This is a genomic window from Rhodanobacter sp. AS-Z3, from assembly GCF_029224025.1.
In the GTDB taxonomy this organism is placed as follows: Bacteria; Pseudomonadota; Gammaproteobacteria; order Xanthomonadales; family Rhodanobacteraceae; genus Rhodanobacter.
The window spans coordinates 683,358-741,028 of sequence record NZ_CP119392.1; the positions used below are offsets into that span (position 1 = coordinate 683,358).

Below are 57,671 nucleotides of genomic sequence, written 5' to 3' on the forward strand. Positions count from 1 at the left end.
GCGATCTATCTGTGGAACCACGACCGCAAGATCCGCAAGGCGGCGCGCATCGCACGCAGGTTGGAGAAGAAGCGCTTGAAGGGGTTGGGTGGGACCCAGACGGCGAGCTGAGTTCCGGAAATAGGCTGATGGGTGCTGTCGGGTGGCTTGGCTAGCTCGCCCTGCCTCCCTCACCGGGCTGATTCTGGAAAACAAGCCCGAGCTGTCTGTCCCCAACTTCTTCGCTGATCTAAATGCGCAGCGCCTTTTCGATCACGTCGGCAGCCACCGTTCCACCCTCCTCATTTTGCATTTCCCGTGCAGCCAGATCTGCGGCGTTCCGATAGTGCGGGTGGGTAAGGAGTTGCTGCAACAATGCCGCCGCACGATCCGCACGATCCGCCCGATAGCGGCGTGCCGGCAAGGTCTCGGCGACGCCTAATCGTTGCAGCCGTGCCGCGTTGTCCGGCTGGTCGAAGCCATGCGGCACCACCAACATGGGCCGGCCGCTGCGCAGCGCTTCGCTGCTGGTGCCGATGCCGCCGTGATGGATGATGACCGCGGCGCGCGGGAACAAGTCGGCGTGGGCGGCGTAGTCGACGCAGAGGATGCTGGTCGGCAGATCGTGCGGTAGTTGCGCGCGCATTTCCGGCGAGCCGGTGAGCAAGATCGCGCGTTGGCCGAGTTGTTGCGCCGCTTTCGCGCTTTCGCGCAAAAAGCTGGCGTTCGCATGCACGGCGGCAGAGCCGAGCGTGAAGACCACGGGTGGCGGGCCACTGTCGAGAAAGGTTTCCAGCGCAGGGTTCGGCATCATGGCTTGCTGGTAGCGCGCGGCACCGGTGAGGGTGACGTTGGCTGGCCAGTCCGGCTGTGGCTCGCCGAGCAGTGGCGAAAACATGGCCAGTACGCCACGCGGTGCATGCTGGCCACGATGAAACGGATCGCCCAGCGGCGACTGCGCCGGCAAGCCGAGTTCGCGGCGCAGTGCGCGCACCGGCGCGGTCCACGGATGGGTGATGCGTATGGCAATGCGTGACAGCCAGCGGCCGCGTTGGGGCGAGCTGCGCAGGAACCGATCGAGCCAGCCGATACCGCTGGCCGGCGGATCGTAAGCAGAGACAAATCCTGCGGGTGCAAGTACCGCGGACAACCAGCCCAGTCGCCCTTCGGCATCAGCTTGCTCGCCGATGATTTGCGCGGCGAACGCCAGCGTGCTGGTTACCAGTACATCAGCATCGGCGCAGATCGGAAGCAACTTCTGATAACTGTCGCGCACGTCGAGCGCGGCGACGTCGTGCACGACGAAGCGCGGGCCGCGCCATGGATGGAATGCCTGGGCGGTGAAGGCCGCTCGATCCTCCGGTTCCACCATGCCGCTGGCGTCGGCGAATAGCAGTCCAGACTGTTCGATTGGCAACCGATGCAACGCATGCGTGGCGATGGTGACGCGGTGTCCACGCCGCCGCAGTTCCTGGCCGACGGCCAGGAACGGAAAAAGGTCGCCAAGCGAGCCGACGGTGGCGATGACCACATGAAGATTACGCATGTTGGTAAGCATAGCCTCGATGCGAAGCGGGCAAGGTCAGGCTAGCTTCCACGGCTGGGTTTCGCGCGGTGTGACTTCGTTGCTGCTGCACGCAGCGAAAGGCCGCGCATGTTCAGCGCGGCCTTCTGCTACACACAACGATGAAGCGGTTACGCGTGATGATGCTTGTCAGCGTCGCGTTGTTTGTCCGCCGCCTTGCCGACGGCGTGCTGCACCTTGCCGACGTTCTTTTCGATATTGCCTTCCACCTGCTTGCCGATGTTGCCGGTGACCTTGCCCACGGTTTCCTTGATGGCGCCCTTCACTTCGTGCTTGGTGCCTTCGGTTCGATTCTTGTCCATGCGGTTTCTCCGATTGGTCGACTGCTTCAGCGCAGACGACCTCCGTTTTAGACGTCTGGCAGTGGTGAGACAGTGACGCGAATGTGCTCGGCGCGTTGACATGTTGGTGTTCAGCAAGCGGCTCGCCATAGCGACTTCACGCTGCAGCAACGCGCGAATTGACAGCCTGACGGCGTCACCCGGAGAACGTTCATGTCCCGATGCGTCACCGCCTTTGCGCTCGCCACCGCCATGCTCACGACGGCTTCGGCAGCGTCCGTTCCGGCCAATGCACCCGTGGGCTCTCTCGACCTGCAGCGCTACGCCGGGCAGTGGCATGAAATCGCACACCTGCCGATGTTTTTCCAGCGCCAGTGCGTGGATCAGATCACCGCGACCTATACCGCGAACCCCGATGGCACGATCGGCGTGCACAACGCTTGCCGCACAAACGATGGGAAGATGGACGCATCCGATGGCGTGGCGAAGCGGGTGCAAGGTCAGCGCGGTGCCTTGAAAGTGCGTTTCGCGCCGCGCGTGCTCGCCTGGCTGCCGTGGGTTTGGGCGGATTACTGGGTGGTCGAGTTGGACCCGGATTACCAATGGGCCGTGGTGGGCAGCCCCAGCCGCAAGTATCTGTGGGTACTTTCGCGCAAGCCATCCATGCCTGCGGCGCAGTTCCGCGAAATTCGCGATCGTGCCCGCCAGCGTGGTTATCCCGTGGACAAGCTCGTGATGGCGGCGCCGCTCGACTGAGTTGCGCGGCGGCAGAACAGGTTGCCACGCGAATCTGGAACCAGCTTTGTCACCGCGCGAGCTTTCAGGTGGAGTGTGTTGTCGGCGCAGCGCCGATGCTGCGCAAGGCCGGGTTGGTCATGCAGAGCAGCGCGATGGTGGTGAGCAGCAAGCCGGCGCCGGCGAACAGGCTGGGCAGCGAGATCACTTTCAGCAGGCTGCCCGCGATCGCTGCCGAGATTGGACCCAAACCCATGAAGGTGAACATCAACACGCTCATGGTCCGGCCCATCATCTCGGGTGCCACGCGGCGCTGAATCCAGCTGATGATGGCGATCTGTGCCATGCCGGCGAGCATGCCGGTGCCGGCGAGCAGCGCGGCGCCGGTCCACGTGCTGTGCGCCAGTGCAAGCAAGGCCAGCGCCACGCCGACGACGCTGTCGATGGTCAGCACCATCAGGCCGAGTCGCCCGCGCACATAGCGGCTGGCGATGCCCGAAAGGAAACTTCCCAGCAGCATGCCACCGCCATTGGCGGTCATCAGAATGCCCAGCGAGGCGGCGCCCAGATCCATGCGGGTGTCGGCCAAGACCGGCAAGCCGACCTGGATCGGGCCACCGACAAATACCGAGACTACCGCTGCATAGAGAATGAAGGCACGCAGCGGCAAGTCGGCCCAGATCATCCGCACGCCGCTGGCCACGTTGGAAAGTACGCTGCCCACCGCCGGCTTGGGTTGAAAGTCACTGTGGATGCGGATGAAAAACAACGAGCCCAACGAGAACGCGAAGCTGATCGCGTCAATGCTGAAGGCGAGCCCCAAGCCGTGCGCATCCTGCAGCGATTGTCCGTGGGTGCGGTGCGCGCCCAGACTGATCACCACGCCAGCCAGTGCCGGCCCGACGAACATGCTGAGCTGACGCATGCCCATCACCAACGCGTTGGCGCTCTGCAATTGATCCCTCGGTACCAGTTGCGGCAGGATCGCCGAACCGGCCGGATAGGCGAACGCGGTGGACAAGCCAATCCCCAGCGCGATCGCGTAGACCAGCCACATCTGGATGTCGCCCAGCAATACCAGTACGGCGAGCAGGGCGACCAGCAGGGCGTTCGCGCCGCGTGCGGCGAGCAACACGTGCCGTGGTGACAACCGATCCACCATGGCGCCACCGATCAGCATGAATAACGCACGGGGCAAGGCCATCGTGGCCAGCACCAGGCCCAGCGCTGCGGGGTTGCCGGTGAGCTTCAACACCAGCCAGGGCAACGCCAGCAGGGTGAACTGGTCGCCCAGCATCGAGATCGTGCTGCCGCCGAACAGCAAACGGAAGTTGTGGTTGGCGAGCACTGACTTGGGGCGGACTGTGGACGTCATGAAGTCAGTTCCGCATCGATGGCTGGATGGCGCGGCGGAGTGGCCGCGGCTTCAGGAAACCCGCGCAGTCTCTATCAAGAGGGGCGCAGCAACCGTCTTGCCATCATGCCATGTGAGGTGGTTCCAGAACGCCATCCCGGAGGCGTTCCTACCTGTTGAATACCGCCAGAGTGTTAGCGCATGGAATGCACGGCTGCGTAGGTGATTGTGACTACACGCTCGACGGCTGCTGTGGATGCCGCTGGACTGACGCAATGACCACATTGACCGGTCTTATGCCTCGCCTTCCGCCGCTTTCGGTGCGAACGACTCCAGCGCCGTGGCCGGAACATCCAGGCCGGTGCTTGCAGCCTGCTGGGAGTGACCACTGAGCATGCTCGCGTGGCGCCAACTGCCCCAGCGGTAGTAGGCGGCTGCCAACACCACCGCCACCACCGAGCCCAGCGGGAAGCTCCACCACACCGCATCGGCGCCGTAGTGGTCGCGCAACAGCAGGGCGAACGGTACGCGGACCACCCATAGCGCAATGGCCAGGATGATCAGCGGCGCCATCACCGCGCCGGTGGCACGCACCACGCCGAACAGCACGAAGCTCAGGCCGAAGAACAAGAACGACCACACCACGATGGCGTTGAGGTGCTGGGCAATGCTGATCGCCACGCCGTCATCGGGCAGAAAGATGCCCAGCGCGCCCCGATTGAACAGGTAGACCACGGCCACCAGCGCGCCGGTCAGCACGAAGTTGTACCAGACGCCAGCGCCGGCGATACGCGAGACGCGGTCCCAACGCTGCGCGCCCACGTTCTGCGCGGCCATTGACGACACCGCCGCGCCCACCGCCAGCGACGGCATCTGGATGTACGTCCACAATTGCGAAGCGGCACCGTAAGCGGCGGTGGTCTGCGAGCCGTAGGCGTTGACCATGCTGATCATCACCAGCGCCGAGGACGAGATCACCACCATCTGCAAGCCCATCGGGAGGCCCTTCAGCATCAGCGCCTTCAGCAGGGTGAAGTCGGGTTTCAGATAGTGCAGTTCGCCGCGATACAGACACAGGAAATGTTTGCGACGGTACAGATGAACCACCAGTCCGACCAGGGCGACCGTTTGTGCAATCAGCGTAGCCACCGCCGAGCCGGCAATGCCCATTTCAGGTACCGGTCCCCAGCCGAAGATCAGCAGCGGGTTCAATGCGATGTCCAGGCCCACCGACAGCAGCATGAAGTAGAACGGCGTGCGCGAGTCGCCGGCGCCGCGCAGCGTCATCATCAGGAAGCTGTAGAAATACATCGCCGGCAGTGCGAGGAAGATCACGCGCAGGTAGGCGATGGCGAACGGTTGGGCGTCCGCTGGCGTACCCATCGCGTCGAGAATGTCGCCGGTGAACACGTAGCCGAGGATCGCCACGGTCAACGACAGGACCACGAAGAAGCCGGTACTGGTGCCAACCACGCGTTTGACCTGATCCATGTTCCGCGCGCCCACCGCCTGACCGACCAGAATGGTATTGGCCATGCTGATGCCGAACACCACGCCCAACAGGAAGAACAGGATCAGGTTGGCGTTGGACACGGCGGTCAGCGCCGCCTCACCGAGAAAGTGGCCGATCCAGATCGCGTTGACCGAGGCATTCAGTGATTGCAATACGTTCGCGCCGAGTATCGGCAGCGAGAACAGCAGTAGGCTGCGGGCGACCGGCCCTTCGGTCAGCGCGAGGGCGTTGCGAGTAGTTGACGACATGGGAATCCGGGGGTTGGAGGTCGATGAAGGCGTTCCATGGAAATCGCCATCCATCCGGTCAAATGACTTATCGGTATGACATAGTACGCGAAGTGCGCGCTGGTGGACTCAACCCCGATTTGCGCGGGTGATCAGGCTGGCGCGGTGGCATCTTCCTGTTCATCCCAGGCGATCGCCGCCAGCTGTTGAAGGTGTTCGCGGACATCCGTCGGCCACGCGGCAATCAAGGTGTCGAACAACGCGCGCTCCCCACGGTAGAACGCACGCGAAGCTTCCTCGTAGCCAGCCTCGTCGCCGGCCATCACGCGCATGAAGCGGTCGACTGATTCCACCGCCCCGCGCGCGCGCTGCTTCGCACCGCCCCGGCGAATGGCCTGCTCGACCAACTTGCGCAACACCGCCGAAGCACCGCCGGGTTGTTGGCCCAGCCAGTCCCAATGGCGCGGCAGCAAGGTCACTTCACGCGGCACCACGCCCAGCTTCGGGCGGCCGGGGCCACGGCTGACCGGCTCAATCGCGGCGGTCGCTGGGATGAGACGCGCCAGCACGTCGTCGACGCTGCCGCGCAGGTCGAGCTCGATCGGATGGCTGTCGGCATCGTCGAACACCAGCAAGGGGCCGGAGGTACCCGCGTCTTGATGCAGTTTCGTGATGCGCGCGACCTCCTCCAACGGGCCTTGGGCGATCCGATGTGGACCATCGAACGCGATGCAGGAGCGGCTCGGGTGAAGCGACATGAATTTGTCCGGGTAAAATTGTGGAGCGGATTCTATACCGTTTGAATTCGATGTCAATATCACCCGGGTGAAATATCGCAAGCGCGTCGATTTGACCGCCTACGCAGTCGGCCTTGCTATGGTTGACGCTTTCCACCCGAAAGGACTACGGATGATCAAGCGTCTACGTTCGGCCACCTTGCTGGTTTCCCTGGGCATGCTTGCCGCCACCGCGATGGCGGCCCCGGCCCGCGCGGCGGAACTTGCCGTTCCGCCCATCCGGTATCACCAGCGCACCCTGCCGAATGGCCTGCAGGTGCTCAGCGTGGAAGATCACGCCAGTCCCAATGTGGCCGTGCAGATGTGGTTCCACGTCGGTTCCAAGGACGACCCGCAGGGGCGCTCCGGCTTTGCGCATCTGTTTGAACACCTGATGTTCAAAAGCACCAAGCACATGAAAGCCGAGCAGTTCGACCGGCTGACCGAGGACGTGGGCGGCGCCAACAACGCGTCAACCGGTGACGACGTCACCAATTATTTCGAGATCGTGCCCAGCAACCACCTGCAGACCTTGCTGTGGGCCGAGGCCGACCGGCTGTCCAACCTCAATGTGGACGAGAAAAACTTCAAGTCCGAGCGCGCGGTGGTGGAAGAGGAATACCGCCAGAGCGTGCTGGCCAATCCGTACGGCAAGTTGTTCAACTCGATCGATCCGAAGTCGTACACGGTGCATCCGTATCAGCGCCCGACCATCGGCAGCATCGAAGATCTGGAAGCCGCGTCGCTGCAGAACGTGATCGATTTCCACAGCACCTTCTATCGTCCCGACAACGCCACCTTGATCGTCGCGGGTGACTTCGATCCGAAGCAGCTCGATGCATGGGTCGACCAGTATTTTGCGTGGATTCCGAAGCCGGCCACGCCGATCCCGCAGGTCACCGCGAAGGAGCCGGAACGCCAGAAGGACATGAGCTACACGGTCACCAGTGAAACCGCGCCGCTACCCGGCGTGGCGATGACCTGGTTGATTCCACCGGCGTCCAACAGCGCCGACAGTCTTGCCCTGAAAGTCGCTGCGGCGCTGTTGTCGCAGGGAGAATCCTCGCGGCTGTACCAGTCGCTGGTGTATCGCCATCAGGTGGCCCAGGAGGCCGGTGCCGACGCCGACAGTCGCGTGGGTCCGGGCCTGTTCACCGCTTACGCGATTCTTGCCAGCGGCCATCAGCCGGCCGAGGCGGCGAAGCTGTTGCACGAAGAAATCATCTGGCTGGCAACTCAGCCGATTCCGCGCGCCGAACTGGACAAGGTCAAGACCCAATTGCTCACCGCCGCGCTGAAGCAGCGCCAGACCGCGCAAGGTCTGGCCTTCGCGCTGGGTCAGGCGAGCCTGATCGACGGCAACGTCGAGCGCGTCAACAGCGACCTTGGCGCGTTGCAGAACGTCACCGAGAAAGACGTCCATCGCGTGCTGCAGAAATACGTTACCGGTGCGCATAGCGTCACCATCGACTACCTGCCGCAGGCTGCCGCAGCCACGCCGGCCGCCGCCACGGGAGCAGCGAAATGAGCCGTTCGATGAAGCATCTCCGCCTTACCGTGCTGGCGGCCTCGCTGCTTGCCAGCAGCAGCCTGCTCGCCGCCACGTTTCCGATCGCGCCGCCGGCACCGGGGCCGGCACCGAAACTGACGGTGCCGACGCCGTCCTCGCAAACGCTGGCCAACGGCTTGCGCGTGATCAGCGTGCGTCGTGCCGGCCTGCCGCTGGTTACCGCACAACTGGTGGTACGCAGTGGTGGCGAGATGGACCCGCAGGCTTTGGCCGGTCTGGCCGACCTCACCGCCAACCTGCTGACCAAGGGTGCCGCTGGCAAGAGCGCGCCGCAGATTGCCGCCGCCGCGGAAGCGCTGGGCGGTTCGCTCAATGCCAGTGCTGGCTGGGATGAAAGCGCGGTTGGCATCACCGTGACCACACCGAAATTGCCGCAAGCGTTGAGCTTGCTGTCCGAGGTGGTACGTCAACCGGACTTCAGCGAAGCCGAGTTGAAGCGCTCCCGTGCCCAGGCGCTGGATGACCTGCACCTGATGCTGAGCCAGCCGACCACGCTGGCTTCGTTCGCCGCCAGTCGTGGTGTGTTTGGCGACGGTGCTTACGGCCATTCGCGCAGCGGCACGCCCAACTCGCTGGCGCGTATCACCCAGGCCAGCGTGAAGCAGTTGCACGCGACTTTGTATCGACCCGACAACGCCATCCTGATCCTGGCTGGCGACATCACGCCGGCGCAGGCGCAGCAACTGGCGCAGGCCAGTTTTGGTGACTGGGTCAAGCCGACTACGCCGCTGCCGGCGCGACCTGCAGGACTGCATGCCGGCCAGCTTCCTGCGCTGCTGTTGATCGACCAGAAAGGTGCCGGTCAGGCGGGTGTGGTTGCCGCTCACCCCGCGCCGTCGCGTGCGGACGCGGGCTATTACGCGGGCACCGTGGCCAACGCCGTACTCGGTGGTTCGTACTCGGCGCGGCTCAACGAGGAAATTCGCATCAAGCGCGGTTTGTCCTACGGCGCCACCAGCCGCTTGATGCCATTGCATGATGCCGGCATGTGGCTGGCTTCGGCGCAGACCAAGAACCCGTCGGCGCCGCAGGTGGTCGAACTGATGCTGGGTGAGTTCAAGCGACTGGGCAGCAGCAAGGTTTCCGCCGAGGAGCTCGCCGCCCGCAAGGCCACGCTGATCGGCGGTTACGGCCGTAGCCTGGAAACCACCGCCGGACTGGCCAGCCAGGTCGGTGATCTGGCCGTCTATGGTGTGCCACTGGACGAAATCGGCAAATACATTGCCCAGGTGCAGGCGGTTACGCCGAAGCAGATCGAGAAGTACGCTGCCCAGCATCTGGCGTCCAGCGCCGGCACCGTGGTGGTGGTGGGCGACGCTTCCAAATTTGCCGCGGATATTCGCAAGACGCATCCGAAAGCTGTGCTGCTGGAGTCCACCGCGTTGGATCTGGACAGTCCGACGCTGCAATCCACCGCCGCCTCGAAATAGCCTTCCAAAACCGGTGGTCCCCAACCCCGGCCAACGCGCCGGGGTTTTTCATGCCTGTCTGGCGGAGCGAACGATTCCAGTGGCCGCGTTGTCGTGCGTCAAGCGTTGGATCCAACGTCGCGGTAGTCAGTGGCCGCCAGCGGCCGGGCCGGCCTTGGGGCTGAACGGTGGCTTGGCCAGCCAGGTCACGAAGACCAGTGCGATGAAGATCCAGCCCAATGCGTGGAACACTTCGTTGAACGAAATCTGGTAACCCTGCTGGGTGATCATGTTGTTGATCAGGCTGCTGGCGGTCTGGGTGTCGCCATGGCCGAGCTGAGTCAGTGCGGCCTGCGCGGTGGGGTTGTAGGCACTGATGTGTTCGGCCAGTTGTTCGTGATGAGCTACCGCGCGCCGCTCCCACAGCAGAGTCGTCAGTGATGCCGAGAAGCTGCCACCAAGTGTTCGCAGGAAAGTCGCCAGCCCCGAGCCGGCGGCAATCTCGTTCTGCTGCAGATCCGATAGCAGGATGGTCAGGATCGGCATGAAGAACAAAGCCACGCCCAGTCCTTGCAGCAACTGCACCATGGCGACGCTGTAGAAGTCGATGCCGATGAAGAAGTCCGAACGCATGAAACAGGTCACGCCCATCACCACGAACGCAATGGAAGCCAGCCAGCGCAGATCCACGCGGCTGGCGTACTTGCCGACGAAGAAGGTCAGCAGTACCGGCAGCACGCCGATCGGTGCGGTGGCGAAGCCGGCCCACGTCGAGGTGTAACCCAGGTTGCGTTGCAACCACAGCGGTACCAGCAGGCCGATCGAGAAAAATGCTGCATAGGCCAGCACCAGCGCAATCGTGCCGGCGGTGAAATTGCGGTGGCGGAACAGCCGCAGGTTGACGATGGGATCCTTGTCGGTCAGTTCCCAGATCAGGAACACCGCTACGCCGATCGCCGAAATGATCGCGGTGACAACGATGAAAGGCGAGTTGAACCAGTCCTCGTCATTACCCTTGTCCAGCACGATCTGCAACGCACCCACGCCGATGATCAGCGAGATCAGGCCGACGTAGTCGATCTTTGGCCGTTCGGTCTTTTCAACCTTGCCGCGCAGCTGGTTGGCCACCACCATGCTGGCGAAGATGCCGATCGGTACGTTGATGAAGAAGATCCACGGCCATGAATAGTTGTCGGTGATCCAGCCGCCCAGAATCGGACCGGCGATCGGTGCCACCACGGTGACCATCGCCAGCAACGCCAGTGCCATGCCGCGTTTGGCCGGCGGATAGATGCCGATGAGCAGGCTTTGCGTGATCGGATACATCGGCCCGGCCACCGCGCCCTGCAGCGCGCGGAACAGGATCAGCATTTCCATGCTCTGCGAGATGCCGCACAGGAACGAGGTCAGCGCAAACAGCAAGGTACACGTGGTGAATAACCGCACCTCGCCGAAGCGCCGGGTGAGGAAGCCGGTCAGTGGCAGCGAAATCGCCATGCTCACCGCAAACGACGTAATCACCCAGGTGCTCTGGTTGTTGCTGACGCCCAGGTTGCCGGCAATCGTCGGCAACGACACGTTGGCAATCGTGGTGTCCAGCACCTGCATGAACGTGGCCAGTGACAGGCCCATCGTGCTCAGTGCCAGATTGGGTGGACGGAATTGAGTGGTCATCGAATGGGATCGTCTGGGTAGGAGCCCGCTGGCGGGTGATGCTCGGGTACCGATGTCCGCATCCGATCGGGATCAGGACAAGGGCATCGCCCGCCAGCGCGTTCCTACGGATTCATTTTCCGCCAGCCATGTTGGCGTGGATGATCTGCTTGATAGCCACGTCGGCGGCAACCAGTTGCTGCTTGTAGACGTCCGTGCTGAAGGCTGCCTGGGTGGGTGATTTCTGCGCCAGGGTCGGGCCGTTCTGGTCGTGCAGGCTCACATCCACCGCCACCGACATGCCCAGCCGCAGCGGGTGCTTGTCGAGCATGGCCGGGTCGTCGAAGACCACGCGCACCGGAATGCGCTGCACGATCTTGATCCAGTTGCCGGTGGCGTTCTGCGCCGGCAACAACGAGAACGCACTGCCGGTGCCGACGCCGAGGCTCTGTATCTTGCCCTTGTACTTCACCGCGCTGCCGTAGACGTCCGACTCGATTTCCACCGGCTGGCCGATACGCATCTTGGTCAGCTGGGTTTCCTTGAAGTTCGCGTCCACCCACACGCCGTGCAGCGGTACCACCGCCATCAATGCGGCGCCGGGCAGCACGCGCTGACCAACCTGCACCGAACGTTTGGCCACATAGCCGTCTACCGGCGCAACCAGGCTGGCGCGGGCATCGTTGAGGTAGGCAGCACGCAGTTTGGCGGCTGCAACCTGCACGTCGGGATGCGACGAGACCACGGTGTCATCCACCAGCACCTTGCTGGTCTGGTATTGCTGCTGAGCAGTGATCAGGCTGCTTTCTGCCGTGGTCAGCGCGTCGCTGGCGTGCGCCAGTTCCTCGGTGGAGATCGCACCGGACTTGGCCAATGCCACGCGGCGGTTGTAATCGGCGCGGGCCTTGTCGACGGCGGTCTTGCGCGCAGCCACGTCGGCCTGCGCACCGTTTACGCTGGAATACAGGCCGCGTACCTTGCGCACGGTGTTGGCCAGGTTGGCCTTCGCTTCGGCCAACGCCACATCCGCGTCGCTGGGGTCGAGCTGCACCAGCACGTCGCCGGCATGCACCAGATCGCCGTCATCGGCGCCAATGCTGACCACGGTGCCGGGAACCTGCGGGGTGATCTGCACCACGTTGCCGTTGATGTAGGCGTCGTCGGTACTTTCATACCAGCGGCCATCGACGAAGTACCAAATGGTCCAGGCGATCGCAGCGAGCACCACGACGGCACCGAGCAGGCGCAACAGGATGCCGCGTGAATTCTTCGGCGGCGCGGAGGGCGTCGGGGCGGCCGTATTCTCGGCCGGGGTGGAAGTCTGGCTGGACATGGGGCTGCCTCAGGAATGCGAAGAAGTGGGGGATGCGGAAAGAGCGGGCGTGTCAGCTTGCGGCTGGAAGCCACCGCCGAGTGCCTCGATCAGCTGTACGGAAAGGTCGACCTGTTGCGCTTCAAGCGCGGCCACGCCGCGGTTGGCGAGCAGCAATTGCTGCCGCACCACCAACGCTTCGAGATAGCTGCCAATGCCGGCTTTGTAGCGCTGCTCGGCCAATTGCCAGGCCTCGCGCGCCGCCGTCTGCGCCCGCCGCTGGGCCTGCAGTTGTTGCTGCACGGCGTGCGCGGCGGATAGGTCATTCGCCACTTCGTTCAGCGCGCCAACCAGGGTCTGGTTGTACTGCGCCACGGCGAGGTTGTATTGCGCATCCTTGCCGGAAAGGTTGGCACGCAGGCGACCGCCATCGAAGATCGGCAAGCTGAGCGATGGGCCCAGTTGATAAAAGCGCGAGGGCAGGGTGAGCGGGTTGCCGCCACCGAGCGCGATCACGCCAGCCATCGCGCCGAGGCTGATGTTCGGCAGAAACTCGGTCTTTGCAGCCTTGATGTCCTTGCTTGCCGCTTCGACGCGCCAGCGCGCGGCGACCAGGTCGGCGCGATGGCCGAGCAGATCCAGCGGCAGGTTTTCCGGTACGGCGAGCTGTGCAGGTGTGAGCAACTGCGGACGACCGATCTGCAGGCCGCGATCCGGACCCTTGCCCAGCAACACGGACAGCGAAGAACGGGCAGCATCGACTGCGCGTTCGGCCAGCGCGGCGTCCTGCTGCGCGCTTGCCACTTCACCGTCGGCCTGCTTCAGCGCAATCTGGTTATCGATGCCGGCAGCTACGCGCTGACTGGTCAGTGTGCGCGCCTGGTTGGCGCGCTCCAGCTCACCTTTGGCCAGGTCCTGCTGGGTGAACGCATAGCCGAGTTGCGCATAGGCCCGCGCCACGTTGCCGGACAACTGGATGCGTGCGGCGCGCGCATCGATCTGCGCAGCACGCGTGGCGCCCAGCGCGGCCTCCCAGGTGGCGCGCTTGCCACCCCACAGATCGAGGCCCCACTTGAAGCTCACGTCGGCATACTTGGCCAGCGCAAAGTGACCACCACCGGCATTGGCCGGCAAGACTGAAGTTGGAATGCGTGCGCCGGAAACACTGGCGCCCACGCCCACGCTGGGCTTGCGCGCCGCATCGGCCAGGCCTGCGTCGGCCTGTGCCGCGCGTGCCCGGGCATCGGCGACGCCAAGGCCGGGGTTGTCGTGCAACGCTTCGTCGATCAGTGCGTCGAGCTGACTGTCGCCCAACGTGCGCCACCAGTCCTGCGCCGGCCACGCCGCCGAGGAAAGGTCGAGTCGGGCGAGGCTGCGGTCAAGCTTGAGTGAGCTGGCATCGATCGCGCGCCCGTCGGGCTGCAGGCTGCCACTGCTGGCGCAGCCGGCCAGGGCCAGGGTCAGGGCGGTTGCAGCCGCTAGTAAATGCAGACGCATGGAAGATGTCCGGGGAAGGAGTGGGGACGGTCAGTTCTTGTCGCGAAGCGCGCTCAACACGCGCTCCAGGTAGTCGTGTAGTTGTGACTGTTCTTTAGGCGTCATCGTGCGCTGCGCCGCGTTCATCACCCGCTGGCTGCAGACGGAGGCGACTTCGCGCCAGACCTTTTCGCCATCGCTGGTCAGCTCGATGCGCAGCGCGCGCCGATCCTGCGCATGCGGCGTGCGCCGAAGCAGCTGCTTGCGCTCCAACTGGTCGAGCTGGCGCGTCATCGCGCCGCCATCCAGTTCCACAGCGCGTGCCAGTTCCGTGGCCGAAACTGCACCCAGGTGGTGCGCCTTCTTGAGAATCAGGAACTGGGTAAAGCTCAGATCCACTTGCTGCGTGGCCAGCTCGGCCTCGATCGCGCGCACGATCTCGGAGCGCACCATGGTCAGCAACATACCAAGGCTCGGAGCATCGCTGGCGTTGTCAGGCGGGGGAGTGGCGGAAGCGAGGCGCTGGTTCATGCCGGGCATTCTATTGCCGGCAATATAATTGTCAAGGCAAATATCTATGGGTCCATGTTTGCCCTTGCACCTTTGCCCGGACGCCGAGGGGCCGGGTACGTCAGCGTCAGCGCATTCGACGCGATGTTCCGTGGCAAGTGCGGTCAGCGCCCCTGCTGCCCCGCCTAACGAGCCGTGCCAGCCAGCCGGAATGCTGATTGAAGGTGACACTGCCTATAAGCAGCTTTTATCGGTGCCATCACAAATGCGCTCTTGGCTTGCCGGATGACGCAGACATAGCATGCAGGCACGCCATTCCGCGTTGCTGCGTGCGAGGAAACTCATGAACCGTCCACTGTTGTCTGTGCTCTTTGTGCTTGTGCTGGCTCCCCTCGCCGCCTCCGCCTCCGATGGTTTCTGGCAGACCCCGACGATCAACGGCGCAGGCAAGATTCATCCGATGCCGCAGGCCGCCTATCAGCCTGATCGCCAGGCTACCTACAAGGTCGTGTTCAGCCTCAGCAAGCCGGGCGCCAAGCCCACCGAGGTGAGTCCGTCACTGGATCACGTGGCGCGCGCGATAAACCTGTACGTCAACGCTGGCGTGCCGCTGTCGCATCTGAAGTTTGTGGCAATCGCCGCCGGCCCGGCCACGCCGATTGTGTTGAACGACGAACAGTATCGGGCGAAGTACGGCGTAGCCAATCCGAACCTGCCGCTGATTGCGCAATTGCGCAAAGCCGGCGTGGACGTTGCGGTTTGCGCGCAGGCCGTGGCCGAACATGACTTTCGGTACGACTGGGTCGACCAGCAGGTTACCGTCGCGTTGTCGGGGCTGACCACGATCATCGACCTGCAGCAGCAGGGCTATGCCCTGAGTCCGCAGTAAGTCAGGGAGAATCCTCATGCGCCATCTCATTTCGCGGTTGCTTCTGGCCGCCGCCTGTTGTGCCGCCAGTCTTGTCGCCAGCGCCACCAGCCAGCCCGACTATCTGCCGCCATGGAATCCGCCGCCGGCTGGCCTGCAGTTCAGCGTGCCGCCGTTCGACGCGATCGCCGACCTGCATGGCGATATCGTCGATCCGCAACTGGTGGTGTTCTTTGCCGGCAATCAGTTCATGGTGGTGCATGACTTGATGGATGCGTTCAAAACGGCCTATCCCGCTTATCAGCGGATTTTTGTGGAGACCTTGCCGCCGGGCATTCTGGCCAAGCAGATCGAGAGCGGATCGTTGGTGATGGGCAACCTGCGCATCACCCACAAGCCGGACGTCTATACGGCCGGAAAAGGGGCTGTCGCGGAGAAGCAGAAACAGCACGGCTGGTTTGCCGATACCTATGACTACGCCCGCAACCCGCTGGCGATTCTGGTGGCCAAGGGCAACCCGAAGCACATCATGGGGCTGGCCGACCTTGGTCGCCGTGATGTGCGAGTGAGCATGCCGAATCCGGCCTGGGAAGGTATCGCCAGGCAGATCGAGGCCAGCTATCGCAAGGTCGGTGGCGATGCGCTGGATCACACCATCATGCAGACCAAGGTGGCCGATGGCAGCACCTTCCTCACCCGTATCCATCACCGCCAATCACCGCTGCGCGTGCTGCAGGGTGAGTCGGATGCGGCGCCGGTGTGGTCTACCGAGGCGTACTTCCAGCAGCAGATCCTGCATCATCCGGTTGAGACCGTGGTGATTCCGGACGCCCAGAATGCGCTGGCAACCTATACCGCCGCGCGCCTGAAGAATGCTCCGCATGAGCAGGCAGCAAAGGATTTCATGGCCTTCCTGCAGACACCTGCAGCGGCTGCGATCTACCGCAAGTACGGTTTTCTATCCGCCCACTGAGGTTTCCGCCATGCGCCAGCCCAGCCTGCGTCATCCTGCTACACGTCGATGGATTCCCGCCTTGTTGCTGGCCAGCCTTGCCTTGCCTGCCAGTGCGGCGCTGGCAGTGGATGCCGCCGCGATTGCCCAGGCTGGCAACGGCAAGGGCGCCGTGCCCTGCATGGCGTGTCATGGGCTTGATGGTGCGGGTCAGGCTGCCGCCGGCCATCCGCGACTGGCTGCCCTCGACGCCACCTATCTGCAGAAGCAGCTTGACGACTTCGCCGGCGGCGCGCGCAGCAACGCGATCATGCAACCGATTGCCACGGCGCTCACTGAAGACGAGCGCCAGGCGATGGCGAACTACTACAGCAAGATGCCCGTGCCGCCTGCGCTGGCAAAACCGACCGTCGACATGCCGGCGGCGGCTAGTGTCGGTGCGCTGCTGGCCACCCGCGGGGACTGGAGTCGTAACGTACCCGGCTGCGTGCAATGCCACGGTCCCGGCGGTGTCGGCGTGGGCGCGAACTTCCCGCCGCTTGCCGGTCAGCCTGCTGCCTATATCGCGTCGCAACTGAAGGCCTGGCAGGATGGCACGCGGCATAACGATCCGCTGCAATTGATGCAGCATCTGTCCAGCGCGCTGACCGCGCAGGACATTCAGGCCGTAGCGGCATGGTTTGCCGCGCAACCGTTGCCTGCGCCGGAGACCGCGCCATGAAAAATCTGCCCGTATGGCTCGTCATGGCGATCGTCATGGGTTTGCCGGGTTGCTCGCAAAAGCCGGTGGAACCCGCCGCGTCCGCTCCGGCCAACGCCAGCACGGCGGCAAAGCCGGTAGTCACGGCCACGCCAGCGTCGAGCGCATTCAGTCCGCCGGCCGAATCGGCCATTCCCGACGGGCCACTGGGTGATGTGATCCGTCAGGGCCGCGACATCTTCATCGACACGCCGAATCATGCAAAGGCATATGTCGGCAATGGCCTGAGCTGCAGCAACTGCCACGTGGATGCCGGGCGCCAGGCCAACTCGGCGCCGTTGTGGGGCGCGTACGGCGTGTATCCGCAATACCGCAAGAAAACCGGCAAGGTGAACACGTTCGGCGAGCGCCTGCAGGGCTGCTTCCGTTTCAGCATGAATGGCAAGGCGCCACCGCTGGACAGTGCCGAGATGGTCGCGCTGGAAACCTATGCCTGGTGGATGAGCAAGGGTGCACCGGTGGGCGCGAAGCTGGCCGGTGCCGGTTATCCGAAAGAAGGTTTCAAACCGCCGCAGCCGCCGGACTATGCGCGTGGCGAGGTGGTGTTCAAGAAGACTTGCGTGCTGTGTCACGGTGACGACGGCCAGGGTCAGCAGGTTGCCGGTCGTAATGTGTTTCCGCCGCTGTGGGGTCCGCAGTCATTTAACTGGGGTGCCGGCATGCACCAGATCGACAACGCCGCCGCCTTCATCAAGGCGAACATGCCGTTCAGTCGTGGCGACACGCTGAGCGATCAGGACGCGTGGGACGTGGCGATGTATATGGATGCACACGAGCGTCCGCAGGACCCGCGCTTCGAGGGCGACGTCAGCGAAACGCGGAAGAAGTATCACGACAGCCCGCTGTCGTTGTATGGCACCGAGATCCAGGGGCATGTGCTCGGCACGCCAACCAGCAGGCGCTGACCTCGAACGACCAGGAGCAGTACCGCGGTCGATGATTGCGCTGACCCGGTGACGCACGCCGGACAGTATCAACCGTGCTTGCCGCAAGAGTAGAGTTCGCCAAGGGTGAGGCGGCCGTTGGTCAATGCGGCATCGACGCTGGTCACAATCAAACGGGGACTTGCAGATGAAGGTGGTGCTTTCGATTCTTTCCACCAGCCTGGGCATGCTTGGGCTGTCACTGCTGCTGACTCCGCCGGTGCTGGCTCAGTCCGGCGACCGCTCCACGCAGCAGCTCATTGCCCAGCGCAATGCCACCGAACAGGAGCTCGAAAAGATCGCCATCATCGACCGCAAGGTGATGGTGAAGATGCGCGATGGCAAGTTGATGGCGGCCGACGTGTATCGACCGAAGAACGCCAGTGGCAAGGTGCCGATCATCTTCGAGCGCACGCCGTACAACTTCAATTATTGGGATGTGAAGCTGGGCGCGCCGGCCAACCTGAAGCGCGAGCTGGAAGCGGTGAAGCATGGCTATGCCTACGTGGTGATGAACGAACGCGGGCATTTCTTCTCGCAGGGCAACTACGACATCCTCGGGCCGCCGTTGACGGACGGCTCGGATGCCATCCAGTGGATGACCTCGCAGCCATGGTCCAGCGGCAAGGTCGGTACCACCGGCTGCTCCTCCACGGCCGAGTGGCAACTGGCCGTGGTTGCGCGCGACGATCCCGGGCTGGCTACGTTCAACGTGCAGGGCTTCGGTGCCGGCGTCGGTCACGTTGGCCCCTACTACGAGCAAGGCAACTGGTATCGCGGCGGTGCGATCCAGATGCTCTTCATCGACTGGATTTACGAGTACGGCATCCAGAATCAGGTGCGTCCGATGTTCCCGCCTGATACGCCGCAGGCCAGTCTGGTGCGCGCGTCGCGCTTCTTCGATCTGGAACCGCAAATGCCGTCGGTGGATTGGGACAAACAGTTCTGGCACCTGCCGCTGAAGGACATGATCACCTCGGTGGGCGGCGCACCCGGCATTTTCGAGACGCGCATGCCGGTTGCCACCGGTGGCAACATGATCGCGCGCACACCCAATGATCCAGCCTGGAACAAAGGCGGGCTGTGGAACGACAGCATGAAGATCGCCAAGCCCGGGCTGTGGTTCATCAGCTGGTTCGACGTGTCTGTTTCGCCGAACCTCGCCGCCTACAATTTCGTGCGACGCACGGCGCCGAAGCCGATCGCCGACCAGCAATACGCCGTGATCGCACCGGTATTGCACTGTGCGTATACCCGCGCCACCGAGCACACCATGATCGGTGATCTCGACGTAGGCGATGCACGTTTCGACTACAACAAGCTGGTCTACGGCTGGTTTGACCACTTCCTCAAGGGCGAGAACAACGGCGTGCTCGAAAAGCAGCCCAAGGTGATGTACTACCTGATGGGCGCCAACGAATGGAAGCACTCGGACACCTGGCCGCCGGCCGGTGCGACCACGCAGAACTTCTATTTCAGCAGTGGCGGCCATGCCAATACCTTGTACGGCGACGGCAAGCTGGTCGCTGCTGCAGACGGCTCGGATCACCCGGACACGTTCGTCTATGATCCCGGCAATCCGGTACCCACCGTCGGCGCCGGTGGCTGTTGCCTGGGCAAGATTCCGCTGGGCTCGTTCGATCAGTCGGCGCACGAAGCGCGCAACGACATCCTTGTCTACGATACCGAGCCGTTCAAGCAAGGCATGGAAGTCAGTGGCCCGATCACGGTCACCTTGTATGTGTCGTCCAGTGCGAAAGACACCGACTTCACCTTCAAGCTGATCGACGTCTATCCCGATGGCAAGGCCTATAACCTGGTCAGCAACATCCAGCGCATGCGCTGGCGTGATGGCTACGACAAGCCGGTGTGGATGCAGCCGGATCAGGTCTACAAGGTCACCTTCCAGCCGATCGATACCAGCAACTACTTCAAGCCCGGGCACAAGATGCGGGTGGCCGTTTCCAGTAGCAACTTCCCGCGTTTCGATCGCAACCTCAATACCGGTGGGGATAACTTCAGCGAGACGAAATGGGTGGTGGCGAACAACGCCGTGCACCATGACAGCCAGCATCCGTCGTCGATCACCCTGACGATTGTTCCAGCGATCAAGGCGGAAGTGCCGGTCGGGCGGTAAAGCCAGCCGCATGTGATCAGCCGCGAACCCCGGCGGTGAGGCTGGGGTTCGCTTGGTTCCTGCATGCCCGAAGGCAGGCCCTTGGCAATGAAGGGTAAAGTCTTCGCGCCAACCTTGACGGTACCGGCACAGGTATCCGTTTCACCTCCAGCTAACAGTGTTGCGCGCAGCTTGGCGCGAGGCGCCGCAGGGCCACAGCGCCGGTTGCAGACTCGGGCCCCAATCTGGAGGCAATCAATGAAAAGGCTGCTCATCGCGGGCTTCGTGCTCGCGCTGCTGGTTCCTGCGTGCGCGTTTGCACAAGATGCGTTCACCGGCACCTGGACGCAAGACGCCACGTCAGTGCATGAAACTGGTGGCAAGCCGATGGTCATGTCCCTCAAGGACGGCGTTTTTACCGACGATTCCGTGCCGCCGATGAGCGTCAAGGCGGATGGCGAGGATCATGCGGTCACCGGTCAGAAGCGCTTTGATATGGCGGCAGTCAAGGTGGTCGATGACCATGCCTTGCAGTTGACCCAGAAGAAGGATGGCAAGACGACGTGGATGGGTGTGTTCACGGTCGCTCCTGATGGCAAGACGGCGGTGGGTGAGTACACCAGCTACCGCGAAGGTTCTGCGCCCATGACGGGCAAGGTGGCGTTCGACCGCGTCGGCAAGGCGCCGAAGGGTTTGAATGCAGCATCCGGCTCGTGGCATTTCGACCACGTGATCAGCGAGGGTGGCCCTGCCAGGACGTATACCTATCATGTCGACGGCAACAAGATCGACTACAAGAGCGAGACGATGTCGTATACCGGCACCATCGGCGGCAAAGCCGTACCGTTCATGGATGGCGACAAGCAGGACGGCACCGTGTCGGTGAAGCGCGTGGGGAAGAACGTCTTGCGTGAAACCTTCCTGGACAAGAGTGGCAAGATGCGGGCCACCAGCACCATGACGCTGTCGACCGATGGCAAGAGCATCAAGTCGTCAAACTATTCGGCCGAAAGCAAGGTCACCAGTACGGCGGTCGCCAACAAGGAATAGTTGAGTCAACCGTGCCACGTTGTTGAGCAAGGAAAGGCCCGGCGTGCCGGGCTTTTCCTTGCGTGGTGAGCGTGCTTTTGGTGCATGCCCTGCCATACCCTCCTGCACAAATGGGCGTGATGTGGTCGATTCGGCCGAACTGGAGTGGTGTGCAACACAACACGATCCAGTTGTCGGTGTGGATCTCGATGGCGACCATGACGAGTTCATCAAGCCCGAGCGCACCGCGCACCTCGCGGCCACGACTCCCGATTCCGGCTTGATAACCGTGTGCACCGTCAGTCACTTCGTACCGTTTGCAGGCGCCTGCGCTGCTCGGTGCCGCGGTGCGGCAGTCTCACGATGGCGAATCGACTCTCCGTGGATGGCTGACCGCACAGGCAGCCCACGTCGGCATCAGCCGTGCCGGCGACCTATCGAGGTGCTCAGGAAGCTGTCAGCAGCAACCTCAACGTCAAACACTGCAGTAGATATCGTGCAAGGCCAGCATGATCCGCTCGGTGGGCCCCTTGGTCAGTGTGTACCAGATGGTCTGCGCTTCGCGTCGCGTATTGACCAGACCTTGTTCGCGCAATCGCGCCAGATGCTGCGACAGCGCCGACTGGCTCAGGTCGGCCAGCTCTTCGTTGATCTGGCCTACGGTCATTTCGTGATCGACCAACAAGCACAGGATGCGCAGTCGATACGCGTTGCCCAGTGACTTCAACAATTCCGAAGCCTCTTCGGCGCGCTCCTGCATGGCACCCATGTCCGGCAGTGCCGGCACCGGCTTGCGGCTCTTCACCGCCACCGTTCGGGCTGGCTTGCGAGTTGACTTCTTCATATCCATGTATATAAGATATTTCTAAATTAGATAGCTGTTATGTTCCTGCGCGGGCCGCATGCTGTCAAGTCGGCGCGCAGTACCCGATTCAATGGTTGCGTTGGTTGGAGGGTTGGCTCATGGCAAACATCATCATTCTGGGTGCAGGGTTGGGCGGCATGTCGGCGGCGTACGAAATACGTGCGCTGCTTGGCAGTGAGCACGACATCACGGTGGTCGGAGAAGGGCCGCAGTTCAACTTTACCCCGTCCAACCCCTGGGTTGCGGTGGGCTGGCGCGAGCAAAATGATATCCGGGTGGACGTGAAGCAGCCGCTGGAACATCGCGGCATCCACTTCATTGACACGCGTGCTGACAAGCTGATGCCGGCCGACAACCAGCTTCTGCTGCAGGACGGTCGCAAGCTGGACTACGACTATCTGGTGGTGACCACCGGTCCACGTCTGGCGTTCGAGCGGGTTCCAGGCAGCGGGCCGTCAGGTTATTCGCAGTCGATCTGTACCGGACCTCACGCGCACGCTACCTGGCTGGCGTATCAGGAATTCCTCAAGCATCCCGGTCCGATCGTGATCGGTGCCGTGCAGGGTGCGAGCTGCTTCGGTCCGGCCTACGAGTTCGCGATGATCGTGGATACCGATTTGCGCCGCCGCAAACTGCGCGACCAGGTGCCGATGACCTATGTCACCGCCGAGCCGTACATCGGTCACATGGGTCTGGGCGGCGTCGGCGATTCCAAAGGCCTGCTCGAATCCGAACTGCGCCAGCGCCACATCAAATGGGTGACCAATGCGCGGGTGACTTCGGTCGAGGCCGACAAGCTTCATGTCGAACAACTCGATGACAAGGGGCAGCTGCAGCAGACCCACGACTTGCCATTCGCCTTCTCCATGTTGCTGCCTTCGTTTGCCGGCGTAGATGCGCTGCAAGGCATTGAAGGCTTGGTGAATCCAGGTGGCTTTGTGCTGATCGATGAGCACCAGCGCAATCCGAAGTATCCGAACATCTTCGCGGCCGGCGTCTGCGTGGCGATTCCACCGGTCGAAGTCACGCCGGTACCAACCGGTGCGCCGAAAACCGGCTTGATGATCGAATCGATGGTGACGGCCATTGCGAAGAACCTGCACGCCGAACTGGCCGGTAAACCAATGCGGGCACGCGCCACCTGGAACGCGATGTGCCTGGCCGACATGGGCGACAGCGGCTTCGCGTTCATCGCGCTGCCGCAGATTCCGCCGCGCAACGTGACCAAGTCGATGACCGGAAAGTGGGTGCATCTGGCCAAGGTGGCCTACGAAAAATACTTCCTGCGCAAGATGCGCAAGGGCCAGGCCGAACCGTTCTACGAGAAAACGCTGATGCATGCATTCGGCATTGATCGATTGAAGAACGATGTGCAGGACGACGCATGAGCGCGCTTGCCTCAAGGTATCTCTGACATGAACGCCAATCACAACAGCGAGCGTTATCACACGCTTTCCATGGCAGCGCACTGGCTGACGTTGGCGCTGCTCATTGCTGTATATGCCTTGATCGAACTGCGTGGAATCTACCCGAAGGGCACCGCAGCGCACGACGCAATGAAGACCTGGCACTTCATGCTGGGGCTGTCCGTGTTCGCGGTGGTGCTGGTGCGCATGGTCTTGCGTCTGATCTATCCGGCGCCCTCCATCCAGCCGCCGCTACCGGTCTGGCAGCATCGGCTGGCGGCACTCATGCATCTGGCGCTGTACGCGTTCCTGCTGGTGATGCCGCTGCTGGGTTGGTTGACCTTGAGTGCCAAAGGCCGGGTGATTCCGTTCTTTGGTCTGGAGTTGCCGGCGTTGATCGGACCGAACAAGGCATGGGCCGGATCACTGGAAGACATCCACACCACGATCGGCACGATCGGCTACTACCTGATCGGACTGCACGCGGCCGCTGCCCTGTATCACCACTACTTCATGCACGACAACACGCTGATGCGCATGCTGCCAGGTCGCAAACGGGCTGCTGGCACCTCGCGGCGCAGCTGAACAGCCTGCAGTGGCCCGACCATTTCAAATTGCTGGAGGAATATATCCATGAATATCGACCGTGCCGTCTTCGCGTTTGCTGGAAGCATAGTGCTGCTGAGCGTGCTGCTTGGTCAGCTTGTTTCTCCCTGGTGGCTACTGCTGGCAGTATTCGTCGGCGCCAACCTGCTGCAATCGGCGTTTACCGGCTTCTGCCCACTGGCCCGAATCCTTGCCAGGCTGGGTTTGAAATCCGGCTGCGCTTTTCGATCCTGATCCACCCATGCCTGTAGCGAGTTTTTTCATGAAGTCAAACCTGCGCTTGCTTGCGCTATCTGCCGCCGCCACGCTTCTCGCCGCCTGTGGCGGCACGTCTTCGACGCCGAGTGCCGAGTTGTCGACCACGGCCTTGGTTGCCAGCGTGGTGCATGCGCAGGCGTCCGGCCGCGAACAGGTGTGGGATGGCGTGGTCGAGGCGGTGAATCAGGTGACGATCACCGCACAAACCAATGCGCGAGTGACTGCGCTGCCGCATGAAGTCAATGACGTGGTGGCCAAGGGCGACGTGCTGGTGCGCTTCAGCGATGTGGAGCAAAAGTCCGCGCGCAACGCAGCGCAAGCCCAGGTTGCCTCGGCGCAGGCCAGCTATACGGATGCGCAGGCATCCTACGAGCGCATCGCCGCGGTTTACGCGAAGGGCTATGTTTCCACCGCGCAGCGGGATCAGGCGCGTACCGCCCGTGATGCGGCGAAGGCTGCGCTGGAAGCAGCCCGCGCCCAGTCAGGCGCGGTCGGTCAGCAGCTTGATTACACCATACTGCGCGCACCGTTTGCGGGCGTGATCACGCAGCGCTTCGTGCATGTGGGCCAGGCGGTGCAGGCCGGCCCGCCGTCGCCGCAGCCGCTGATCCAGTTGCAGGCGCTGGATGATTTGCGCGTCAACGTGCAGGTGCCGCAGAGTGCGGTCGACGCGATCCGCAAATTCCACGTCGCCAAGGTGATACCGGCCGATGGCCAGCCGATTGCGGCCAGTTCGGTCGAAGTATTTCCGTATGCCGACCCGACCACGCACAGCTTCAACGTGCGCCTGCAGTTGCCCGCCGGTGAGACGGGTTTGTATCCCGGCATGACCGTGAAAGTAGCGTTCGCCACCGGCGATGCGAAGCGCTTGCTGGTGCCGGCCGCGTCGCTGGTGCAGCGCGGTGAGCTGGTTGCGGTGTACGTGATCGGCGAACACGATGTCACTTTGCGGCAAGTGCGTTTGGGCCAACGCGAGGGTGGCGAGGCAGAAGTGCTGGCCGGGCTGGACGATGGCGAGCGTGTGGCGCGTGATCCGCAAGCGGCCGTCGCCTGGTTGGCCAAGCGCAACGCCAAGGCGGGCGCCGCTCATGAGTGAGCCGACCAGGCTGGGTATCTCCGGCCGCATCGCCCGTGCGTTTCAGCTTTCGCAGATCACGCCTTTGCTGGCGATTGCCGGGCTGTTGCTTGGCATTGCCGCGGCGATCATCACGCCGAAGGAAGAAGATCCGCAGATCGAAGTGACCATGGCCAACGTGCTGGTGCCGTATCCCGGCGCCAGCGTGCGCAGTGTCGAGAATCTGGTCAGTTTTCCGCTGGAGCAGAAGCTGTCCGAGATCAAAGGTGTCAAGCACGTCTACTCGATGAGCCGCGCCGGCATGGCTGTGGTGACGGTGGAGTTTGATGTCGGCGTGCCGCGTCAACAGGCGCTGGTCAATCTGTACAACAAGATTTATTCAAACGCCGACTGGATTCCGCAAGGCCTCGGTGTCGGCCAGCCACTGGTGAAACCCTACGGCATCGACGACGTGCCGATGATGGCGGTCACCTTGTGGTCCGACCGCCCCGAGACCACGCCCGAGCAATTGGCGAAAGTGGCACACACGCTGGAAACCGATCTCAAGCGCGTACCGGGCACGCGCGATGTTTACACGCTCGGCGCACCGGATCGTGCGGTGATGGTCGAAATCGACCCGGCCAAGCTGGCCAGTTATCAACTCAGCGTGGGCGATTTGTCACGCGGCCTGAAGGCGGCGAATGTCGCCGCCGATATCGGCAGCGAGATCGGCGGCAATCAGGACTTGCCGGTGAAAGCCGGCAGCCTGCTGATGAATGCTCAGGACGTGTCGCAACTGGTGATCGGTCTGGCCGGTGGTCATCCGGTGTATCTGTCCGATGTATCGCGCGTGGCGTCTGGTACCAATCACGCCACCCGACTGGCTTCGTTTGGTACGCCGCCGGGTCGATCCGGCCCGCTCACCGGGCTGGTTCCTGCGGTGACTCTGGCGATTGCCAAGAAGTCCGGCAGCAACGCGCATTCCATCGCAACCAGGATTCGCGAACGGCTGGAGGCGCTGCGTGGCGTGGACATTCCCGAAGGCGTGCACGCCACGGTGACCCGTGACTATGGCCAGACCGCGAACGACAAGGCTGACGAGTTGCTGCTGCATCTGGCCTTGGCCGCGTTCGCGGTGGTGCTGCTGGTGTTGTTTGCGCTGGGCTGGCGCGAAGGCGTGGTGGTTGGTGTGGCCGTGGTAATCACCCTGGCGGTGACCTTGTTCGCCTCGTGGGCGATCGGTTTCACCATCAACCGCGTGTCGCTGTTCGCGCTGATCTTCTCGATCGGCATCTTGGTCGACGATGCGATCGTGGTGGTGGAAAACATCCACCGGCACATGGCGCTGGGTGAGAGGAGTTTGATCGAGGCGATTCCGCTGGCCGTCGATGAAGTTGGCGGACCGACCATTCTGGCCACCTTCACGGTCATCGCCGCGTTGTTGCCGATGGCCTTCGTCGGTGGCTTGATGGGGCCGTACATGCGGCCGATTCCGATCAACGCTTCCGTCGGCATGCTGATCTCGCTGGCGGTGGCCTTCGTGGTCACGCCGTGGCTGGCGTATCGCTTGCTGCGTGGTCATATGCCGCCACCGAGCGCTCAGTCGGCCGACCAACGGGTGATGGAGGAATCGAAGATCGACCGTTTCCTGCATCGCCTGTTCATCCGCGTGATGACGCCTTTCCTCGGCAATCCGAAGGCCGCGCGCAATCGTCGCCGGTTGTTCATCGGCATTACCGTTGTGGTGTTGCTGGCGGCGGGTCTGGCCGGGGTCAAGCTGGTGATCTTGAAGATGCTGCCGTTCGACAACAAATCCGAATTCCAGATCGTGTTGAACATGCCCGAAGGCTCGACGCTGGAGCAGACCAACCGCGCGCTGGTCGACATGAGTCAGGTGCTGAACCATGTGCCTGAGGTGAAGGATTACCAGTTATATGCCGGCACCTCGGCGCCGATGAATTTCAATGGTCTGGTACGCCAGTACTACCTGCGCAACCAGCCGTATCAGGGCGACATCCAGGTCAACCTGGTCGACAAGAATGAGCGCAAGCGGCAGAGCCATGAGGTGGCGATGGCGGTGCGTCCAGCGCTGACTGAAGTGGCCAAGCGATTCCATGCGCATCTGGTGGTGGCGGAAGTGCCACCCGGGCCGCCGGTGATGGCGCCGATCGTCGCTGAAATCTATGGCCCGAACTACCAAGGTCAGCGTGCAGTGGCGTTGTCGATGGAGAAGCTGTTCGCACAGATGCCGGGCATTGCCGACATCAACCTCAGTGTCGAAAACCCCCAGGCCAAGCGTCAGTTGATCGAGATTGATCGCGCACGTGCCGCGGCACTTGGCGTCAGTCAGGCTGAAATTGTCGACGTGTTGCGCGCCGGCATGGGTGGTGATCCGGCCAGTTATGTCGCGGATGAAAACGCCAAGTACGCGGTGCCGATCATGCTGCGCCTGCCACCGGCGGCGCTCGGTTCCATGGACTCGATCCTGAGCCTGCGCGTGCGCTCCAGCGCCGGCCAGTTGGTGCCGATCTCCGAAGTGGTGAAGGTGGTCGAGCAGCCATGGGCCGACGCGATTTACCACAAGGACCTGCTGCCCTATACCTTCGTCACCGGCGATGACGTGGGTGCGGAAGACAGCCCGGTTTACGGGATGTTCGGGCTGGTCAGCAAGATCAGCGACACGCGCCTGGCCGGCCAGCAACTGGCCCAGGAATTCACCGGCGCGCCCGCCAGCGACACGGGCTATTCCGTACGCTGGAGCGGCGAGTGGGAGATTACTTACGAGACCTTCCGCGACATGGGCATCGCCTATTCGATGGGCCTGTTGCTGATCTATCTGTTGGTGGTCGGCCAGTTCAAAAGCTATGTCGTGCCGCTGATCATCATGGCGCCGATTCCGCTGACGGTGATCGGCGTGATGCCCGGTCACTGGTTGTTCGGCGCGCAGTTCACCGCCACCTCGATGATCGGCATGATCGCGCTGGCCGGCATCATCGTGCGCAATTCGATCCTGCTGGTCGACTTCATCAACCACTCGCTCGCGGCAGGGCTGAGCCTGGAACAGGCGGTGGTGAAGGCCGGCGCGGTGCGCGCCAAGCCAATCATCCTCACCGCGCTAGCGGCCATGCTGGGTGCGTTCTTCATCCTCACCGATCCCATATTTCAGGGTCTGGCGGTGTCGCTGGTGTTCGGCGTGATGGTGTCGACCGTGCTGACCCTGCTGGTGATTCCGTTGTTGTACTACGCCTGGTTGTCGCGCGGCGACGGTCGCCATCTGCCGGGTGCTGCAGGCCAGTGATGACGAAGCCCGTCACGGTGACGAGATGACTCGTCACCGTGACGGCCGCATACTCAGTACCTTGCGGTGTTCAGACGACGGCTGTACCTGCCGTCGGAGGTAGCCGAGGTGATGGAGAGTTGACCATGCACCATCCCGAAGTCAGGGCATTCTTTCACGAGCCCAGCAATACCTTCAGTTACGTGGTGTGGGATTCGATGGGCCTCCAGGCGGCGGTGATCGATGCGGTGCTCGACTACGAGGCCGCTTCAGGCCGCAGCAGCCATCACGCGGCCGATGAGATCGTCGCCTTCGTGCAGGCGCAGGGTTTGACCGTTGAGTGGGTGATCGATACGCATGTACATGCCGATCATTTGTCGGCTGCGCCTTATGTGCAGTCCAGACTCGGCGGCAAGCTGGGCATCGGCGAGCATATCCGCACGGTGCAAAAGACCTTTGGTGAATTGTTCAATGTCGGGAGTGACTTTGCTCCTGATGGCAGTCAGTTCGATCATCTGTTTGCCGATGGTGAGCGCTACATGCTGGGCGGGATCGAAGCGGTTGCGCTGCATACACCCGGCCATACGCCGGCCTGCATGACGCATGTGATCGGTGATGCGGCCTTCGTCGGCGATACCTTGTTCATGCCCGACTACGGTACCGCCCGTTGTGATTTCCCCGGTGGCGATGCGGGCATCTTGTATCGCTCGATCCAGAAGATATTTGCGCTGCCCGCGGCCACGCGAATCTTTCTGTGCCACGACTACAAGGCTGCCGGTCGTGACGCGTTCGCGCATGAAACTACGGTAGCCGCCGAACGCGCGGGCAATATCCACGTGCACGACGGCATCAGCGAAGCCGAGTTCGTGGCCATGCGCACGGCACGCGACGCCACACTGAAGATGCCGCAGTTGATCCTGCCTGCGGTGCAGGTGAACATGCGCGCAGGCCGGTTTCCGCCAGCCGAGAGCAACGGCGTGCGCTATCTGAAAATCCCGCTGGACGCGCTGTGAGCGTCCACCGAACCTTGCCATCCAGAGGACCTTCCCATGCAAATTCATCCCCTTGTTGATCAACTCAGCGTGGCGCCGCAAATCGAAGTTGCCGACATGACCGTACTGGCTGCCCAGGGCTTCCGGGGCGTCATCAACAATCGTCCCGACGACGAAGAGCCCGGCCAGCCGAGCAACCGCGAGTTGGAACAGGCAGCACAGCAAGCCGGCCTGGGCTGGCGCTATATCCCGGTCACCCCCGGACAGTTCACCGAGCAACAGGCGCACGGTTTTAGCCAGGCACTGAGCGAATTGCCCGGTCCGGTACTGGCGTTCTGTCGCAGTGGTACTCGTTCAAGTTCATTGTGGGCGCTGCAGGCCGAGGGTTCGGTCGATGCCATACTGGATACTGCTCGCGTTGCCGGTTACGACTTGTCGATGCTGCGTCCGCTGCTTGAGCGAAAGCACGGCGCCTGATCGACCGGTACAGCCTGCGCACACTTCACACAGGCCGGCCGTGGGCAACGCCTCCACTCGGGATGACCCATGCAAGATGTATTGACGCTACAGGCCTTGCTCGCTGTCGTGTGCGGATCACTCGTTGGCTTTTCGCTGGCGCTGATCGGCGGCGGCGGCTCGATCCTAGCGGTGCCGTTGTTACTGTACGTGGTCGGCGTGCACGACCCGCACCTGGCGATCGGCACCAGTGCACTGGCGGTGTCGTTCAATGCGTTTGCCAACCTGATTCCGCATGCGCGTGCCGGTCATGTGCGCTGGAAGGTGGCGTTCACCTTTGCCGCCACCGGCGTGCTCGGTGCCTTCGTGGGTTCCAGCATCGGCAAGGCGGTCAACGGCCAGCACCTGCTGGTGCTGTTCGCGATCCTGATGATGGTAGTCGCCGGTTTCATGTTGCGTGGGCGGCGCGGTGGGGAAGATCGCTACCCGCTGCCGGGGATGTATCCACGGCTCGGTGCGGTAGGTCTGGGCACCGGCAGCCTCGCCGGATTCTTCGGTATCGGCGGCGGCTTTCTGATCGTGCCCGGGCTGATGTTCGCCAGCGGCATGGAGATCATCTACGCGATCGGCACCTCGCTGTTCGCGGTTGGCGCGTTCGGCCTTACCGCGGCGGCCAACTACGCGATCTCCGGCCTGATCAACTGGCCGGTGGCCGCTGAATTCATCGGCGGTGGCATCGTTGGTGGCTGGCTCGGCGCGATGGGTGCCAGCCGGCTGGCGAAGACGCGCGGCGCGCTCAACATCATCTTTGCGCTGGCGATCATCGCGGTGGCGATCCTGATGCTGGTGAAGAGCCTGCGCGCGTAGTGCCGATGTCATGGCGTGACTTCGTCCGGCGCTGCGGCACAATGCGCGCTGGTCGTGTTGGAACTGCCCGATGATTTTCGTGTTGCTGAGTGTGCTGTGCAGCGTGCTGGTTTCCGTCTTGCTGAAACTGGCGCGCCGATTCCAGCTGGACGTCGGCCAGGCGATCGCCTGGAACTACGTGGTGGCGAGTGTGCTCACGGCGCTGCTGTTGCAGCCTGCGCCAGCCAGCCTGCGCGAGCCGGGTGTGCCGTGGCCCGCGCTGGTCGCGCTGGGCCTTCTGTTGCCGACCATCTTCCTGGTGCTGGCCGCTGCCGTTCGGCACGCTGGCATGGTGCGCAGCGACGCGGCGCAACGGTTGTCGCTGCTGCTCTCGCTGCTGGCGGCATTCGTGCTGTTCGGCGAGCAACTCACCACGCTCAAACTGTGCGGCATTGCGTTGGGCTTGCTCGCGCTGTTGTGCATGGTCTGGCGCAGCGGGTCTTCATCGACAAAGGACGGTTTGGCTGGCTGGTTGTATCCGTTGCTGGTGTTCGCCGGCTTCGGCGTCATCGACATCTTGTTCAAGCGCGTGGCGCAAGCCGGCGTGCCGCTGGGTACGTCGCTGCAGGCGATGTTCGCGCTGGCGCTGCTGGTTGCGTTCGTCATGCAGCTATGCCGACGCCTGCGCGGAACCACCCGTTTCACCGCGCGCAGTGCGGTGGCCGGACTGCTTCTGGGCCTGGCCAACTTCGGCAACATCCTGTTCTATCTGCGTGGTCATCGCGCGTTGCCGCAGCATCCGGCACTGGTGTTTGCCAGCATGAATATCGGCGTGGTGGCGCTGGGTGCGGTAGTCGGCTTGCTGCTGTTCCGCGAGCGCTTGAGTCGGCTCAATCTGGCCGGCGTACTGTTCGCGGCACTGGCCATCGGCGTGCTTGCCTGGCCGTAGCGCGGCGGGGTGGGCGGCTTCGCTGTCGACGATGACTTCTGGCCTATGGAGGGCATCGCCCACGCGCCTATGCTGGAGCTTCAACTCGACCACTCAGGACCACCCATGCGCAAGCTGCCCCTCGTCGTAGCACTCACCGCCGTGCTGCTTAGTTCGGTCGCCGTGGCCGGTACCGACAAGAAAGATGAGAAGGCCGCTGCCGCGAAATCCGATGCCGCCGTAATGGTGCAGCCGCAGACCTCGACCAGCGAGGGTTCGGTAACCGTCGAAGGCAAGAAGATCGACTACAAGGCGGTGGCCGGCACACTGGTGCTGCATGGCAGTGGCGACAAGGAAGACGAGCCACAGATCAGCATGTTCTACGCCGCCTATTTCAAGAAAGGCGTGAACGCCAGCAAGCGTCCGATCACCTTCATCTACAACGGCGGCCCGGGCTCGGCAACGGTGTGGTTGCACATGGGTGCGTTCGGCCCGAAGCGGGTAGTGACCGCCGACGATACGCACACGCCGGCAGCGCCCTACCAATTGGTCAACAACGACTACAGCCTGCTGGATGCCTCCGACGTGGTGTTCATCGACGCGCCCGGCGCGGGTTTCAGTCGGCTGATCGCCAATGATGCCGATCACGGCAAGCGTGCCGAGCAGATGAAGGAACGCAAGAAGGATGTCTATGGCGTGGACGGAGACGGTCATGCCTTCGCCCAGTTCATCACCCAGTTCATGTCGCAATACGGCCGCTGGAATTCGCCGAAATATCTGTTCGGCGAAAGCTACGGCACCACACGCTCGGCAGTGGTGGCGAACATCCTCGAAAATGAGGACAGCGTCGACTTGAACGGCGTGATCCTGCTGTCGCAGATCCTCAGCTTCGATACCAGCGTTGATGGCCCGGAGTTCAACCCCGGTATCGATCTGCCGTACGAGCTTGGCCTGCCGACCTACGCCGCCACCGCGTTCTACCATCACAAGTTGCCGCAACAGCCGGCCGCGCTGGAGCCGTTCCTCAAGGAAGTCGAGCAGTGCGCGATGGGCGACTACGCGCAGGCGCTGATGCAAGGCTCACGTCTGGGTGCGGCGCAGAAGCAGGCGGTCGCCGAGAAGCTGCACCAGTACACCGGCCTGCCGGTGGCGTATCTGCTGAAGGCAAACCTGCGTGTCAGCGGTGGCATGTTCGAGCACGCACTGCAGGCGGATACCGACACCACCACCGGCCGACTCGACACCCGCTTCTCCGGCCCGTCAATGGATCCGATGGGCAAGAGTTCCGACTACGATCCGCAGTCCTCGGCGATCAGTTCGGCCTACGTAGCGGCGTTCAACAATTACGTGCGCACCGAGCTGAAGTTTGGCCAGAACCAGCCCTATCGCCTGTTCGCCGATATCGATCATTGGGATTTTTCGCACAAGGCGCCGGGCGCGCATGGCGAGGCGCTGCAGTCATCGACCAACGTGATGACCGATCTCGCGGCGGCGATGAAAACCAATCCGAACCTCAAGGTCTACGTCAACGGTGGCTACTATGATCTGGCCACGCCGTATTTCGCGGCTGACTACGAAGACCACCACCTGCCGATCCCGGCCAGCCTCGACGCGAACATCAGCTACTCGTGGTATCCGTCCGGGCATATGGTGTATGCGCATGAGCCGTCGTTGAAATTGTTGCATGACAACGTCGCACGGTTCATTGATCAGACTGACAATCTGGGGGCGCACTGAGGCGTTGATCCGCGGGACTGCGAGACGCGAGATAAAGGGTCGGTTCCAATGATCCGAAGGTGGTAAATGAACCTGGCCGAACCTGCCCCCTTTGTTTTACGACGACCTGCAGCGACTCTGTACCCATCTTCCACAGGAACGCGCCTTGGGCGCCGCCAAGTTCCAGAACATGGTTGAAAGGCCCTGAGTCGCTCAGTAATGGTGAGGCCTCACGGGCAGCCTGCGTCACAAGCACAAGACGGCTGATGGTCTGACCTAATTGCCTCCGTGCCTCCGTGCGTCCGTCACCCTTTAGTCTTTTAGTCCCATGGCTTGAAGTCCATGCCACTGATCTTGTTTGAAACGATGCGTTCTTCCAACTCGATCTTGGCCGCATCATTCACGAAGATGCGTCCGTGTATGGAAGGTTCGACAAAAATCGAGGGTGCGCACGGAACCAGTTGCTCCAGAAAAACCGGCACCTCGACATACGGCCCATCGAACTCGGAGTGCTCACGGTCAATGCACGACACTACGTTAGTGACGTTGTAGTAGTACTCGGTGTTAGCGTCGACATTGATCTCCAGAAGCTGCCCGAACCGTGCCAGGAAGTCGCCAAGAACGGTGCGCACCTTTCCGTTGATGACAAGCCCCGTCGCGGTAAACGGGCTGACATCCGCGCGAGCGGGTAGCTTTTTTCGCCCTTCCTTCGCCAACACCGCAAGCTCGGGACGGGCCTCCCAGTGAAGCAGCTGCCCCGGAACCTTGTTCTCGAATTGAGCCCAGAATGATTCCGACAAATCCGGATCGAACTGCATCTCGAGCGAAGGACCGACCATGGCGGCGGTGTTTGTGTGGAAATTGGTGATTTCCCAGACGCTCATCGTTGATGCTCCCGCAGATACGGAAAGGTGCCGTTCAATATCTTCCGCTTGATCGACTTCAGTGCTTCCCGACCTACTGCAGTATCAGTTCCGTCGGTCTTTGCGTAGGTATCAAGCCGCCGAAAAACAGCCATATGGTAGACGTCGGTATGAACCGGTCGATGCTTGAGCGCATCGGGAATGGAAACCACCACCGAACGTTTGAACGCTGGAAGGTGGACTCCATTGTCTTTGTCGTTGATTGCGACGCGCCACCGGAAGAGCAACCTTCTGGATGCGTGAGCACCTTGGGCCTTGAACGCCACGATATGGTGAGCCTCGGTTTCACCCTCCGGCTTCGGATCGCCGGCAGCTTTCATATTGCTGGCGAGCACCTTGGACGGATCATGACTGGTCGCAAGCTCTACCATTGCCGCCACCAGAAACATCCTTTCCGAGAGTTCGGAAATGGTCTCTCCGTTCTCGTAGCGTATGCCCTGCTTCACTTGATTCAGCCACTCCATGTTGCCTACTTTATAGGCCAAGGCTGGGTTGATCTGGTTCAACGCGACCCGCATGTCGGCCGAATGCGTGCCAAATTTCTTGAATGGATCGCCTTTGTTTGCTGCCACTTCCTTTGTCATGCCTCATTCCTTGATTCCATTGGCGCAGGTGATGAAGTTCAATGAACCCATCCTCATCTTTACACTATTGGCGGCAACGCGGACAAATCCCAGGAGCACGGGGCCAAACTGGGGCAAGGGGAATAGGCAAAGGGGTCGGAGGCTGAGGTTTCCCCAAGAATTTCCTAGTTCCATTAGAAGCTTGTACATCGATCGATGGAACAGTGCGCCCATGAAGCGGTCTTACCTCACGGGTTACAAAGCCAGAGGCGACCGCCCCATGCGCGCCACCGAAGTATTGAAGTTGTCTGGGAGAACCACTGCAAGTACTTCACACGCAGCGCTCTGGTGTGCTGATGCGTGCCGTCGAAGCCACGATCGCCGGTCGTCGTTTGACTCTGATCGAACTAGCCAGCGCGTGGACCGATGCGCAAGGGGTTCGTGCGCCGCTGAAGGCTTTGGATCGTTTGCTCGGTGATGAGCCTGCCCCTTTGCTTCCTTGCTTGCTCACCGCGCACAGACCTGATTTCTCCCTGCCTGTTTCGCGTGGTACATGCGCTTGTCTGCAGCCTCGATGGTGGCTTCATAGGTATCCCCATCGAGACCGTACTGTGCAACGCCCAGACTTGCGGTGAAGCGTATGCAGGTGCCTGAAAACGACACCACTTCGTTTTCGGTGATCTGACGTAATCGTTCGGCCACCATCGTGGCGGCTTCGAGTGGTGTGTCGGTCAGCATGAGGGCAAATTCCTCACCGCCAATGCGCCCCATCAAGTCGCTGGGGCGCAAGATGCTTTTTGCCAAGGTGACAAAGTCCTTGAGTACCTGGTCGCCCGCGGCATGGCCATGGCCATCGTTGATCTGCTTGAAAAGATCGAGGTCGATCGTCACAAAAGAGAGTGGCGCCGCACTGCGTTTGACGCGGGAAATTTCCTCCACGCTCCGAGCCTCGAAGCTGCGACGATTTGCGCAGCCCGTGAGTGCGTCGGTGGTAGCGAGGATTTCGAGTGCTTCGTGTGCGCGTTGCAGTTCAAGCAACGCGTCATCAGTTCGCGCCTTCTCCGCCCGGACCTGATCAAGCAGTTCCGTCTGACTGTAAACCCGGGCAAATGAGCCTGTCGTCAGGAACGCATGGATCACTCCATAGCTCAGCGCCGTGAAGCCCGCCGCGAAAATCGCGTGTGCCAGCCACCACATGTGATTCCAGGAAGGTCCCAGCAGGAAAGCGAAAGAGGATTGTGCAAAGAACACGACCGACAACACGTAAACCATCATCAGTGGCGAACGAATGCGCCGGACGAGGATGATCAAGGCGCAGCTGAGCATGATGCCCATGGCTGCTATTTCCATCGCCTGTTGGGCCAACTTCGCCCATGCGGAGAAAGCCAACGGGGCAACCAGGACGTCGATGAGCGCGAACACGCCAAGCCATGCCCACCAAAAATATCCGGGTCGGGCCTGGAGAGTGGGTGGGGCTTGTTTCCCATAGGCCAACAAGCCGGACAGCAAACAGCCCGCCATCACCAGACGGGATGCTGGTCCGTACAGGGTAAACAGCATGGGGTGGTCATGCGAGAAGCCCGTGAATAAGCCGTGCACCCCGTAAATAACGGTAAATCCCAAGAAGCCCAACGTCAGCCATTGGAGAAACGATTCTTTGGTGCGGAGGTAGCAACGGTACGTGACATACGCGATGAATCCGCTCTGCAGCAGCGAAATACCAATGGCAATTTCGTGCGCGCCATGATCTTCGAAGCGCAGCGGAGGGATCTGAAAGAAATACAGATAGGCGATCGCGAGGCTAGGGAGCAAACCCACGAACACAAGGATCAGCACTACGTACCCTTGGGTCAGGGTACGGAGAAACTCTGGGTGATCGGAGTAATTCGAGAACGCCATGGCCTTAGCCTTCTGTTCGTCACCGGCCTTGGTGTCCAACATACCCGTGGATGCATCCTGCTGTCGACTCTTCGTACAGCGGCAGCACGCCAAAAGAGAGGCACCGGGTCATTCTTGTTGAGTGCTCCCTGCAGGCCCACGCCAAGCGTCAACACATGGCGGGCGCAGAGTGTCTGTAGCCGTCATACGCCCGGCTTGCGCCGACCGGTGCCACTCCGTCCGGACTGCGCAACATGCCGTGGCGCCGTCGACCCACGCACCACCAGCTCCGGACTGAAACCTTCGTTCGCCAGCTGCGCCGGCTCGCCGTTCGCCTCACGCTGCAGATCACCAATCAACCGCTGCGCTGCGTGTCGTGCGATTTCCTCCGTGGCCTGACGCGCCGTAGTAAGTGCAGGCCACGACTGCTTGGAGAACGGGCTGTCTTCGAAGCCCGCGATCGACAATTCGTACGGCACGTTGATGCCATCGGAGTGGGCGGCAGCGAGTACACCGGCGGCGATTTCGTCGTTGGAGCCGAAGATGGCAGTGGGGCGATCTTTCAGGGCCAGCAGTTTGCGTGCGCCGCGAAAGCCGTCGTCGAAGGTGTAGTCGCCGGGCAGGATCAGCTTGCGGTCGAGCGGGATGCCGTAATCCTTCAGTGCATCCTCGTAGCCCTGGTAGCGCTCGGGGCTGGAGCGATGCTCGTGCCCGCCCCACAGGAAGCCGATGCGTTGATGGCCAAGCTGGATCAGGTGTTCGGTGATCGCGTAGGCAGCGTCACGGTCGTCGACGTAGATGCACGGCATGCCGTCTTGCGGGTCCTTGCGTGCCGAGATGATGCGGATGAATGGCACTTTTGCATCGCTTAGCGCACGCAGCAGTTCCGGTTGCTCGGACATCGGCGGCGCCAGCACCAAGCCGGCCAGCCGCGAGCGCTGCGCCAAGGTGAGCAACTCGTCGGTCAGCTTGGGCGAGGCGGAATCGCAGGGATGGATCTGCAGGCCGAAGCCGCTGCTGCGGCACACCGACAGCACGCCGCGCTGCAGGTTGATGATGTAGTGCGCGTTCGGGTTGTCGTAGACCAGTCCGATCGCATAGGCCCGCGTACTGCGCAGGCTGCGTGCGGAGGGATCGGGTTGATAGCCGAGTGCGTCGATTTCGCGCTGCACCTTCTCGCGCGTGCGCGCGTGTACCGAGGGCTCGTTGTTGATCACCCGCGACACAGTCTTCAGCGATACGCCGGCCCGTTCCGCAACATCCTTGATGGTGGCACTGCGCACCCGTTGAACCTCATGCATCGTGAATGGTGGCGTCTCGTGCCGGCGACCCGGCGCGGAGCGGCGCCGGGTTGCGCGGCAGCGTATGCATCCTAGCTCATGTGCCTTGCGGAGCGCTGGACCTGGCCGCCGTCTGGCCTATCCGGTGGCCGGCCACGCCGTAGTACAGGATGTACAGATAGCACGGCACCATCACGCACAGGAAGGCGAGCTGGAAGTCGATCACCTGCTTCAGATGCACGAAAACCTGCGGAATCAGCGCGCCGCCGACGATGCCCATGATCAACAACGCGGACGCGGCCTCGGTGTGCTTGCCCAGCCCCTTGATCGCCAGCGGGAAGATTGCCGGCCACATCATCGCGTTGGCGAAGCCGAGTGCGGCAACAAAGGCGACCGACGCGTAGCCGTGGGTGACGTAGGCGCCGATCGCGAAGGCCACGCCGAGGATCGCCGACACCGCCAGATAGCGTTGCTGCGAAATGAAGCGCGGGATCACCAGCAGGCCGACGCCGTAGCCCGCCAGCATGCCGAGCATGGTGTACGAGGTGAAGTGCTTGGTCGAGTCCAGCGGCAAGCCGAAGCCCTGGCCGTAGATGCCGATAGCATCGCCCGCCATCACTTCGACGCCCACGTAAAGAAACAGGCACAGCACGCCCAGCCACATGTGCGGAAAGCTGAAGATGCTGCGGCCGGAATGGCCGATCGCCTGCTCGTCGTTGGCGCCGGCCGGCTTGATCTCCGGCAGCGACGAGCGCACCACCCAGATCGCCAGCAGCACCAGCAACGCGGCCATCGCCATGTACGGCCAGTACACGCGCGCAGCAAAACTGTTGAGCAGCAGATCGCGTGCTGCCGCAGTGGGTGCGGACTTCACCTGCTGGTCGAGTGTGTCGATGCCGTTCAACACCAGCGCCCCAAACACGAACGGCGCCAGCGCGCCGGCCACCTTGTTGCAGATGCCCATGAAGGCAATCCGCTGTGCGGCGCTGTCGATCGGTCCAAGAATGCTGATGTACGGATTGGACGCCGTCTGCAGCAACGACAAACCCGCGCCGATCACGAACAGGCCGACCAACGCGCCGTGATAGATGCGGATGTTGATGAACTCGCCGAACAGCACCGCACCGATCGCCATCACGAACAAGCCGAGCGCCATGCCTTTCTTCATGCCTGTACGCCGCAGCACCATGGAAGAGGGCAGGGCGAGGCAGAAGTACGACAGATAGAACGCCACTGGAATCAGGAAGGCGCTGACGTCGTCGAGGTTGAAGGCCAGCTTCACGAAGATCGTCAGCGGGCCGTTGAGCCAGGTGACAAATCCGAAAATGAAGAACAGCACGCCGATGATCAACATCGGGCCGAGATACGAAGTGTGCTGGGACGGCGTGGCCGTCTGCGTCGTTGCCATGGAATCCCCCGGAGTTGCCGCGCCTGCCGGTCGGGTGACCGGGACAGGCTGGAATGTCTCTTTATTCGCGGAAAAGTGCAACGTTGTCAATCATGGCCGCAAACCGGTGTCTGTTGTTGCGCCCCGCAGCGGACTTTCAGACGGCCAAAAAGACGACCTATGCGGCGGTGCGTCACCAGGTAGTCGGAAACGATAAGCGCACGGATATGGTGCATTTCAAGCCTTCAAGCGCCCATCTCGACTCAGCCTCAGGAGTGTCACGACAGCTTTTGTGCGCTGCCGCAGTGACCGCAGAAAGTTTCGTGAACTGTCCTGTTGACAACGTTGTCATTTTGACAGCAGACTCGGCCCCACTCAGGCCAGACCGCGTGCGGCAGCACGTCAGAGTCGCCAACGGGCCAGACACGGGAGAGGTGAAGTGGGGGAACGCGCCAACCAGCGCCAGGCATCTGCGGCAACGACTGCGTCGCTGATGACGGGTTTGTCGTCGCACGGTCTCGGCCAACTTGGCCAGGATTCGGTACGACCCTTGCTGGCCGCCGATGTCGGCGGCACACATGCGCGCATCGGTCTGGTGACCGCAGCGAAGGACGGGCAGTCGGTCAACGTGCTGCACTACCACCGTTACAGCTGCGCTGACTGGTCCGGCCTTCCGGCCATGCTCAAGGATTTTGTCGAACAGCTTGCCGGCACGCCGCACGCTGGCATGCGTGTACAGCTGCGCGAATGCGCGGTCGCGTGTGCCGGCTATGTGGTGGACGATGCCATCGTCAATCAGAACCTGCCGTGGTCAGTGTCCATCGCCGAGATTCGCGCCGCGCTCGATATCCGCCAGGTGGCGGTGATCAACGACTTTGAAGCGGTGGCCTATGCCACCCAGCTCATTGCTGCCAACGACGCGCGCTCGATCATCGAAAGCAGCCAGCCGGCGTCGCGCGGGCCGGTATTGGTGATGGGTCCGGGTACCGGCCTGGGTTCGGCGGTGCTATTGCCGGGCAGTTCCCGCGCGCAGGTACTGGCTACCGAGGCGGGGCAGATTTCACTGGCGCCGGGTAGCGAGCGCGAGATCGAGATCTTGCGCCTGTTCCGCCGCGAGCGCTCGCATGTGTCGTTCGAAGATGCCCTGTCCGGCCCCGGCCTGCTCAAGCTTTACGGCGCGCTGTGCGAGTTGCGTGGTTGCGCGGCACGGCAGCTCACCCCGGCCGAAGTCACCGGCGCGGCACTGGCTGGCAACGACGCGGCTGCCGTCGAGGCGCTGGAAATTTTCTGCGGTCTGCTGGGCAGCTTCGTCGGCGACCTGGTGCTGCTGTATGGCGCGCGCTTGGTCTATCTGGCCGGCGGCATCCTGCCGCAAATCCAGCCGTTCCTGCTGACCAGCAGTTTTTCCGAACGCTACTTCAACAAGGGCGTGATGCGCGCCTGGTTGCAACAGGTTCCGGTTCGATTGATCGAGCACGGCCAGCTTGGCGTCATTGGTGCCGCAGGCTGGTTTCTGGACGAACAGCGCGACAGGGGGCAGGAAGCATGACATGAGCCCGATCCAGCACCACGGCACCAAGCGAACTGCGGCACCCAACGTCTTATCCACCTGATCAAAACCAGCCATGACCGTCACTACGCCGGTCCTGATTCGAGCCAGCCTCTGAGGGGAGGAACACCATGAATTACCGCAAGACACTACTCGCCGTAAGCATCATTTCCAGCTTGTGCGTATCCAGTGCGATCTATGCGCAGGACAGCACGGACACCAGTTCGACCCAGCAGCAGAAGAAGGCTCGCGCTGATGACGTAAAGAATCTCAGCACCGTCGTCGTCACCGGTATTCGCGGCGCGGTGGAAAAAGCGCTGGACATCAAGCGCGACGCCAACTCCAACCTCGAAGTGGTCACCGCCGAGGATGTCGGCAAGCTGCCGGCGCACAACGTCGCCGATACGCTGCAGCGGCTGCCGGGCGTGAATATCAGTTCCGCCAGCGCCGATGAAGGCGGCTTCGATGAAGCCGACCGCGTCAGCTTGCGTGGTACCAGCCCCAGCCTGACCCAGACCACCATCGACGGCCATGCGGTCGGTTCGGCCGACTGGTTCGTGCTCAGCCAGGGCAGCAACATGGGACGCAGCGTGAGCTACACCTTGCTGCCGTCCGAACTGGTCAGCCGCGTGGAAGTGCACAAGTCGTCCGAAGCCCGCCTGATGGACGGCGGCACCACCGGCAGCGTCGACATCATCACGCGCAAGCCGCTGGACTTCACCAAGCAGTTCACCACCAATCTGACGGTGGGCGGCGTGCATTCAAGCACGGCCGGCAAGACGGACCCGCAGCTTTCGGGGCTGTTCAACTACAAGAATGCCGACAGCACGTTCGGCGTGATGGTGCAGTTGTTCAAGCAGAAGCGCAGCCTGCAGCGCGAAGCGCAGGAGCTTCCGGCCGGCTTCACCACGATTGCCCCGGGTTCGGCGCTGGCCACCAGCAACCCGGATTTGTCCGGCGTGCGCGTGCCCAGCTTGCTGGGCTCCACCTTGTTCACCCAGGTGCGTGACCGCAAGGGCGGCCTGCTCGACGTTCAGTTCAAGCCCGCGGACAACCTCACGCTGGACTTCAACGCGTTTCGCTCGGACATGTCGGCGAACAACTACAACCGCAACTTCATGTTGTGGGGCGGCAATTTTGCCACCACGCAGGCGCCGCAACCCGGCTACGTGGTGAAGAACAACGTGCTGACCGACGCCACCTATGCCGGCGTGCCCGGCACCAATTACATCGTGTACGACATGATCAGCCGCGATGCCACCTCGAAGGCGTCGTATTACACCCTCGATGCCGACTGGCAGGCTTCGGAAAACATCGAAGGCAAGTTCCAGGTTGGCACCACCAAGGGCACCGGTGAGACCTCCGCGCAGTACATCGCCGAAGTCACCGCGGCCAATGGCGGCGGCGCCAGCTGGAGCACGCACGGCATCAGTGCGCCGGTGGACTGGACCGTGGGCGGCGACATCAGCCCGGCCGGCGTGACCGGCTTTGGCACCTGGGGTAACCAGCAGGTCAAGGCGATCGACAAGGAAAAATGGGGCACGGCTGACTTCACCCAGTACTTCAACAGCGGTGTACTGACCTCGTTCAACTATGGCGTGCGATTCGCCAAGCATGACCGTGAAGTGCAGTCGCCGGAAGGCGCCAGCCCGGGCAACATCTGGCCGGCACTGCAGGGCGCTGCCACCGGCAATTACCCGAGCAATTTTGCGGCGGGCATCGGCGGCAGCTTTCCGACCAACATCTGGTACTTCACCCCGGGTGCGTTGAAGAGCGCGATCACGGCCAATTCCACCTGGTTGTCGAACAACGATGGCCCCACCGGCCGCCACAACTACGGCGCCGAGTACTCCGTCGACGAAAGGAATATGGCCGCCTATTTCCAGGCCAATTTCCAGGGCGATAACTGGAGCGGCAACGTTGGCCTGCGCTATGTCAACATCAAGCAGGACATCAACACCTACTTCGCCGTGGCCGCGCCGGTGGTACCTGATGTGTCGAGCCTGTTCGGTGCATGGACGCGCGTGAATACCAAGAACAACTACAGTCGCGCACTGCCGAGTGCGAACCTGAAGTTCAACCTCGCCAGCAACGTGCTGTTCCGCTTCGCCGCGTCACAGACCCAGACCTTGCCTGACTACTCGGCACTGGGCGCGTCGTCATGGGGTTCGGATCTGAGCAAGACCGGCGGTGGCGGCAACACGCATCTGAAGCCGGTGTTGTCCACCAACTTCGACGCCGGCATCGAGTGGTACTTCATGCCGCGCGGCCTGTTGGCGGCGACCGCGTACTCGATGAACATGAAGAACTATGTTGCCTACGGCATCCAGACCCAGATGTTGTTCAGCGAACTGACCCATCAGCTGGAGCCGTATCAGGTGTCCATGCCGGTCAACGCCGATGCGAAGGTGTCGGGCGTGGAATTGGCCTATAACCAGCCGATTGGTGACAATTTCGGTGTCGATGCCAACTACACCTATGCCGATGGTTCCTCGGCCTTCACCTGGTCCGACGGCAGCAATCACTTGCTGGGTACCTCGAAGAACACCTACAACGTGGGTGCCTACTTCGAAAGCGACAAGTTCGGTGCGCGGGTGAGCTACACCGCCCGCTCGTCGTTCCTGATCGGCCTGTCCGGCGCCAGCCCGTACTACCAGGACAAGTTCGGCACGCTGTCGGCCTCGTTGAGCTACAAGGCCACTGACTGGCTGAGCTTCAGCCTGGACGCGATGAACCTCAACAACCCGACCTACAAGTACTACGAGACGGTGAACATTCCGCACGCGTTCTACGAGAACGGCCGCCAGTACTACTTGAACGCGCACCTCTCATTCTGATTGCTGCAAATACATGGCAGGCCAGGGATGGCCTGCACTCCCCCAAGCGGGCCCGGCGTTGTTTTGCGGGTCCGTCTTTTTATCCGGGGTGGCCACGACGATGGCATGCTGGACCGACCGACCAGGAGAGCTCCATGAACCGCCGTAGTGTTTCGTTCCGAAGCCGTTTCTTGCTGGTTTTCGTCGTCTTGCTACCCGTGCCAGCGCTATGCGCAACGGGGCCGACGACGCCCTCGTTGATTCCGTTGCCCGCGCAGTTCCAGTCGCAGCAGGGCAGTTTTACCGTGGATGCGCACAGCGCCATCGTGCTGGCCGACCACGACGCGTCAACCCGAAGCACCGCGAACTATCTGATTGATCTGCTGGCGCGCACGCGCGGCCTGCAGCTGCGTATTTCCAACGCCGAGCAAAGCAAGCGCGCCATCACTTTGCAGCGCGACCCGCAAGCGCCGGTAGCGCAGGCCGGTGGTTACGCGCTTGACGTTACGGCGCAAGGCATCCGCATCACCGCACGTGACGATGCCGGCTTGTTCCACGGCGCGACCAGCTTGTTCCAGTTGCTGACGCCGGATGCGAAAAGGGGCGCGGTCGACGTGCCTGCGCTGAGCATTCGCGACTGGCCGCGCTTCGCCTGGCGCGGCTTGATGCTGGATTCTGCGCGTCACTTTCAGAGCGTGGCCGAGATCAAGAACGTGCTCGACCAGATGGCCCAGCACAAGCTCAACACCTTCCACTGGCATCTCACCGATGACCAGGGATGGCGGATCGAGATCAAGCGCTATCCCGAGCTCACCCGCATCGGCGCATGGCGTACGGCGACGGACGCCGGTCAGGCCGGCGAGCCGAAGCGTTATGGCGGTTTCTACACCCAGGCGCAGATTCGCGCGGTGGTGGCGTACGCCGCCGCGCGCTTCATCACGGTGGTGCCGGAGCTGGACATGCCCGGCCATGCGCAAGCGGCAGTGGCGGCTTACCCGCAGCTGGGCGTCACTGGCCAGCGACCCCAGGTGTCGGTGGATTGGGGTGTCAATCCGTATCTGTACAACGTTGACGATGCCACGTTTACCTTCATCGACAACGTGCTCGACGAAGTGATGGCGTTGTTCCCGTCGACATACATCCATGTCGGTGGCGACGAGGCGATCAAGGATCAGTGGCAGGCCTCGCCCGCGGTGCAGGCGAAGATGCGCGCGCTGGGCATGACCAGCGAAGACGCGCTGCAAGGATGGTTCATCGACCGCATCGGCCAGTACCTCGACCAGCACGGCCGCAAGCTGATCGGCTGGGATGAAATCCTCGAAGGCGACCACTTGCCGGCCGACGCGACGGTCATGTCCTGGCGCGGCACTGACGGTGCGATCAAGGCCGCGATGCTGGGTCATGACGTGGTGCTGTCGCCGGCGCCGGGTCTGTACTTCGACAATGTGCAAGGCGGGCTAGCCGATGAATATGCCGGCCGGCTGGGTGTGCAATCGCTGAAGGAAGTGTACGGATTCCAGGCCGTGCCAGGCGTGCTGAGTTCAAGCCAGGCGGCGCACGTGCTGGGCTTGCAGGCCAACATCTGGACCGAGCACATTCCCACCGCAGCGCACGTTGAACACGCGGCGTTCCCGCGGGTGGCGGCGCTCAGCGAAGTGGCGTGGTCGCCGGCTGCCCGCATCAACTGGTCGAGCTTTCTGGCCCGTTTGCCGGCCCAGTTCGAGCGCTATCGCGCACAGCACATCAAGGTGGCCGACAGTGCCTATGCCGTAGACATAGACGCCGACCGCAACCTCGCCCTGGCCACCGGAAAAACCACCGTGACGCTGGCGAATCAGGTCGGTGTGGAGGCGATCCACTACACCCTGGATGGCAGCGCCCCGACCACCACGTCGGCGCGTTACCAGACTCCGTTCAATGTGGATTTGCCGGTTACCGTGCGTGCCGCCACCTTCGCTGTCGACGGCTCGCAACTGGCCACCGCGCGCGAACGCGTGCTGGATCGCGCAGCCCTGCTCAGTCTGCCCGGCAACGCCTTGCCCAACTGCCCGGGCAGCGACTTCCGCCTGCGCCTGCAGCCCACGCCGGATGCGCAGAGCACGCAGCCGGTGTATGCGGTGAACGTATTCGACAGCTGCCAGCAAACGCCTTCGCTGTGGATGGATGGCGTGGCTTCGCTTCAGGTGAATGCGGTGCGCCTGCCACGCAACTTCGCGCTGGCACATGAGCAGAAGCTGGTGGTTTCACGCCCGCATGCCACGCCGTTCGGCGAGCTGGTGGTGCACCTGGATAGCTGCGCCGGCCCGTCCGTTGCCAGCATCCCTTTGCCTGACCCGGCGCACAGCGCAACTGACTTCAGCTTGCAGGCGGCGCTGCCAGCGCAATCCGGTGAACACCGCTTGTGCCTGATCTATACGGCGCCGATCGATGGACCGCTGTATGCGATCGGCGCGGTGGTGTTGACGCCATGAGCACGCGCGCCGCATGAAGCGACTGACTTCACTCGACGCGCTGCGCGGCTGCACCGTGGCGGCGATGCTGCTGGTCAACGATCCCGGCGACTGGAGTCATGTTTACTGGCCGCTGGAACATTCGGCATGGAATGGCTGCACCCCGACGGATCTGGTTTTTCCGTTCTTCCTGTTTGTGCTGGGCGTGTCGGTGGCGTTGTCGGTGCTGCCGCGGCTGGAGCAGGGCGCCGACCCTGGTGCGCTTGCCCATGGAGCCATGCTGCGGGCGTTGCGCATCATCGGGCTGGGTGTGCTGATCAACCTGCTGGCGTGGTGGTTGATGCCCGGCGCGCACCTGCGCCTGCCCGGCGTGCTGCAGCGCATCGGTGTGTGCTTTGCCGGTGTGGCGGTGTTCGCCATCTACACGCAGGCGCGCACGCAGTGGGCGGTGATCGTGGCGATGCTGTTCGGCTATTGGGGTTTGCTGGTGCTCGGCGGTTCGCTGCAGCCGTGGACCAATCTGGCCAGTCAGGTCGACAGCGCCGTGTTTGGTCGCTTCGTTTACATGATCAATCCGCAGACCGGTCAGGGCCACGACCCCGAAGGCTTGCTGGCCACCTTGCCGGCCTTGGCGGGCAGTTTGCTGGGCCTGCGTGCGGGTTGCTGGCTGCGCGAGCAACGGCGGCAGCGGTTGTTCGTCGCCGCGTTGCTGTCGCTATTGCTCGGCGTCGTATGGTCGCTGTGGCTGCCGCTGAACAAGAACTTGTGGACACCCTCCTTCGTGATGTGGACGACGGGTTGGGCCACGCTGGCCTTGTTGCTGTTCCATGTCCTGATCGATCGCCACGGCTGGCCGGCGCCGGGTCGCCGTTTCGGCTTGAACGCGATTGCCGCCTATGCCGGTTCGGAGTTGCTGCAGATCGTGTTGTCGTCGCTGGGTCAGGATGACTGGTATCACACGCTGTTCGCCGACTGGATGACACCGCGGTTTGGTGCGTACGTGCCGTCACTGGTTTTTGCGCTGGTCTTTGTCGCCCTGTGGTGGTTGATCGTGTGGGCGATGGATCGCCGTGGCTGGTATCTCAAGCTCTAGTGGCAACGGCTATCGGAACGGTTCGGTGGTCTCCCCACGAGGCCGGTTACCGTGTTCTGCGCCAGCCTGTCGGTTGCGCTGATGAAACCGGCCGCAGGGTTCACGCAGCTTGTCATGCATGGCGCCAGCGCTCATGGCAGTATTGAGCTTCGGTCGTCATGGCCCAGGGACCCGAGGGGGGAATCTGGTGGCGGCGTTCAAGCGAAGGACATTCATGCACGTAATGGAATTGCCGCGGCGCCGGCCCGGCTTCATGCGCACCGTTGCCAGTCGACTCGCGCTGGTCTCGATGCTTGGTCTGTTTGCGCTGGCCACCAGTCACGCCGCCAGTCTCGATCCGTCGGTGCTGCCGAAGATCCAGGCGGCCACGTTCGAAGTGGTGGCGGCCAAGCCGGTCAAGGACCCGCTGACGTACGAGAAACCGCTGCCGCTGGACTTGCTGCCGTTCCAGGAGCGCAACGACAAGTATTACTCGATCGGCACCGCCTTTGCGCTGGGCCATAACCGCTACGTTACCGCCGCGCACGTGCTGCAGATTGGCAATAACAGCCTGTGGGGCGAGCCGGCCTTGCGCGACGCCAGCGGTCACGTCTACGCGATCGACAAGGTGCTGAAATTCTCGCTGGAGCGGGATTTCGTGGTGTTTTCGCTGGCTGAACAGCCGGCCTCGGCGGCCGCGTTCGAAGTGAATGCGACACCGGTGCTGAACTCGGTGGTCTACGCGGTCGGCAATGCGCTGGGTACCGGTGTGGTGATCCGCGATGGGCTGTACACCTCCGACACGCCGGAAGATCAGGATGGCCGCTGGAAGTGGATGCGCTTCTCCGCGGCGGCATCGCCCGGCAACAGCGGTGGTCCGCTCCTGGATGCATACGGCAAGCTGATCGGCATTGTGCTGATGAAGTCGGCGAACGAGAACCTGAATTACGCCTTGCCGATCCGCGACGTGCTGGCGGCGCCGGATAATCTGGCGGAAATGGATTCCCGCGGCGGCTATCAACTGGATCTGTTCGATGCGCGCCAGACCGCGACGTTCAAGGGGCAGTTCAAGTTGCCGCTGAGCCTGGCCGCGTTCTACGGTGAATACCAGAAGCGTCTGCAAGCCTTCAGCGACGAACAGATCAAGGCCTTGCTGGCGAAAGAGTCGGCGAACCTGTTTCCCCGTGGCAAGGGCGCCGAACGCCTGCTTTATCAGCAGACCCAGTTGAATTCGTTCCCCATGCTGATCACGCGTGGCAGCGACGGCGAGTGGGGCTATACCGGCAGGAGTACGCGGCACCTGCCACTGGATGGCAACGGCTATCTGGAAGTGGGCGCTGCCGGGCGCAACGGCTTGTCGCATCTGCGTCGCCCGGACACCGTGGACGCCGCCAAGTTCTACGACGATGCGTCAGTACGGATGGATCTGATGGCGCAGACCGGCATGTTCCAGCGCCAGGTCGGTAGCGAGAAGGTCAAGGTCACCTCGCTCGGCAAGCCGAGCTTCGAGACGGTGCACACCGATCGCTGGCAGCGTCCGTGGCACGTCGAAGTCTGGCCGTTCCCCTATGCCAACGGTTTCATGGTGCTGTATTCGCTGCCGGTACCGGACGGAAGCATTGCGATGACGCGTTTCGTGCAGGCCTCCGCTGTCTACGACGCCCGGCTGGACATGGACGAGCTGAGCAATTTTGTCGTTGTCACCTACGAAGGTTCGCTGGCGCAGTGGAAGCAGTTCCTCGCCATGCCGGCCTTGCTGCCGGCCGCGTTCAAGACCATCCACCTTGGCCTCGACGACGAGCACCGCTTCAGCTACGCATCACAGCGAGTGGCGTTCTCGTATACGCCCGAGGTGCAGGCGATCAAGCCAGGCAACCTGTTGTATCTCGGCTTCCGCTTCCTGATGGACAAGGAAACGCCAAGCTGGGATGTCGGCGCCGTGGTGGTCTGGAAAACCCAGTCCTCCGATGATCACGCCCATGTCGCCGTCCAGCGTTTCGTGGCTCCGCCAACTGGCCTGGACGAGGACATGATGAGCCTGTGGCAGAAGGTGTCGCAGCACAACTATCCCTACAATGGCGTCGCGCGGCAGGATGAGGGTCTGACCAAGATCAATGGCGTGGTGGCTGCAGCTGCCAAGCCGACCCGCGTGGTGTACAGCGCCTTCGTCGGCGTCGAGGGTGCTCAGGCGCAGCCAGGCATGAAGCACAAGCTGGATCTGCTGACCAAGAACCTGCGCGTCATCGAGCCTTGACGGCCAGCACTCGCCACCGGTCTCATACGGTGGCGTGATGCGTTCAAGCCCACCGTAGCCGCGCCGTACTCAGGGCAGTCCGTGGAATGGCAGATGAGGTCTGAAGTGCAGCAAAGCGAACCAGCGACGCCGTCGCATCGCGTCGAAAGCGTCAAACAGGGTGAGTCCTGGCTGAGCATGGCGGACGGCCAGCGCTTGTTTGTGCGCGACTGGCCGCTGGCACAGTCGCGTGGTGCGGTGCTGATCGTGCATGGCTTGGGCGAGAACAGCGGACGCTACCAGCGGCTTGCTGCGTGGTTCAACCAACGCGGTTACGCGGTGCGCGGTTATGACCAGCGCGGCCACGGCCGCACGCCGGGCCGGCGTGGCGGTTTGCGACATGCGGATGATCTGCTGGAGGATCTGGCCACGGTCTATCAGAACCATGCCGACAGCCAGCCGCATGTGCCGCTGCTGCTCGGCCACAGCATGGGCGGGCTGGTGGCTGCGCGAGCGGTGCTGGATGGCCGGCTCACGCCGCCGGCGATGGTGTTGTCATCACCGGCGCTGCGCAGTTGGGAGTCGCCGCGGATGATCGCGCTGGCGCGCCTGCTCAGTCGTATCGCGCCGAACCTGCCACTACGCAACGGGCTGGAGGTCGACAAGCTTTCACACGACGCTGCCGTGGTCGCCGACTACCGCAGCGATTCGCTGCGTCATGGCTGGATCACGCCGCGGCTGGCTGATTTCATTTTCCACGCGGGCGCGGCCTGCATCCGCGATGCGGCCAAGCTTGCCGTGCCAACGCTGCTGCTGGTTGCCGATAGCGACGGCCTGGTTGATCCTGCGGGTAGTCGCGCGTTCGCTCGCAAGGCAGCCAACAGCGGCCAGCTGACCACGCGTTTCTTTTCCACGCTGTATCACGAGCTGTTCAACGAGGCCGAGCCGGGGCGTACCCAGGTGTTCATGCAACTGGGCGACTGGCTGGGGCGACAGGATCTTGCCGCGCCCCGGTAAGCTTGCGTTGACAGCAAAAATAATCGGCCGGCCCGATCCGTGCCATCAGACCGCCATGAATGGTGGTGATACTTTCACGCAAACCTATAGGGAGAAGGTTGCATGCCATCTCGATCGACTCAGCATTCCCGTCGCCATTACGCGTGGCGCGTTCTCGCCAGCCTCTCGCTCGGCCTGTTGCTGGCCGCCTGTCATCGTGGTGGCGACGACGGCAAGCCGGCCTTGCAAGCGGCGGCGCCGGCCAGCGCGTCAAGTACGCATGCCGGCGACGATGGCAAGGCCGGCTTTGTGCTGGTCTCGGCCAGCTCGAAAACCAGCGACTCGCGCACTGCGCTGACCTTGCGCTTCAACGCGCCGCTAGCCTCGGCCCAGTCGTTCGACAGCCTGATTGCGGTGACCGGTCCGAACGGCGAAGTGGTCAGCGGCAGCTGGAGTCTGGATGACGACGGCAAGACGCTGAGTTTTCCATTCGTGCAGGCGAACACGCGTTACGCGGTGCAACTGAAATCCGGCGTGCTGGCGGCCGACGGTCGCACGCTCGGTCACGATGTGAAACACGACGTCTACTCCGGCAACCTGCCGGCGGCGGTGGGCTTTGCCTCGCACGGCAGCGTACTGCCGGCGCGCGGCACTCGCGGCTTGCCGCTGGTGTCGATGAACGTGCACGATGCCGACGTGGAATTCTTCCGCGTGCACGACGATGCGCTGTCGGACCTGTTCTGCGCCTATCCGCGCAACGGTCATCGCGACAGCTACGACCTCGATCACGACGTCAACTCCTACAACCGCTGCGGTGAAGGCGACGACCAGCGCAGTCGCCAGCCGATCACCGACATCGCCGACTCGGTCTACGCCAACCACTACACCCTGGGTGGCGACGCGAACGAGCGCACGGTGACCTATCTGCCGGTGCAGAACATCAAGGAATTGTCGCAGCCGGGCGTCTACATGGCCGTGGTCAAGGCCGGCGGCACCTTCAAGGACGGCTACGACACTGCCACGTTCTTTGTCAGCGACCTTGGCCTGCACCTGCGCGTCTATCGCGACAACGTGCTGCTGCACGTCGCCTCGTTGCGCGACGGCACGCCGGTCCAGGCCGTGGATGTGGACGTGCGAGACGAGAACGGCCACAGCAAGCTCAAGGCCAGCACCGATGCCGACGGCAATGCGCTGATCGCCTACAAGATCAAGCCGTCCGACGTGCTGGTCGCGCGTCACGGCAAGGACGTCTCGGTGTTGCCGTTCAACCGGCCGGCGCTGGATGTGTCGAACTTCGACATCAGCGGCCGCCGCCAGGCGCCGTTCGAAGTCTATGCGTGGTCGAGTCGTGATCTCTATCGCCCCGGCGAAACCCTGCACGCCTCCGCCTTGCTGCGCGATTACGACGGCAAGCCGATGAAGCCGCAATCGTTGTTTGTGCGAGTCAAGCAGCCCGACGGTCGCACCCTGGTGGAGAAGCGGCTGGAGCCGCAGCAACTCAATTACTTCGAACTGAGTCAGCTGATTCCGGCCGACGCGCCGACCGGTCTGTGGCAACTGGAATTCCGCCTCGACCCGGCCAGCAAGGAAACCGTGCAGGCGTTCCCGTTCCACGTCGAGGAGTTCCTGCCGGAACGGCTGAAGGTCGAGCTGTCCAGCCCGCAGAAGCAGCTGGCACCGGATGAACCGCTGAAGCTGAAGGTCGCTTCCAGTTATCTGTATGGTGCGCCCGCCGATGGCAACCGTTTCACCGGCAAATTGCTGGTGGCGCCGGAAGTGCACCCGCTGGCGAACATGAAGGACACCTTCTTCGGCGACCCGCTGGTCGAACTGCCGAAGAGTGCCGACGACGTCGTCGACGCGAAGCTCGACGCCCAAGGTGTGCTGGAACAGGACGTGCCGCTGCCGGATGACGTCAAGCCGGTCGCGCCGCTGGCGGTGACGTTGTCCGGCAGCGTCTATGAAACCGGTGGTCGCGCGGTGACGCGCCTGCTCAAGCGCACCTACTGGCCAGCCGACGCGCTGGTCGGCGTGCGCCCGCTGTTTGATCCGAAGCAGGGCGCGGAAAGCGAAAGTCCGGTCGGCTTCGAAATCGTGCGCGCGAATGCGAACGGTGATCTCGTTGCCGGCGCGCACCTGAAGGTGCGCCTGCAGCGCGAGCTGCGCGACTTCTACTGGCTGTACGAGCAGAACGGCGGCTGGCAGTCCAACGCCAACCAGCACTTGCAGTTGATCGAAGAGAAAGACGTCGACGTGGTTGCCGGAAAATCGGCGCATGTGGAGTTCCCGGTAGAGTGGGGCAGCTACCGCGTCGAGGTCTATGACCCGGCCACCAAGCTGACCACGGTGTTTCCGTTCTTCGCCGGCTACAGCTGGGACGACGAGAATCTGGGCAAGGAAGCGCGCCCGGACAAGGTGAAATTGCAGCTGGACAAGGCACGCTACCGTGCCGGTGACACCATGAAGGTCACGGTGACACCGCCGCAAGCCGGACCCGGCGTGCTGCTGGTGGAATCGGATCATCTGCTCTACACCAGGAACATCGACGCAAAGGCTGGCGCGACCTTCGAGATTCCGGTGACCAAGGACTGGGAGCGTCACGACGTCTATGTGTCAGCGCTGGTGTTCCGCGGTGGCGAAGCGGCCGAGCACACCACGCCGGCACGCGCGCTGGGTGTGGAATACGTGGCGATGGATCGCACTGACCGACGCATTCCGTTGAAGCTCGACGCGCCGACGCTGATGCGTCCGGGCAACCCGCTTGATGTCAGCGTGCAGGCGACGGGCCTGGCCGGGAAGACGGCGTTCGTCACCTTGTCCGCGGTCGATCAGGGCGTGCTCAACATCACCGACTATCCGGTGCCCGATGCGTGGGCATGGATGTTTGCCAAGCGCGCGCTCAGCGTGGATGCGTACGATCTGTACAGCCGCATCATCGAAGCGATGGACGGTGAGCAGGCCAAGCTGCGCTACGGCGGCGACATGAGTGCAGCCGCCTTGCCCAAGGCGACGCGGCTCAATCCGAAAGTGCAGATTGTCGACCTGTTCACCGGCCCGGTCGCGTTCGATGCGCAAGGCAAGGCGGTGCTGCATGTCGATGTGCCCGACTTCAACGGCAGTTTGCGGCTGGCTGCGCTGGCCTATACCGACAGCCGTTACGGCAATGCCGACGGCAGCGTCACCGTGCGTGCGCCGCTGGTGGTCGAGCCCAGCACGCCGCGGGTGATGGCGGCCGGCGACAAGGCGATGATCAGCCTCGATCTGAAAAACCTGTCCGGCAAGGACGGCGTAGCGAAGGTCAGCGTCAAGGGCAGTGATTTGATCGTCGTCGACAAGGCGAGCCAGAGCGTCGCGCTGAAGGATGGTGCGGGCACCACGCTGCACATGCCGGTCACCGCCAAGGCCGGTGCAGCGGTGGCGACCGTGGATATCCACGCGGAACTCAACGATTACAAGGTGGACCGCCACTTCGAGTTCTCCGTGCGTCCGGCCTGGCCGGAAACCGTCACCACCACGCCGATGGCGCTGGAAGCGGGCAAGAGTGAACACCTCGGTGGCGCCGCGCTGGCTGGGCTGTTGCCGGCCACGGTGCGCGCACGGATCACCCTGAGCACCTTGCCGCCGTTGCCGTATGCGGCGGCCTTGCGTGACGTGCTGAAATACGCCTACGGCTGCATCGAACAAACCACCAGCAAGGGCTACGCGGCGCTGATTCTGGACGGCCAGACGGCTACCGCGCTGGGCGCTCCGGTGATGACTGACGAGGTGCGCAAGGCGGCGGTCGAGGGTGCGCTGTCACGCATTGCCTCGTTCCAGGCCAGCAACGGTCACTTCAGCTTCTGGGGTGGCACCAGCCCGATCGTCACCTTCACCACGCCGTACGTGGTCGACTTCATGCTGGACGCTCGCGACGACGGCTTCGCCGTGCCGCAGGATGTGCTGCAGAAGTCGTTGCAGCGACTCAACGACGACCTGCTTGCCGGCGGCCATCCGTATTACGGCTACGAGCAGCACGACCACATGCGGCTGGCCGACGAGGCCTATTCCGGCTTCGTGCTGGCGCGGGTCAACCGGGCGCCGCTGGGCACGCTGCGCGCCATCTTCGACAACGAGCGGCAGAAACTGGTGGCGCCGTTGCCGCTGGTGCATCTGGGTATCGCCTTGAAGTTGATGGGCGACAACGATCGCGCCCAGAAGGCCATCGATGAAGCGTTCGCGTGGACCAAGGAGCGGCCCTGGTACGTCGGTGATTACGGCTCGGATCTGCGCGACCTCGCCCTGATGGTCTCGCTCACGCATACCTACGGCATGAACAAACCGGCTTACGACGCCAAGCTGGTGGACTGGGCGCGCAATGCCACCGCCAACGTGCGCGAGCGCCAGCAGCAGGACAAGAACTACCGCTGGTCGTGGTCGTATCTGAGCACCCAGGAGCAGGCGGCGATCGCCCGCGTGGCACGCGCGTTCGATGCCAAGAGCAAGGCGCCGCTGGCCGTTTCGATCACGGCAGGCGGCAAGACCGAGCAGGCGCCGGACCAGCGTGTGTGGAGTCGCGAGCTCAGCGTGGCCGAACTCAACGCCGGCGTGACCCTGCAGCCGACCAGCAACGCGGCGATCTTCGCCACGCTCGATGTGGCCGGTATTCCGCAGAAGGCGCCGGCGGCCGATGACAGCCAGATCGATGTGCGCCGCAGCTACTACACCACCGATGGAAAACCGTGGGACGGCGATACGCTGAAGGAAGGCGACACGCTGATCGTCGAGCTGGATATCGAGGCGCGCATGGACGTCCCCGATGCGCTGGTCACCGACCTGCTGCCGGGCGGGCTGGAAGTGGAGAACCTCAACCTCGGTGGTGCGCAGACCTGGGCGGGCGTGGTGATCGACGGCATCGACCTGGAGAATCACGCGTCGGCTGCCGATACCACGCACGAGGAATACCGCGACGACCGCTACGCCGCCGCACTCAACTTGCGTCGCGGTGACAAGGCCCGTGTGTTCTATCTGGTGCGTGCGGTGACACCCGGCACTTATGTCGTGCCGCCACCGCTGGTCGAGGACATGTATCGCCCGGCGGTGCGTGGCATCGGCAAGGTCACGCCAGCAAGCATCACCGTGATCGAACCCTGAGGTTTGCTGCCCGCCCTGTTTCGCAGGGCGGGCACTTTCCGCCAGCGCTTTCGCAGATTCATGAAGACCTCAATCATCGCAGCGACCACAAAACCGCGGCGCTCCCGCGGATGGCGCTGGTTGCGTGGCAGCTTGCTCGCCTGCGCAGCAGTCTTCCTGCTCGCCTTTGCCCTCGACCGGCTGTTCCCGCTGCGGCTACCTGCACCCGACACCGGCAGCACCGTGGTGCTGGCACGCGATGGCACACCGCTGCGCGCGTTTGCCGACAGCGATGGTGTGTGGCGTTATCCGACCACGGCCAAGCAGGTGTCGCCGCTGTATTTGCAGGCCTTGCTGACTTACGAAGACCGTTGGTTTTATCGCCATCCCGGAGTGAATCCGTATGCGCTGTTGCGCGGCTTTGCCGGCGGCATCATCCACGGCCACATCGTCTCGGGCGGTTCCACGCTGACCATGCAGGTGGCGCGGATCATTCACCCGATCCCGCATACCTTTCGCGGCAAGCTGGTGCAGATCTTCCGCGCGCTGCAATTGGAGGCGCATCTGAGCAAGGCGCAGATCCTCGACCTGTATCTCAACCACGCGCCGTTCGGTGGGCCGATCGAAGGCGTCGAGGCGGCGTCGTGGGCGTATCTCGGCAAGCCAGCGACGCGGCTTTCGCATGCCGAGGCCGCGTTGCTCGCGGTGTTACCGCAATCGCCCAGTCGGCTGCGTCCGGACCGCCGCGCCGAGGCAGCGCGCGTGGCACGCGACAAGGTGCTGCGGCGCATGCGTGATCTGGATGTGTGGAGCGCAGCCGAGGTTCGCGATGCCGAGATCGAGCCGGTGACCGCGCGCTCGCTGCGTGCGCCGCTATCCGCGGCGTTGCTGGCCGAGCGTCTGCAGCGGCAGCAGCCGAAGTTGCGACGTATCACCAGCACCATCGACGCGAACCTGCAGCGGGCCGCCGAGGAGCGTGTCAGCGCCTATCTGTCGGGCTTGCCGCCGCATACCTCGGCAGCATTGCTGGTGGTCGACAACGCCACCCTCGAAGCGCGCATCTATGTGGGCACCAGCGATTTCGCCAACCCGCAGCGGCACGGTTACATCGACATGGTGCGTGCGCCACGCTCACCCGGTTCCACCCTGAAGCCGTTCCTGTATGGGCTGGCGCTGGACGACGGGTTGATCAATTCGGCCAGCCTGCTGGTCGATGCGCCGCAGGATTTCGGCGGCTACAAACCAGGCAATTTCGATGAGGCATTCTCCGGGCCGGTCAGCGCCGCCGAGGCCTTGCAGCGTTCGCTCAACGTGCCGGCCGTGGATGTGCTGGATCGGGTCGGGCCGAGCCGCTTCGTGGCGCGCTTGGCGAACGGTGGAGTTGATCTTGGCTTGCCTGCCGGTGCGCAGCCGAACCTGTCGATCATTCTTGGCGGCGCCTCGACCCGGCTGGAGGCGCTGGTCGGTGCCTACACCGCATTCGCCAACGGCGGCATTGCGGGTACGCCGCGCTATACCGCCGACGAACCCGCACACCCGCGACGGCTGCTGTCGCCGGGCGCAGCGTGGATCATCCGCGACATCCTGGCGCACAACCCGGCCGACGTTGAAGGTGGTCCGCTGGCCGGTGCCATCAATCGTCACGCCAGCGTGGCGTGGAAGACCGGCACCAGTTATGGCTATCGCGATGCGTGGTCGATCGGGGTCACCGATCGCTGGACTATCGGCGTGTGGATTGGCCGTCCGGATGGCACGCCGTCGCCTGGTCAGTACGGCGCGGTCACCGCGCTGCCGCTGCTGTTCCAGATTGCCGACATGCTGCCCTCACGTGGTGGCCATGTTGCTGCGCAGCCGGCCAGCGTCAGCCAACGCGAAATCTGCTGGCCGCTGGGCGGTGCGATGGATGCCACCGATCCGGCACTGTGCCGGCAGCACCGTACGGCGTGGCTGCTTGACGACGCGCTGCCACCCACGTTTGCCGAA

At 62.9% G+C, this 57,671-nt stretch carries 43 protein-coding genes (2 of these 43 cut by a window edge); 28 read left to right on the forward strand and 15 right to left on the reverse strand.

The window, feature by feature from the left end; genetic code table 11:
• Positions 1–111: the 3' end of an efflux RND transporter permease subunit gene (locus tag PY254_RS02910; RefSeq protein ID WP_281013976.1), read on the forward strand. Its footprint begins 3,057 nt before the window's first position; 111 of the gene's 3,168 nt are visible here — the last part of the coding sequence; the start codon falls outside the window, past its left edge; the stop codon is at positions 109–111.
• A 118-nt stretch (positions 112–229) separates the two neighbouring features.
• Here PY254_RS02910 and PY254_RS02915 read toward each other — a convergent pair whose 3' ends face one another.
• On the reverse strand, positions 230–1,525 hold the full coding sequence (locus PY254_RS02915) for a glycosyltransferase (RefSeq protein ID WP_281013977.1): 1,296 nt from the start codon (positions 1,523–1,525) through the stop codon (positions 230–232).
• 149 nt (positions 1,526–1,674) lie between these two features.
• A complete protein-coding gene (locus PY254_RS02920; RefSeq protein ID WP_281013978.1) occupies positions 1,675–1,866 on the reverse strand; it encodes a CsbD family protein in 192 nt (63 codons plus the stop codon).
• A 231-nt stretch (positions 1,867–2,097) separates the two neighbouring features.
• Here PY254_RS02920 and PY254_RS02925 point away from each other — a divergent pair, with 231 nt between their 5' ends.
• On the forward strand, positions 2,098–2,601 hold the full coding sequence (locus tag PY254_RS02925) for a lipocalin family protein (RefSeq protein ID WP_281015138.1): 504 nt from the start codon (positions 2,098–2,100) through the stop codon (positions 2,599–2,601).
• 64 nt (positions 2,602–2,665) lie between these two features.
• Here PY254_RS02925 and PY254_RS02930 read toward each other — a convergent pair whose 3' ends face one another.
• From PY254_RS02930 to PY254_RS02940, 3 genes are all read right to left on the reverse strand, one after another.
• The gene (locus tag PY254_RS02930) at positions 2,666–3,955 is read right to left on the reverse strand and encodes an MFS transporter (protein WP_281013979.1); all 1,290 of its coding nucleotides are present in this window, start codon (positions 3,953–3,955) and stop codon (positions 2,666–2,668) included.
• A gap of 273 nt (positions 3,956–4,228) precedes the next feature.
• Complete coding sequence (locus PY254_RS02935) at positions 4,229–5,695, reverse strand: MATE family efflux transporter (RefSeq protein ID WP_281013980.1); 1,467 nt, start codon at positions 5,693–5,695, stop codon at positions 4,229–4,231.
• Between the two features lie 131 nt (positions 5,696–5,826).
• Entirely contained in the window at positions 5,827–6,432 is a 606-nt protein-coding gene (locus tag PY254_RS02940) for a DUF2239 family protein (RefSeq protein WP_281013981.1), read from the reverse strand.
• A 151-nt stretch (positions 6,433–6,583) separates the two neighbouring features.
• Here PY254_RS02940 and PY254_RS02945 point away from each other — a divergent pair, with 151 nt between their 5' ends.
• On the forward strand, positions 6,584–7,978 hold the full coding sequence (locus PY254_RS02945) for a M16 family metallopeptidase (protein WP_281013982.1): 1,395 nt from the start codon (positions 6,584–6,586) through the stop codon (positions 7,976–7,978).
• 8 nt (positions 7,979–7,986) lie between these two features.
• Entirely contained in the window at positions 7,987–9,450 is a 1,464-nt protein-coding gene (locus PY254_RS02950; protein WP_281013983.1) for a M16 family metallopeptidase, read from the forward strand.
• 126 nt (positions 9,451–9,576) lie between these two features.
• Here PY254_RS02950 and PY254_RS02955 read toward each other — a convergent pair whose 3' ends face one another.
• From PY254_RS02955 to PY254_RS02970, 4 genes are all read right to left on the reverse strand, one after another.
• On the reverse strand, positions 9,577–11,103 hold the full coding sequence (locus tag PY254_RS02955) for a DHA2 family efflux MFS transporter permease subunit (RefSeq protein WP_281013985.1): 1,527 nt from the start codon (positions 11,101–11,103) through the stop codon (positions 9,577–9,579).
• A 112-nt stretch (positions 11,104–11,215) separates the two neighbouring features.
• Positions 11,216–12,415: an HlyD family secretion protein gene (locus tag PY254_RS02960; RefSeq protein ID WP_281013986.1), complete on the reverse strand. Its 1,200-nt coding sequence runs from the start codon at positions 12,413–12,415 to the stop codon at positions 11,216–11,218.
• Positions 12,416–12,424: 9 nt separating this feature from the next.
• Positions 12,425–13,891: an efflux transporter outer membrane subunit gene (locus tag PY254_RS02965; RefSeq protein WP_281013987.1), complete on the reverse strand. Its 1,467-nt coding sequence runs from the start codon at positions 13,889–13,891 to the stop codon at positions 12,425–12,427.
• 30 nt (positions 13,892–13,921) lie between these two features.
• Entirely contained in the window at positions 13,922–14,401 is a 480-nt protein-coding gene (locus tag PY254_RS02970; RefSeq protein ID WP_281013988.1) for a MarR family winged helix-turn-helix transcriptional regulator, read from the reverse strand.
• Between the two features lie 322 nt (positions 14,402–14,723).
• On the opposite strand from PY254_RS02970, the gene PY254_RS02975 reads away from it, so the two are divergent.
• The 6 genes from PY254_RS02975 to PY254_RS03000 all read left to right on the forward strand — a co-directional run bounded on the left by PY254_RS02975 (position 14,724) and on the right by PY254_RS03000 (position 21,049).
• Positions 14,724–15,269, forward strand: a complete 546-nt coding sequence (locus PY254_RS02975; RefSeq protein ID WP_281013989.1) for a DsrE family protein — start codon at positions 14,724–14,726, stop codon at positions 15,267–15,269.
• Between the two features lie 16 nt (positions 15,270–15,285).
• The gene (locus PY254_RS02980) at positions 15,286–16,221 is read left to right on the forward strand and encodes a substrate-binding domain-containing protein (protein WP_281013990.1); all 936 of its coding nucleotides are present in this window, start codon (positions 15,286–15,288) and stop codon (positions 16,219–16,221) included.
• Positions 16,222–16,231: 10 nt separating this feature from the next.
• Positions 16,232–16,921 (forward strand): c-type cytochrome, encoded by a 690-nt coding sequence (locus PY254_RS02985; RefSeq protein WP_281013991.1) that lies wholly within the window; start codon positions 16,232–16,234, stop codon positions 16,919–16,921.
• Positions 16,918–17,865, forward strand: coding sequence for a c-type cytochrome (locus PY254_RS02990; RefSeq protein WP_281013992.1), 948 nt, complete (start codon positions 16,918–16,920; stop codon positions 17,863–17,865). Before PY254_RS02985 ends, PY254_RS02990 begins: the two co-directional genes overlap by 4 nt.
• Before the next feature lie 166 nt (positions 17,866–18,031).
• Entirely contained in the window at positions 18,032–20,020 is a 1,989-nt protein-coding gene (locus PY254_RS02995) for a CocE/NonD family hydrolase (RefSeq protein WP_281013993.1), read from the forward strand.
• Positions 20,021–20,257: 237 nt separating this feature from the next.
• Positions 20,258–21,049 (forward strand): hypothetical protein, encoded by a 792-nt coding sequence (locus tag PY254_RS03000; protein ID WP_281013994.1) that lies wholly within the window; start codon positions 20,258–20,260, stop codon positions 21,047–21,049.
• A 454-nt stretch (positions 21,050–21,503) separates the two neighbouring features.
• Here the strand turns inward: PY254_RS03000 and PY254_RS03005 are convergent, their stop codons facing one another.
• Positions 21,504–21,797 carry an ArsR/SmtB family transcription factor gene (locus PY254_RS03005; protein WP_281015139.1) on the reverse strand — a complete coding sequence of 98 codons (294 nt, stop codon included), beginning with the start codon at positions 21,795–21,797 and terminating at the stop codon, positions 21,504–21,506.
• A 194-nt stretch (positions 21,798–21,991) separates the two neighbouring features.
• Between PY254_RS03005 and PY254_RS03010 the strand changes: the two genes are divergently transcribed.
• The 10 genes from PY254_RS03010 to PY254_RS03055 all read left to right on the forward strand — a co-directional run bounded on the left by PY254_RS03010 (position 21,992) and on the right by PY254_RS03055 (position 33,453).
• Complete coding sequence (locus PY254_RS03010; RefSeq protein ID WP_281013995.1) at positions 21,992–23,281, forward strand: NAD(P)/FAD-dependent oxidoreductase; 1,290 nt, start codon at positions 21,992–21,994, stop codon at positions 23,279–23,281.
• 27 nt (positions 23,282–23,308) lie between these two features.
• A complete protein-coding gene (locus tag PY254_RS03015; protein ID WP_281013997.1) occupies positions 23,309–23,884 on the forward strand; it encodes a cytochrome b in 576 nt (191 codons plus the stop codon).
• 48 nt (positions 23,885–23,932) lie between these two features.
• Positions 23,933–24,139 (forward strand): YgaP family membrane protein, encoded by a 207-nt coding sequence (locus PY254_RS03020; protein WP_281013998.1) that lies wholly within the window; start codon positions 23,933–23,935, stop codon positions 24,137–24,139.
• 28 nt (positions 24,140–24,167) lie between these two features.
• Positions 24,168–25,259, forward strand: coding sequence for an efflux RND transporter periplasmic adaptor subunit (locus PY254_RS03025; protein ID WP_281013999.1), 1,092 nt, complete (start codon positions 24,168–24,170; stop codon positions 25,257–25,259).
• Positions 25,252–28,515, forward strand: coding sequence for an efflux RND transporter permease subunit (locus PY254_RS03030; RefSeq protein ID WP_281014000.1), 3,264 nt, complete (start codon positions 25,252–25,254; stop codon positions 28,513–28,515). The genes PY254_RS03025 and PY254_RS03030 overlap by 8 nt, the downstream gene beginning before the upstream one ends.
• 125 nt (positions 28,516–28,640) lie before the next feature.
• Complete coding sequence (locus PY254_RS03035; protein WP_281014001.1) at positions 28,641–29,507, forward strand: MBL fold metallo-hydrolase; 867 nt, start codon at positions 28,641–28,643, stop codon at positions 29,505–29,507.
• A 36-nt stretch (positions 29,508–29,543) separates the two neighbouring features.
• The gene (locus tag PY254_RS03040; protein ID WP_281014002.1) at positions 29,544–29,963 is read left to right on the forward strand and encodes a protein tyrosine phosphatase family protein; all 420 of its coding nucleotides are present in this window, start codon (positions 29,544–29,546) and stop codon (positions 29,961–29,963) included.
• Positions 29,964–30,044: 81 nt separating this feature from the next.
• The gene (locus PY254_RS03045; protein ID WP_281015140.1) at positions 30,045–30,809 is read left to right on the forward strand and encodes a sulfite exporter TauE/SafE family protein; all 765 of its coding nucleotides are present in this window, start codon (positions 30,045–30,047) and stop codon (positions 30,807–30,809) included.
• A 70-nt stretch (positions 30,810–30,879) separates the two neighbouring features.
• The gene (locus PY254_RS03050) at positions 30,880–31,737 is read left to right on the forward strand and encodes an EamA family transporter (RefSeq protein ID WP_281014003.1); all 858 of its coding nucleotides are present in this window, start codon (positions 30,880–30,882) and stop codon (positions 31,735–31,737) included.
• 105 nt (positions 31,738–31,842) lie between these two features.
• The gene (locus PY254_RS03055; RefSeq protein WP_281014004.1) at positions 31,843–33,453 is read left to right on the forward strand and encodes a S10 family peptidase; all 1,611 of its coding nucleotides are present in this window, start codon (positions 31,843–31,845) and stop codon (positions 33,451–33,453) included.
• 299 nt (positions 33,454–33,752) lie between these two features.
• Here the strand turns inward: PY254_RS03055 and PY254_RS03060 are convergent, their stop codons facing one another.
• The 5 genes from PY254_RS03060 to PY254_RS03080 form a co-directional block, all read right to left on the reverse strand.
• Positions 33,753–34,316 carry a hypothetical protein gene (locus tag PY254_RS03060; protein ID WP_281014005.1) on the reverse strand — a complete coding sequence of 188 codons (564 nt, stop codon included), beginning with the start codon at positions 34,314–34,316 and terminating at the stop codon, positions 33,753–33,755.
• Positions 34,313–34,939 (reverse strand): AHH domain-containing protein, encoded by a 627-nt coding sequence (locus PY254_RS03065; protein ID WP_281014006.1) that lies wholly within the window; start codon positions 34,937–34,939, stop codon positions 34,313–34,315. The genes PY254_RS03060 and PY254_RS03065 overlap by 4 nt, the downstream gene beginning before the upstream one ends.
• Before the next feature lie 486 nt (positions 34,940–35,425).
• Positions 35,426–36,859, reverse strand: coding sequence for a GGDEF domain-containing protein (locus tag PY254_RS03070; protein WP_281014007.1), 1,434 nt, complete (start codon positions 36,857–36,859; stop codon positions 35,426–35,428).
• A gap of 140 nt (positions 36,860–36,999) precedes the next feature.
• A complete protein-coding gene (locus PY254_RS03075) occupies positions 37,000–38,079 on the reverse strand; it encodes a LacI family DNA-binding transcriptional regulator (protein ID WP_281015141.1) in 1,080 nt (359 codons plus the stop codon).
• Positions 38,080–38,173: 94 nt separating this feature from the next.
• On the reverse strand, positions 38,174–39,484 hold the full coding sequence (locus PY254_RS03080; protein ID WP_281014008.1) for a sugar MFS transporter: 1,311 nt from the start codon (positions 39,482–39,484) through the stop codon (positions 38,174–38,176).
• A gap of 418 nt (positions 39,485–39,902) precedes the next feature.
• On the opposite strand from PY254_RS03080, the gene glk reads away from it, so the two are divergent.
• The 8 genes from glk to pbpC form a co-directional block, all read left to right on the forward strand.
• Positions 39,903–41,012, forward strand: coding sequence for a glucokinase (gene glk / locus PY254_RS03085; protein WP_281014009.1), 1,110 nt, complete (start codon positions 39,903–39,905; stop codon positions 41,010–41,012).
• Between the two features lie 131 nt (positions 41,013–41,143).
• Positions 41,144–43,849 carry a TonB-dependent receptor gene (locus PY254_RS03090; protein ID WP_281014010.1) on the forward strand — a complete coding sequence of 902 codons (2,706 nt, stop codon included), beginning with the start codon at positions 41,144–41,146 and terminating at the stop codon, positions 43,847–43,849.
• A 134-nt stretch (positions 43,850–43,983) separates the two neighbouring features.
• Positions 43,984–46,299, forward strand: coding sequence for a beta-N-acetylhexosaminidase (locus PY254_RS03095; RefSeq protein WP_281014011.1), 2,316 nt, complete (start codon positions 43,984–43,986; stop codon positions 46,297–46,299).
• Positions 46,300–46,312: 13 nt separating this feature from the next.
• Complete coding sequence (locus PY254_RS03100) at positions 46,313–47,371, forward strand: acyltransferase family protein (protein ID WP_281014012.1); 1,059 nt, start codon at positions 46,313–46,315, stop codon at positions 47,369–47,371.
• Between the two features lie 214 nt (positions 47,372–47,585).
• Complete coding sequence (locus PY254_RS03105; protein ID WP_281014013.1) at positions 47,586–49,604, forward strand: S1 family peptidase; 2,019 nt, start codon at positions 47,586–47,588, stop codon at positions 49,602–49,604.
• A 93-nt stretch (positions 49,605–49,697) separates the two neighbouring features.
• Positions 49,698–50,600: an alpha/beta hydrolase gene (locus PY254_RS03110; protein WP_281014015.1), complete on the forward strand. Its 903-nt coding sequence runs from the start codon at positions 49,698–49,700 to the stop codon at positions 50,598–50,600.
• Between the two features lie 102 nt (positions 50,601–50,702).
• Entirely contained in the window at positions 50,703–55,709 is a 5,007-nt protein-coding gene (locus tag PY254_RS03115) for an alpha-2-macroglobulin family protein (RefSeq protein WP_281014016.1), read from the forward strand.
• Between the two features lie 60 nt (positions 55,710–55,769).
• On the forward strand, positions 55,770–57,671 hold the 5' portion of the coding sequence (gene pbpC, locus PY254_RS03120; protein WP_281014017.1) for a penicillin-binding protein 1C. It continues 489 nt past the right edge of the window; the window shows 1,902 of its 2,391 coding nt (coding positions 1–1,902); its start codon is at positions 55,770–55,772; its stop codon lies beyond the right edge, outside the window.

What these genes read in the sequence shown, in the direction of transcription:
- PY254_RS02915 (WP_281013977.1), bottom strand. Translation starts at nt 1,525, where the DNA reads ATGCGTAATCTTCATGTGGTCATCGCCACCGTCGGCTCGCTTGGCGAC.
- PY254_RS02920 (WP_281013978.1), bottom strand. Translation starts at nt 1,866, where the DNA reads ATGGACAAGAATCGAACCGAAGGCACCAAGCACGAAGTGAAGGGCGCC.
- PY254_RS02925 (WP_281015138.1), top strand. Translation starts at nt 2,098, where the DNA reads ATGCTCACGACGGCTTCGGCAGCGTCCGTTCCGGCCAATGCACCCGTG.
- PY254_RS02930 (WP_281013979.1), bottom strand. Translation starts at nt 3,955, where the DNA reads ATGACGTCCACAGTCCGCCCCAAGTCAGTGCTCGCCAACCACAACTTC.
- PY254_RS02935 (WP_281013980.1), bottom strand. Translation starts at nt 5,695, where the DNA reads ATGTCGTCAACTACTCGCAACGCCCTCGCGCTGACCGAAGGGCCGGTC.
- PY254_RS02940 (WP_281013981.1), bottom strand. Translation starts at nt 6,432, where the DNA reads ATGTCGCTTCACCCGAGCCGCTCCTGCATCGCGTTCGATGGTCCACAT.
- PY254_RS02945 (WP_281013982.1), top strand. Translation starts at nt 6,584, where the DNA reads ATGATCAAGCGTCTACGTTCGGCCACCTTGCTGGTTTCCCTGGGCATG.
- PY254_RS02950 (WP_281013983.1), top strand. Translation starts at nt 7,987, where the DNA reads ATGAAGCATCTCCGCCTTACCGTGCTGGCGGCCTCGCTGCTTGCCAGC.
- PY254_RS02955 (WP_281013985.1), bottom strand. Translation starts at nt 11,103, where the DNA reads ATGACCACTCAATTCCGTCCACCCAATCTGGCACTGAGCACGATGGGC.
- PY254_RS02960 (WP_281013986.1), bottom strand. Translation starts at nt 12,415, where the DNA reads ATGTCCAGCCAGACTTCCACCCCGGCCGAGAATACGGCCGCCCCGACG.
- PY254_RS02965 (WP_281013987.1), bottom strand. Translation starts at nt 13,891, where the DNA reads ATGCGTCTGCATTTACTAGCGGCTGCAACCGCCCTGACCCTGGCCCTG.
- PY254_RS02970 (WP_281013988.1), bottom strand. Translation starts at nt 14,401, where the DNA reads ATGAACCAGCGCCTCGCTTCCGCCACTCCCCCGCCTGACAACGCCAGC.
- PY254_RS02975 (WP_281013989.1), top strand. Translation starts at nt 14,724, where the DNA reads ATGAACCGTCCACTGTTGTCTGTGCTCTTTGTGCTTGTGCTGGCTCCC.
- PY254_RS02980 (WP_281013990.1), top strand. Translation starts at nt 15,286, where the DNA reads ATGCGCCATCTCATTTCGCGGTTGCTTCTGGCCGCCGCCTGTTGTGCC.
- PY254_RS02985 (WP_281013991.1), top strand. Translation starts at nt 16,232, where the DNA reads ATGCGCCAGCCCAGCCTGCGTCATCCTGCTACACGTCGATGGATTCCC.
- PY254_RS02990 (WP_281013992.1), top strand. Translation starts at nt 16,918, where the DNA reads ATGAAAAATCTGCCCGTATGGCTCGTCATGGCGATCGTCATGGGTTTG.
- PY254_RS02995 (WP_281013993.1), top strand. Translation starts at nt 18,032, where the DNA reads ATGAAGGTGGTGCTTTCGATTCTTTCCACCAGCCTGGGCATGCTTGGG.
- PY254_RS03000 (WP_281013994.1), top strand. Translation starts at nt 20,258, where the DNA reads ATGAAAAGGCTGCTCATCGCGGGCTTCGTGCTCGCGCTGCTGGTTCCT.
- PY254_RS03005 (WP_281015139.1), bottom strand. Translation starts at nt 21,797, where the DNA reads ATGGGTGCCATGCAGGAGCGCGCCGAAGAGGCTTCGGAATTGTTGAAG.
- PY254_RS03010 (WP_281013995.1), top strand. Translation starts at nt 21,992, where the DNA reads ATGGCAAACATCATCATTCTGGGTGCAGGGTTGGGCGGCATGTCGGCG.
- PY254_RS03015 (WP_281013997.1), top strand. Translation starts at nt 23,309, where the DNA reads ATGAACGCCAATCACAACAGCGAGCGTTATCACACGCTTTCCATGGCA.
- PY254_RS03020 (WP_281013998.1), top strand. Translation starts at nt 23,933, where the DNA reads ATGAATATCGACCGTGCCGTCTTCGCGTTTGCTGGAAGCATAGTGCTG.
- PY254_RS03025 (WP_281013999.1), top strand. Translation starts at nt 24,168, where the DNA reads ATGAAGTCAAACCTGCGCTTGCTTGCGCTATCTGCCGCCGCCACGCTT.
- PY254_RS03030 (WP_281014000.1), top strand. Translation starts at nt 25,252, where the DNA reads ATGAGTGAGCCGACCAGGCTGGGTATCTCCGGCCGCATCGCCCGTGCG.
- PY254_RS03035 (WP_281014001.1), top strand. Translation starts at nt 28,641, where the DNA reads ATGCACCATCCCGAAGTCAGGGCATTCTTTCACGAGCCCAGCAATACC.
- PY254_RS03040 (WP_281014002.1), top strand. Translation starts at nt 29,544, where the DNA reads ATGCAAATTCATCCCCTTGTTGATCAACTCAGCGTGGCGCCGCAAATC.
- PY254_RS03050 (WP_281014003.1), top strand. Translation starts at nt 30,880, where the DNA reads ATGATTTTCGTGTTGCTGAGTGTGCTGTGCAGCGTGCTGGTTTCCGTC.
- PY254_RS03055 (WP_281014004.1), top strand. Translation starts at nt 31,843, where the DNA reads ATGCGCAAGCTGCCCCTCGTCGTAGCACTCACCGCCGTGCTGCTTAGT.
- PY254_RS03060 (WP_281014005.1), bottom strand. Translation starts at nt 34,316, where the DNA reads ATGAGCGTCTGGGAAATCACCAATTTCCACACAAACACCGCCGCCATG.
- PY254_RS03065 (WP_281014006.1), bottom strand. Translation starts at nt 34,939, where the DNA reads ATGACAAAGGAAGTGGCAGCAAACAAAGGCGATCCATTCAAGAAATTT.
- PY254_RS03070 (WP_281014007.1), bottom strand. Translation starts at nt 36,859, where the DNA reads ATGTTGGACACCAAGGCCGGTGACGAACAGAAGGCTAAGGCCATGGCG.
- PY254_RS03080 (WP_281014008.1), bottom strand. Translation starts at nt 39,484, where the DNA reads ATGGCAACGACGCAGACGGCCACGCCGTCCCAGCACACTTCGTATCTC.
- PY254_RS03090 (WP_281014010.1), top strand. Translation starts at nt 41,144, where the DNA reads ATGAATTACCGCAAGACACTACTCGCCGTAAGCATCATTTCCAGCTTG.
- PY254_RS03095 (WP_281014011.1), top strand. Translation starts at nt 43,984, where the DNA reads ATGAACCGCCGTAGTGTTTCGTTCCGAAGCCGTTTCTTGCTGGTTTTC.
- PY254_RS03100 (WP_281014012.1), top strand. Translation starts at nt 46,313, where the DNA reads ATGAAGCGACTGACTTCACTCGACGCGCTGCGCGGCTGCACCGTGGCG.
- PY254_RS03105 (WP_281014013.1), top strand. Translation starts at nt 47,586, where the DNA reads ATGCACGTAATGGAATTGCCGCGGCGCCGGCCCGGCTTCATGCGCACC.
- PY254_RS03110 (WP_281014015.1), top strand. Translation starts at nt 49,698, where the DNA reads ATGAGGTCTGAAGTGCAGCAAAGCGAACCAGCGACGCCGTCGCATCGC.
- PY254_RS03115 (WP_281014016.1), top strand. Translation starts at nt 50,703, where the DNA reads ATGCCATCTCGATCGACTCAGCATTCCCGTCGCCATTACGCGTGGCGC.